The 56,964-nt window shown below is 72.5% G+C and carries 49 protein-coding genes and 1 pseudogene (1 of these 50 only partly in view); 15 read left to right on the top strand and 35 right to left on the bottom strand.

The window, feature by feature from the left end:
- Positions 1-335: the beginning of a hypothetical protein gene (locus ACFWE2_RS02685; protein ID WP_377222661.1), read on the bottom strand. It extends 2,938 nt beyond the left edge of the window; only the first 335 of its 3,273 coding nucleotides appear in the window; its start codon is at positions 333-335; its stop codon lies beyond the left edge, outside the window.
- Between the two features lie 262 nt (positions 336-597).
- On the opposite strand from ACFWE2_RS02685, the gene ACFWE2_RS02680 reads away from it, so the two are divergent.
- Positions 598-2,346, top strand: a complete 1,749-nt coding sequence (locus ACFWE2_RS02680) for a MucR family transcriptional regulator (protein WP_377222660.1) — start codon at positions 598-600, stop codon at positions 2,344-2,346.
- Positions 2,347-2,587: 241 nt separating this feature from the next.
- Here ACFWE2_RS02680 and ACFWE2_RS02675 read toward each other — a convergent pair whose 3' ends face one another.
- Positions 2,588-3,211 carry a TetR family transcriptional regulator gene (locus ACFWE2_RS02675; RefSeq protein ID WP_377222659.1) on the bottom strand — a complete coding sequence of 208 codons (624 nt, stop codon included), beginning with the start codon at positions 3,209-3,211 and terminating at the stop codon, positions 2,588-2,590.
- Between the two features lie 142 nt (positions 3,212-3,353).
- On the opposite strand from ACFWE2_RS02675, the gene ACFWE2_RS02670 reads away from it, so the two are divergent.
- Complete coding sequence (locus tag ACFWE2_RS02670; RefSeq protein ID WP_377222658.1) at positions 3,354-5,246, top strand: RICIN domain-containing protein; 1,893 nt, start codon at positions 3,354-3,356, stop codon at positions 5,244-5,246.
- 87 nt (positions 5,247-5,333) lie between these two features.
- Here the strand turns inward: ACFWE2_RS02670 and ACFWE2_RS02665 are convergent, their stop codons facing one another.
- The 8 genes from ACFWE2_RS02665 to ACFWE2_RS02630 all read right to left on the bottom strand — a co-directional run bounded on the left by ACFWE2_RS02665 (position 5,334) and on the right by ACFWE2_RS02630 (position 17,061).
- Positions 5,334-9,032, bottom strand: coding sequence for an error-prone DNA polymerase (locus ACFWE2_RS02665; protein ID WP_377222657.1), 3,699 nt, complete (start codon positions 9,030-9,032; stop codon positions 5,334-5,336).
- On the bottom strand, positions 9,025-10,719 hold the full coding sequence (locus tag ACFWE2_RS02660; protein WP_377222656.1) for a DNA polymerase Y family protein: 1,695 nt from the start codon (positions 10,717-10,719) through the stop codon (positions 9,025-9,027). The genes ACFWE2_RS02665 and ACFWE2_RS02660 overlap by 8 nt, the downstream gene beginning before the upstream one ends.
- Positions 10,716-11,774, bottom strand: a complete 1,059-nt coding sequence (locus ACFWE2_RS02655; protein ID WP_377222655.1) for a hypothetical protein — start codon at positions 11,772-11,774, stop codon at positions 10,716-10,718. The genes ACFWE2_RS02660 and ACFWE2_RS02655 overlap by 4 nt, the downstream gene beginning before the upstream one ends.
- A gap of 399 nt (positions 11,775-12,173) precedes the next feature.
- Complete coding sequence (locus ACFWE2_RS02650; protein ID WP_377222654.1) at positions 12,174-12,644, bottom strand: MaoC family dehydratase; 471 nt, start codon at positions 12,642-12,644, stop codon at positions 12,174-12,176.
- A complete protein-coding gene (fabG, locus tag ACFWE2_RS02645) occupies positions 12,641-13,390 on the bottom strand; it encodes a 3-oxoacyl-ACP reductase FabG (RefSeq protein ID WP_377222653.1) in 750 nt (249 codons plus the stop codon). Before fabG ends, ACFWE2_RS02650 begins: the two co-directional genes overlap by 4 nt.
- Positions 13,391-13,441: 51 nt before the next feature.
- Positions 13,442-14,569: a zinc-binding dehydrogenase gene (locus ACFWE2_RS02640; RefSeq protein WP_377222652.1), complete on the bottom strand. Its 1,128-nt coding sequence runs from the start codon at positions 14,567-14,569 to the stop codon at positions 13,442-13,444.
- On the bottom strand, positions 14,569-15,792 hold the full coding sequence (locus tag ACFWE2_RS02635; protein ID WP_377222651.1) for an acetyl-CoA C-acetyltransferase: 1,224 nt from the start codon (positions 15,790-15,792) through the stop codon (positions 14,569-14,571). Before ACFWE2_RS02635 ends, ACFWE2_RS02640 begins: the two co-directional genes overlap by 1 nt.
- A gap of 69 nt (positions 15,793-15,861) precedes the next feature.
- A complete protein-coding gene (locus ACFWE2_RS02630; RefSeq protein WP_377222650.1) occupies positions 15,862-17,061 on the bottom strand; it encodes an acyl-CoA dehydrogenase family protein in 1,200 nt (399 codons plus the stop codon).
- 142 nt (positions 17,062-17,203) lie between these two features.
- Between ACFWE2_RS02630 and ACFWE2_RS02625 the strand changes: the two genes are divergently transcribed.
- Complete coding sequence (locus ACFWE2_RS02625; RefSeq protein WP_377222649.1) at positions 17,204-17,623, top strand: acyl-CoA thioesterase; 420 nt, start codon at positions 17,204-17,206, stop codon at positions 17,621-17,623.
- A gap of 8 nt (positions 17,624-17,631) precedes the next feature.
- Here the strand turns inward: ACFWE2_RS02625 and ACFWE2_RS02620 are convergent, their stop codons facing one another.
- From ACFWE2_RS02620 to ACFWE2_RS02565, 12 genes are all read right to left on the bottom strand, one after another.
- Positions 17,632-19,317, bottom strand: coding sequence for an AMP-binding protein (locus ACFWE2_RS02620; protein WP_377222648.1), 1,686 nt, complete (start codon positions 19,315-19,317; stop codon positions 17,632-17,634).
- On the bottom strand, positions 19,314-20,603 hold the full coding sequence (locus ACFWE2_RS02615; RefSeq protein WP_377222647.1) for an acyl-CoA dehydrogenase family protein: 1,290 nt from the start codon (positions 20,601-20,603) through the stop codon (positions 19,314-19,316). The genes ACFWE2_RS02620 and ACFWE2_RS02615 overlap by 4 nt, the downstream gene beginning before the upstream one ends.
- Complete coding sequence (locus ACFWE2_RS02610) at positions 20,603-21,709, bottom strand: phosphotransferase family protein (protein WP_377222646.1); 1,107 nt, start codon at positions 21,707-21,709, stop codon at positions 20,603-20,605. The genes ACFWE2_RS02615 and ACFWE2_RS02610 overlap by 1 nt, the downstream gene beginning before the upstream one ends.
- Positions 21,710-21,782: 73 nt before the next feature.
- Positions 21,783-23,081: an ABC transporter substrate-binding protein gene (locus tag ACFWE2_RS02605; RefSeq protein ID WP_377222645.1), complete on the bottom strand. Its 1,299-nt coding sequence runs from the start codon at positions 23,079-23,081 to the stop codon at positions 21,783-21,785.
- 5 nt (positions 23,082-23,086) lie between these two features.
- Positions 23,087-24,238 (bottom strand): branched-chain amino acid ABC transporter permease, encoded by a 1,152-nt coding sequence (locus ACFWE2_RS02600; protein ID WP_377222644.1) that lies wholly within the window; start codon positions 24,236-24,238, stop codon positions 23,087-23,089.
- Positions 24,235-25,134 carry a branched-chain amino acid ABC transporter permease gene (locus tag ACFWE2_RS02595; RefSeq protein ID WP_377222643.1) on the bottom strand — a complete coding sequence of 300 codons (900 nt, stop codon included), beginning with the start codon at positions 25,132-25,134 and terminating at the stop codon, positions 24,235-24,237. The genes ACFWE2_RS02600 and ACFWE2_RS02595 overlap by 4 nt, the downstream gene beginning before the upstream one ends.
- Before the next feature lie 69 nt (positions 25,135-25,203).
- A complete protein-coding gene (locus ACFWE2_RS02590) occupies positions 25,204-25,920 on the bottom strand; it encodes an ABC transporter ATP-binding protein (protein WP_377222642.1) in 717 nt (238 codons plus the stop codon).
- Positions 25,917-26,798, bottom strand: a complete 882-nt coding sequence (locus ACFWE2_RS02585; RefSeq protein ID WP_377222641.1) for an ABC transporter ATP-binding protein — start codon at positions 26,796-26,798, stop codon at positions 25,917-25,919. Before ACFWE2_RS02585 ends, ACFWE2_RS02590 begins: the two co-directional genes overlap by 4 nt.
- Before the next feature lie 106 nt (positions 26,799-26,904).
- A complete protein-coding gene (locus ACFWE2_RS02580; RefSeq protein WP_377222640.1) occupies positions 26,905-27,663 on the bottom strand; it encodes an SDR family NAD(P)-dependent oxidoreductase in 759 nt (252 codons plus the stop codon).
- Complete coding sequence (locus ACFWE2_RS02575) at positions 27,660-28,715, bottom strand: NADPH:quinone oxidoreductase family protein (protein WP_377222639.1); 1,056 nt, start codon at positions 28,713-28,715, stop codon at positions 27,660-27,662. Before ACFWE2_RS02575 ends, ACFWE2_RS02580 begins: the two co-directional genes overlap by 4 nt.
- A gap of 3 nt (positions 28,716-28,718) precedes the next feature.
- Positions 28,719-29,345: a TetR/AcrR family transcriptional regulator gene (locus ACFWE2_RS02570; RefSeq protein WP_377222638.1), complete on the bottom strand. Its 627-nt coding sequence runs from the start codon at positions 29,343-29,345 to the stop codon at positions 28,719-28,721.
- 41 nt (positions 29,346-29,386) lie between these two features.
- The gene (locus ACFWE2_RS02565; RefSeq protein ID WP_377222637.1) at positions 29,387-30,169 is read right to left on the bottom strand and encodes an SDR family oxidoreductase; all 783 of its coding nucleotides are present in this window, start codon (positions 30,167-30,169) and stop codon (positions 29,387-29,389) included.
- Positions 30,170-30,319: 150 nt separating this feature from the next.
- On the opposite strand from ACFWE2_RS02565, the gene ACFWE2_RS02560 reads away from it, so the two are divergent.
- Complete coding sequence (locus tag ACFWE2_RS02560) at positions 30,320-30,943, top strand: QsdR family transcriptional regulator (RefSeq protein WP_377222636.1); 624 nt, start codon at positions 30,320-30,322, stop codon at positions 30,941-30,943.
- Between the two features lie 259 nt (positions 30,944-31,202).
- Here ACFWE2_RS02560 and ACFWE2_RS02555 read toward each other — a convergent pair whose 3' ends face one another.
- Both ACFWE2_RS02555 and ACFWE2_RS02550 read right to left on the bottom strand, forming a co-directional pair.
- Complete coding sequence (locus ACFWE2_RS02555; RefSeq protein ID WP_377222635.1) at positions 31,203-31,916, bottom strand: hypothetical protein; 714 nt, start codon at positions 31,914-31,916, stop codon at positions 31,203-31,205.
- Entirely contained in the window at positions 31,913-32,659 is a 747-nt protein-coding gene (locus ACFWE2_RS02550; RefSeq protein ID WP_377222634.1) for a GNAT family N-acetyltransferase, read from the bottom strand. The genes ACFWE2_RS02555 and ACFWE2_RS02550 overlap by 4 nt, the downstream gene beginning before the upstream one ends.
- A gap of 95 nt (positions 32,660-32,754) precedes the next feature.
- Between ACFWE2_RS02550 and ACFWE2_RS02545 the strand changes: the two genes are divergently transcribed.
- Positions 32,755-33,291 carry a YbhB/YbcL family Raf kinase inhibitor-like protein gene (locus ACFWE2_RS02545; protein WP_377222633.1) on the top strand — a complete coding sequence of 179 codons (537 nt, stop codon included), beginning with the start codon at positions 32,755-32,757 and terminating at the stop codon, positions 33,289-33,291.
- Between the two features lie 10 nt (positions 33,292-33,301).
- The gene (locus ACFWE2_RS02540) at positions 33,302-33,880 is read left to right on the top strand and encodes a YbaK/EbsC family protein (RefSeq protein WP_377222632.1); all 579 of its coding nucleotides are present in this window, start codon (positions 33,302-33,304) and stop codon (positions 33,878-33,880) included.
- A 14-nt stretch (positions 33,881-33,894) separates the two neighbouring features.
- On the opposite strand, the gene ACFWE2_RS02535 is transcribed toward ACFWE2_RS02540, so the two are convergent.
- From ACFWE2_RS02535 to ACFWE2_RS02525, 3 genes are all read right to left on the bottom strand, one after another.
- Entirely contained in the window at positions 33,895-35,385 is a 1,491-nt protein-coding gene (locus ACFWE2_RS02535) for an extracellular solute-binding protein (protein ID WP_377222631.1), read from the bottom strand.
- A gap of 1 nt (position 35,386) precedes the next feature.
- Entirely contained in the window at positions 35,387-37,396 is a 2,010-nt protein-coding gene (locus tag ACFWE2_RS02530; RefSeq protein ID WP_377222630.1) for a VWA domain-containing protein, read from the bottom strand.
- 141 nt (positions 37,397-37,537) lie between these two features.
- Positions 37,538-38,515 carry a siderophore-interacting protein gene (locus tag ACFWE2_RS02525; protein ID WP_377222629.1) on the bottom strand — a complete coding sequence of 326 codons (978 nt, stop codon included), beginning with the start codon at positions 38,513-38,515 and terminating at the stop codon, positions 37,538-37,540.
- A 305-nt stretch (positions 38,516-38,820) separates the two neighbouring features.
- Between ACFWE2_RS02525 and ACFWE2_RS02520 the strand changes: the two genes are divergently transcribed.
- Entirely contained in the window at positions 38,821-39,642 is an 822-nt protein-coding gene (locus ACFWE2_RS02520; protein WP_377222628.1) for an MHYT domain-containing protein, read from the top strand.
- Positions 39,643-39,685: 43 nt separating this feature from the next.
- Here ACFWE2_RS02520 and ACFWE2_RS02515 read toward each other — a convergent pair whose 3' ends face one another.
- On the bottom strand, positions 39,686-40,090 hold the full coding sequence (locus ACFWE2_RS02515; protein WP_377222627.1) for a DUF1761 domain-containing protein: 405 nt from the start codon (positions 40,088-40,090) through the stop codon (positions 39,686-39,688).
- Between the two features lie 128 nt (positions 40,091-40,218).
- Here ACFWE2_RS02515 and ACFWE2_RS02510 point away from each other — a divergent pair, with 128 nt between their 5' ends.
- The 3 genes from ACFWE2_RS02510 to ACFWE2_RS02500 all read left to right on the top strand — a co-directional run bounded on the left by ACFWE2_RS02510 (position 40,219) and on the right by ACFWE2_RS02500 (position 42,431).
- Positions 40,219-41,001: a MerR family transcriptional regulator gene (locus ACFWE2_RS02510; protein WP_377222626.1), complete on the top strand. Its 783-nt coding sequence runs from the start codon at positions 40,219-40,221 to the stop codon at positions 40,999-41,001.
- A complete protein-coding gene (locus ACFWE2_RS02505) occupies positions 40,998-41,720 on the top strand; it encodes a GPP34 family phosphoprotein (RefSeq protein ID WP_377222625.1) in 723 nt (240 codons plus the stop codon). Before ACFWE2_RS02510 ends, ACFWE2_RS02505 begins: the two co-directional genes overlap by 4 nt.
- Before the next feature lie 69 nt (positions 41,721-41,789).
- Complete coding sequence (locus tag ACFWE2_RS02500) at positions 41,790-42,431, top strand: small multidrug efflux protein (RefSeq protein ID WP_377222624.1); 642 nt, start codon at positions 41,790-41,792, stop codon at positions 42,429-42,431.
- A gap of 34 nt (positions 42,432-42,465) precedes the next feature.
- Here ACFWE2_RS02500 and ACFWE2_RS02495 read toward each other — a convergent pair whose 3' ends face one another.
- Positions 42,466-43,308: a TrmH family RNA methyltransferase gene (locus ACFWE2_RS02495; protein WP_377222623.1), complete on the bottom strand. Its 843-nt coding sequence runs from the start codon at positions 43,306-43,308 to the stop codon at positions 42,466-42,468.
- Positions 43,309-43,387: 79 nt separating this feature from the next.
- Entirely contained in the window at positions 43,388-44,470 is a 1,083-nt protein-coding gene (locus tag ACFWE2_RS02490) for a DNA polymerase IV (protein ID WP_377222622.1), read from the bottom strand.
- A 372-nt stretch (positions 44,471-44,842) separates the two neighbouring features.
- Between ACFWE2_RS02490 and ACFWE2_RS02485 the strand changes: the two genes are divergently transcribed.
- Complete coding sequence (locus ACFWE2_RS02485; RefSeq protein ID WP_377131873.1) at positions 44,843-45,472, top strand: sigma-70 family RNA polymerase sigma factor; 630 nt, start codon at positions 44,843-44,845, stop codon at positions 45,470-45,472.
- Here the strand turns inward: ACFWE2_RS02485 and ACFWE2_RS02480 are convergent.
- The gene (locus ACFWE2_RS02480; protein WP_377222621.1) at positions 45,447-48,380 is read right to left on the bottom strand and encodes a hypothetical protein; all 2,934 of its coding nucleotides are present in this window, start codon (positions 48,378-48,380) and stop codon (positions 45,447-45,449) included. The two genes, ACFWE2_RS02485 and ACFWE2_RS02480, sit on opposite strands and share 26 nt — an antisense overlap.
- 218 nt (positions 48,381-48,598) lie before the next feature.
- Here ACFWE2_RS02480 and ACFWE2_RS02475 point away from each other — a divergent pair, with 218 nt between their 5' ends.
- Positions 48,599-50,092, top strand: coding sequence for an RICIN domain-containing protein (locus ACFWE2_RS02475; protein WP_377222620.1), 1,494 nt, complete (start codon positions 48,599-48,601; stop codon positions 50,090-50,092).
- An 85-nt stretch (positions 50,093-50,177) separates the two neighbouring features.
- Here the strand turns inward: ACFWE2_RS02475 and ACFWE2_RS02470 are convergent, their stop codons facing one another.
- Positions 50,178-51,104, bottom strand: coding sequence for a hypothetical protein (locus ACFWE2_RS02470; protein WP_377222619.1), 927 nt, complete (start codon positions 51,102-51,104; stop codon positions 50,178-50,180).
- A 187-nt stretch (positions 51,105-51,291) separates the two neighbouring features.
- Between ACFWE2_RS02470 and ACFWE2_RS02465 the strand changes: the two genes are divergently transcribed.
- Complete coding sequence (locus ACFWE2_RS02465) at positions 51,292-52,497, top strand: sensor histidine kinase (protein ID WP_377222618.1); 1,206 nt, start codon at positions 51,292-51,294, stop codon at positions 52,495-52,497.
- Complete coding sequence (locus ACFWE2_RS02460) at positions 52,494-53,105, top strand: DNA-binding response regulator (protein WP_377222617.1); 612 nt, start codon at positions 52,494-52,496, stop codon at positions 53,103-53,105. Before ACFWE2_RS02465 ends, ACFWE2_RS02460 begins: the two co-directional genes overlap by 4 nt.
- 336 nt (positions 53,106-53,441) lie before the next feature.
- Here ACFWE2_RS02460 and ACFWE2_RS02455 read toward each other — a convergent pair whose 3' ends face one another.
- Entirely contained in the window at positions 53,442-53,843 is a 402-nt protein-coding gene (locus tag ACFWE2_RS02455) for a YchJ family protein (RefSeq protein ID WP_377222616.1), read from the bottom strand.
- A 64-nt stretch (positions 53,844-53,907) separates the two neighbouring features.
- Positions 53,908-54,741, bottom strand: coding sequence for a helix-turn-helix transcriptional regulator (locus tag ACFWE2_RS02450; protein ID WP_377222615.1), 834 nt, complete (start codon positions 54,739-54,741; stop codon positions 53,908-53,910).
- Between the two features lie 101 nt (positions 54,742-54,842).
- On the opposite strand from ACFWE2_RS02450, the gene ACFWE2_RS02445 reads away from it, so the two are divergent.
- Complete coding sequence (locus ACFWE2_RS02445) at positions 54,843-55,673, top strand: SDR family oxidoreductase (RefSeq protein WP_377222614.1); 831 nt, start codon at positions 54,843-54,845, stop codon at positions 55,671-55,673.
- Here ACFWE2_RS02445 and ACFWE2_RS02440 read toward each other — a convergent pair.
- Positions 55,601-56,857 (bottom strand): annotated as a pseudogene (locus ACFWE2_RS02440) (endo-1,4-beta-xylanase); the annotation flags it as partial. The gene ACFWE2_RS02445 and the pseudogene ACFWE2_RS02440 sit on opposite strands and share 73 nt — an antisense overlap.
- Positions 56,858-56,964 lie beyond the last annotated feature (107 nt).

Here is a 56,964-nt window from a genome sequence, read left to right as displayed (position 1 = left end):
AGGCTCACCGTCGCGTCCGTGGCCTCCCAGTCGCCGGAAAGGTCGGTGCGCACGGCTCCCGAGGACGCATCGGCGCGGATGGTCTGCCGCGGTGTGGCCCAGAAGGTGTCGTAGACCGTGCGCAGTGCCTCGATCTCGATGTCCTTGCCGCACGCCTCGGCCAGCGCGAAGGCCTCCGGCTCGAAACGAGCCGAGGACACCGAACAGTCAGTCACGACCTCGCTCTGAGCGCGGATGTTTTCGACAGCGAGTGTCCCTCCCGCCGCCAACGCGATCGCAACTACCCCAGCAACCAGATCGCTGCCACCGGCACCAAGCCGCACCACCATCGCCACGCCTTCCCCTCACGGACGCAGCACCGGATAGCACCGCAAAACAGACCGGCAAGAACATAAGGCGTAGCCAGGGGCAACCATGACCAAAACGAGCAGTACAGCGGGTGATTCTCCAAAAATCACCCGCGCAGCACCCGAGCCCTGTGCCGTTGGCCGAACTGTCAAGCCCCACGGTTCTGGTGTTGTTGCATGGGACCGGTGCGAGCGGCACGGGCGATAGTTACGCTGCCCACTCACGAATGGAGCAGAAGGGCGGGGCGTAGTGCGGGTGCCTCGGGCGCAGGACAAGGTGCAGTGCGCAGAGTGCGGCAGGTGGTTCGTCTCGGTCGCGAACCATGTGCTGGGAGCGCACGGCATGACGGCCAACGAGTACCGGGCAGCGCATGACCTGTTGAGGTCGACACCTCTGATAGGCAGGGACCTGCAGAAGTGGCGCAAGGAGATCGGCGCCCGGCGTATGCGCGACCTTGACCAACGCGCCATGCTGCTGTCGGTGGGGTTTCGTGCCCGTCCGGAAGACACCAGACAGCCGCGAGACCCGCAGACGACACAGCGCGTAGGCCGCTCACACATGGAGCGCTCAGCCCAGTGGTGGCGCGAGCGGCTTGCCATCATCGGATGCGAGACGCTGGACGACGCGGCCTCCTGGGCCGCCATGCGCAACGTCGGCTGGAACGAGGTCGCCGCAGCGATCGGTGTCAGCCCGACACATCTGCGGGCGACCGCCAAGAAGCAGGGCGTTCATGCCTGCCGACGTGTCACGCCCCATCAGGAGCGGATGCTGGACCTGGCCGGACAGTACGTTGCGGAGCACGGGCCGCTGTGGTGGATCCCTGAACAGCGCGACCTCGGACGCTGGATATCGGTTCAGCGCCAGACCCTGGCAAGCGGCCGGCCACGATCAGCAGTGCACGATCGACTGGACGAGATCGACCCTGCCTGGCATCTGCGCCGCGGCGAACGCGAATTGGTCTGCACGCACGAGGACTGCGAGTCCGTCGCCGTCACACGGAGCCTGTGCCAGCGACACTCCGAGCAGTTCTTCCGTTCGCAGCGACGCGCCACGCAGAACGCGAATGTCGACCTGGTGACCTGCCGAGAGTGCGGCGCGGTGTTCCGCACCCTCAAAGCGCACCTACGACAGGTGCATCACATGACCAGCCAGGAGTACCAGGCCAAACACGCAGTCGGCCCAGCCGCCGTGGACTCCCCCGCGGCCGCCGATCGGGCCGCCAGGACCACACAGATGTGGGCGGAACGACTCGAGCATGCTGGCTGGACCACTTGGCAGGAAGCCGCACACTGGGCCGTCACCAACGACGTCGGCTGGCCCGAGGTCGGTGCACAGATGGACGCGTCCTGGCGGATGGCCCAAGCCCAGGCGCGCTCAGAAGGGATCACGATCCCGCGACGCAAGCACGATGCGCGACACCACCGAGCGGACACCGCGATGCAGGGCGTAGCAGCCACGCTCGGTTTCGACGACCTGGTAGGCCTGCTCGAGCAGACACGCCATCTGAACGACGTCGAGTTCGGCAAACTCGTCTGCCTCGATCAAAAACCCGCAGCCACGTTCCGTCGACGACACGGCATTCCCACACCCGGACGGTCCACGCCCCAGCGCAAGGAACAGGTCAAGGCGTCCGCGGCCGCTCGATGGCAAACCCGGCTCCAGACCGCGGGCTGGACAACATGGGCCGACGCGATCGCCTGGGCGATCGAACACAACACCACCTGGGACGACGTCGCAACCCACCTGGGCGTCTCGCCCGCACTGCTGCGCAAGTGGATCGCCAAGCACGACGACATCCCGAAGCTGCCCCGCAAGCTCACCGCAGCCGAAATCGAGCTACTAAATCTCGCCCGTGCGCTGCACGCCGAGACCGGCACGTTGGAACCAGCCCACCCCGAACGACTCGAATCCTGGCTCGCTCGACAGCGCCGTCGCCGCGACGAAGGCGTCACGACGCGCGCAATGATCGAACTATCGAGGATCGACCCCGACTGGTAGGGCTGAACGAGCGCCCACCATAGAACAGGTGTGAATCCGATTTCTCGTGCCTCATCGAGGAAGAGCACACCCCTATGCCAATCTCTCGTGACCCGATCGAGACTCTGGCGCAGCGAGTCCCACATCCAGCCGGCCACTCCGCCTCCGTGCAGGAGCAGCACGGGCGGCCCATCCTCCGGACCGGACGTGTTCACGAGCATGGACTCATCCTTCCATCGCCGTCAGGCGGCACAGCCCCCGGTCAGCGCAGCTCAGCCGACGGCAACTCCCTGCCGATGAGCCGGGAGATCGCCACCTCAGTAGCCTCGGCCATGTCGACCGATCCAGGTTCGAGGAGCCACTGGAGCTGCAACCCGTCCATCGTCGCGACGATCACCCGGGCCGTCGTCCCGGCATCGACGTCGACGTCGACCTCGCCCAGCCTCTGCGCCTCGTCGAGCGCCTCGACGACCAGGGCATGCAGCCCTTGGTACCGGTCCCGGAACCACTCCTGCGCGGGATGCCGGGCGGTCACGCTCTCCGCCGCGAGCACGGTGTAGAGCCGCACGATCCCCTCACGCTCGGCGTTGCGCCGCGTGGTCTCGACCAGGTGCCGCAGGAACGCCAGCCCGCGGGGGCGCTCGTCGCCGAGCTCCTCGATGTCGGTCGAGTCGCGCAGGTCCAGCACCCCGGTGAGCAGGCCGGCCTTCGACGAGAAGTAGTGCAACACGCCGGCCTGGGTCAGCCCCACCCGGTCGGCGATCTCGGCCAGCGAGGCGCTCTGGTAGCCACGTTCCGCGAACGTCTCCATGGCGATGCGCAGGATCTCCGCCCGGCGCTCCACGGGAGGACGCCGCACCCTGGTTCGCCCGCCTTCTCGTGTCATCCGAGCGAGTCTACGGACCCGCACGCGCCGGTCCGCACGACCCTCCGGAAGGTCTACGCCGCACTGCGGAAATCCATACCTACCGAACACTCGGTAGGTAGGAGTAGGCTCACCGCACAATCCACCCATCGAGGGAGTCGCAATGACGCGCACCACCCGCACCGGGTCCGTCCGGACGGCGCTCGCCACACTCGGCCTCCTGGCCGTCGGCGCCGCCGGCATCGGCCCAGCGGCAGCCCCGGCCGCCGCCGCACCGACCACCGCACACGTCTGGGTCACGACCGCCGACGGCAGCCGCAAGCTCGCCGACGGCGGCACGCTCAACTTCGACACCGGCCCGCAGGCGCTCGACATCCGCGTGAACCCTGGCCAGGTCGCCCAGCGGTTCACCGGCGCCGGCGCCTCGGTCACCGAGGCCTCCGCCTCGCTCATCAGCGGCCTGCCCGCGGGTACCCGCGACAGCCTGATGCGGTCGCTGTTCTCCCGTGCGGGCGACGGCATCGGCCTGAACTACCTGCGCCAGCCGCTCGGCAGCACGGACTTCAACTCGGGCAGCTTCTACACCTACGAGGACACGCCCGGGCAGTTCAGCATCGCCCGCGACCAGCAGCAGATCCTGCCCCTGCTGCGCCAGGCCCTGTCGATCAACCCCGGTATCCGGTTCATGGGCAGCCCCTGGTCGCCGCCCGCCTGGATGAAGACGGGCGGCTCGCTGAACGGCGGCAGCCTGCGCGCCGAGAACTACGACGAGTACGCCGACTACCTGGTCCGGGCCATCCAGGCGTACGCGCAGCAGGGTGTGACGCTCAGCGACCTCACGGTGGCGAACGAGCCGCTCTTCGCCACGAGCTACCCCTCGATGAGCATGTCCGCGGCCGAGCAGGCCCAGTTCTTCCGGGTGCTCGACGCCCGGCTGACCAGCGCCGGCCTGGGCACGCAGCTCTTCGCCTACGACCACAACTGGGACCGGCCGGACTACCCGCTGGAGGTGTTCAACGGCACCCAGGGCATCTCCCGCGTCGTCGGCGCCGCCTTCCACTGCTACGGCGGCTCCCCCGAGGCCCAGGCCCAGGTCGTGGCGGCGGGCAAGCGCGTCTACTTCACCGAGTGCTCGGGCACGGACAGCGACAACGCGGCGAACACGTTCGGGGACACGCTCGTCTGGCACGCGGAGAACCTCGTGGTGCGCAACATGCGCAACGGCGGCGAGACGACGATCAACTGGAACCTCGCGCTCAACCAGAGCGGCGGCCCGCACCAGGGGCACTGCGGCACGCGCTGCAACGGCGTCGTCGAGATCGCCGGGGGCACGGTCACCCGCAACGCAGAGTTCTACGTGCTGGGGCACCTCAGCAAGTTCATCGACGCCGGCGCCCGGCGCATCGGCTCGACCAGCGAGGGCTCCGGCGGCCTGCAGAACGTCGTCTACCAGAACCCGGACGGCACCCGCGTCGCCTACGTCGTGAACGCGTCGTCCGGCAGCCGCACCTTCTCGATCACCGACGAGGGCCGCTCGCTGACCCACACCCTGCCGGGCCGGGCGGTCGCCACGTACACCTGGGACCCGCGGTCGACCACGACACCGACCGACCCGGACCCGGCGTCCTGGTACCAGGTCGCGCCGTCCGCGAGCGGCAAGTGCCTCGACGCCGCCGGCTGGGGCACCACCGACGGCACCGCCCTGCAGCAGTGGGCCTGCGGCGACGCCGCACCGGCGAACCAGCGCTGGCGCTTCACCCCCACCACGGGCGGCTACTACCAGGTGACCAACCAGCACGCCGGCAAGGTCTGGGACGTCGACGGCGGCCCGGGGGCCGTCGCCAACGGGGCCGCGGTGCACCTGTGGTCCTACGTGGGCGGCACCAACCAGCAGTGGCGGCCGACGGCGACCGGTGGCGGCCTCACGTTCACGGCCCGGCACAGCGGCTCGTGCCTGACGCTCGGCCCCGCGACCGGGGCCGACGGCACACGGCTGACCCAGCAGCCCTGCACGGGTGCGGCCACGCAGGTCTTCCGGCTCACCAAGGTCGGCTGAGCCCGCACCGCTCCACGATCCGTGCGGGAGCCCGGCCGGGTTCCCGCACGGATCGCTACGCCGTCGCCGCCGTCGCCGCCGCGCCGCCTACCGGAAGTCCCGCGACCGCGCCGGGACCGTGAGCGTCAGCGTCGCCAGGTGCTCCGCCACCAGGTTCACCGCGCCGTCGGCCGCCTCGATCCGGCCGCGCACCACCATGGCCTGCGCCGACCGTGCGACCTTCCGGAACCGCTGCCACAACCCGACGCTGCAGATCACGTTGAGCAGCCCCGTCTCGTCCTCCAGGGACAGGAAGGTCACTCCCCCGGCCGTGCCCGGCCGCTGCCGGTGCGTCACCACCCCGCCGACGGCGATCCGGCGCCCCTGCTCGGTGGCGATCGCCTGCGCCACGGTGAGCACCCCCGCCGCCTCCAGCCCTGGGCGCACGTGCTGCGTCCGATAGGAATCGGGGGTGACGCCGGTGGCCCACGCGTCGGCCTGGGACAGCTCGAGCTCGCTCATCCCGGGCAGCGTCGGGGCGTCGACGCCGACGCTGACGCCGGGCAGCGTCGTCGGCCCCTCCTGGCCGAGCGCGCCCGCCGCCCACAGGCCCTCCCGCCGGTCGATGCCGAGCGGCTCCAGCGCGCCGGCCGTCGCGAGCGCCTCGAGCTGTGGTGTGGACAGTTCGACCCGCCGGACGAGGTCCCGCAGCGACGCGAACCCGGAGCCGGCCGAACCGCCGTCCGTGCCTTCGGTGGTCGAGCCCGTCGAGGCCCGTGCCGCCACGATCTCCTCCGCCTTGTCCTTGCCGATGCCGCGCACGGACTCCAGCCCCATGCGGACGGCGAGCGCCGGGTCGGCCCGGACGAGGTGGGCGACGGGGGTCTCGACAGGCTCGACCGGCGAAGAGGGATCCACCCGCTCCACGCTGGCCAGCACCCGCGACTGCGTCACCGACGGCCGCAGCACGCGTACCCCGTGCCGGCGGGCGTCGGCGGCGAGGGACTGCGGCGAGTAGAACCCCATGGGCTGGGCCGCGAGCAGCCCCGCGTAGAACGCGGCCGGATGGTGCACCTTGAGCCACGAGCTCGCGTACACGAGGTAGGCGAAGGAGTAGGCGTGGGACTCGGGAAAGCCGAAGTCGGCGAAGGCCCTGAGCTTCTCGAAGATCTCCTCCTGCACCTTGGGCGGGATCTTGTTCTCGGTCATCCCCGCGTAGAGCCGTTCGCGCAGTGCCTCCATGCGCTCCTGGGACCGCTTGGAACCCATGGCACGCCGCAGCTCGTCGGACTCCTTGGGCGTGAAACCGGCGACGTCGATCGCCATCTGCATGAGCTGCTCCTGGAACAGCGGCACGCCCTTGGTGCGGCCCAGGGAGTTCTCGAGCAGGGGGTGCAGATACTCCACGTCCTCCCGGCCCCGCGCCCGCTCGATGTACGGGTGCACCGACCCGCCCTGGATGGGGCCGGGCCGGATGAGCGCCACCTCCACGACGATGTCGTAGAAGGTCTCGGGCCGCAGGCGCGGCAGCGTCGCCATCTGGGCACGGGACTCCACCTGGAACACGCCTACGGTGTCCGCGGCGCACAGCAAGTCGTAGACGGCGCGGTCCTCCTGCGGCAGCCCGTGCAGCGTGAGCGTCTTACCCGTGTGCTCCTCGACGAACTCGAACGCGTACCGGATGGCGGTCAGCATGCCCAGGCCAAGCAGGTCGAACTTCACCAGCCCGGCGTCCGCGCAGTCCTCCTTGTCCCACTGCAGCACCGTGCGACCCTCCATGCGGGCCCATTCCACGGGAACCACCTCGATCACCGGACGGTCACACATCACCATGCCGCCCGAGTGGATGCCCAGGTGCCGGGGCAGGCGGAGCATCCGGTCGGCGAGATCGAGCACGTCGTCGGGGATCTCCCCCTCCTCCGCGGCCGACGGCGGCGTGCGGAACGGCACGACGTCGTGAGTGTCGTCGGCCCGGGCCGGCCGGGGGTCGCCGGGGGCGCGCGGCTCCTCGGCGAGCACGTCGACGAAGATCCCGGGGCTGCCGTCGTTCGTGCGTCCCGGCCCGGCGTGCCCGGCATGCGGGCGCGGTTCCCGCGGACCCCACAGCGCAGTCATCCGGGCATCCTTGGCCGCGGTCTTGTTCTGCGGTTCGGCCAGCGGCGTCGACGATCCCACCGTGCCGCCGTCTGGCACCGTGCCGGCGTCGGGGAGCCGGACAGGCGCTCTACTTCGGCGAGCTGCCTTCGGCGAAGTAGAGCGGGTGTCCGCGGGCGGCTTCAGCGACCCCCAGCGCTCGATCGACTTGGACCAGGCGTCCTGCTGCCCGATGTCGTAGCCGAGCGCGCGGGCGGCGTCACGCACCGCGGAGCGCGGGCGGTAGGAGATCACGTTGGCGACCTGCGCCGCGTGCGTGCGCCCGAACTTCTCGTAGACGTGCTGGATCACCTCCTCGCGGCGCACCGACTCGATGTCGACGTCGATGTCCGGCGGCCCGTCCCGCTCCGGCGCGAGGAACCGCTCGAACAGCAGCCCGTGCTTGACAGCGTCGACCGCCGTGATGCCCAGCGCGTAACAGACCGCCGAGTTGGCGGCGCTGCCCCGGCCCTGCGCGAGGATCCCGTTGCGGCGGCAGAAGTCCACCAGGTCGTAGACCACCAGGAAGTACCCGGGAAAGTTCAGATCGATGATGACCTTCAGCTCGTGGTCGATCTGCCGCCACGCCTCCGGGTTGCTCCCGGGCGGGCCGTAGTACCTCGTCGCGCCCTGGTAGGTGAGCTCACGCAGCCAGGAGGCCTCGTCGTGGCCCTCGGGAACGTCGTACGGCGGCAGGTCGGGGGCGATGAGCCTGAGGTCGAACGCACACTCCTCGCCCAGCGCCGCCGCCGTCGGCACGGCCTGCGGGTGCCTGTGGTGCAGGCGCGCCATCTCCGCGCCGCTGCGCAGGTGGGCGGTGGGCGCGCCGGGCAGCCAGCCGTCCAGGTCGTCCAGCGAGGAGCGGGCCCGGACGGCGGCGAGCGCCCCCGCGAGGTCGGCGCCCCGGGGGCGCGCGTAGTGCGCGGCGGTGGTGGCGACCAGCGGCAGCCGCGCCTCTTCGGCCAGCAGGGCGAGCGCGTCGTGCAGCTCGGCGTCCCGGGGATCCCCGCTAGCGGTGATCTCGACGGCAACATTCTCCCGCCCAAAAGCATCGATCAACCGCCCGACCTCCCACCGCGCCCGGTCCAACCGATCCCCCCGACTCTCCCCCCACCGTTGAGTGCTGGGTATTTGCCCTGTCGGAACGTTTCGAGAGGACAAATATCCAGCACTCAACGGGGCTGTCAGGGCCTGGCGGACGGCGCCCTTGCGGCAGCCTGTGAGGACCAGCCACTCGCCTTTTGACGCCTCGCCCAGGGTTTCCAGCGTGTAGTTGGCCGCGCCCTTGACGCCCGCGTCCAGGTGCGCGGTGCCGATCGCGCTCGACAGGTTGCGGTAGCCGTGCTCACCGCGCGCGAGCACGAGCAGGTGCGTGGCGCGCGGGTCGGGGGTCCCGGTGGGCGGGTCGAGCACCGGGGCACCGTTCGCGCCCGGGGCCGGGAGGTGCAGCTCCGCCCCGAACGAGGTCTTCAGCCCGACCTTCTTCGCCGCCTCGGAGAACCGCACCACCCCGTACAGCCCGTCGTGGTCGGTGATCGCGAGCGACGTCAGCCCGAGCCGCGCACCCTCGGCCGCGAGCTCCTCGGGGTGGGACGCCCCGTCCAGGAAGCTGAACGCGGAGTGCGCGTGCAGCTCGGCGTACGGCACTCCGCCGGTCAGCACGCCATCAGTCATAGAGCGCCTCCAGGGACCATTCCCCCGCGGACGACGCCAACAGCAGACCGAGCTCCGGAGTCCCCGCGACGTCGATCACCACCTGGAGGAACACACGGCGTTTACCCCGAGGCGTCCACCACCGCTCGGCGACGGGCCACGGTCCGGCCCAGTCGACGACCAGGGCGTCAAGGCCGCTCCACGCCCCAGCCGCCGCACCGCCACCCGCGCCGTCTCCCCCACCCGACCCCTCACCGGGCACGACGACGCGCGCCGGGTCCCCGCTGACCGCGAGCCGCACGTCGACGACGACGGGCCGCCCGGCGCCGTCGAGCACGTACGCGGGGACCGGCTCCGGCAGCACGACGGACGGCGCGGGCGGCGGCAGGGCGCCGGGCCATGGTCGGTCGGGGTCGCGCTCCGGCGGGACCTGCTCGCCGAAGGGGACGAGCTGGACCCGGTCCCGGGGATCACGGCCGCCCTGGAGCCGGACGGTGAGCACGGCATCGCCGCCGGCCAGCGCCTGCACCCGCTCGACGGCGCGGCGCGCCCGCAGGTCCTCGCCCGCGCCGGGCCCCCACAGGCGCGGCTGCAGCGCCCCGGCGGGCGCCACCTCCTCCGCCGCCAGGGTCAGGCCCGCGATCGGGGCGGGCGCGACCCCCTGCCCGAGGGACGACGCCGTGAGCCAGCCCTCGAGCTGCCAGCGCACCCGGTCGGTGATCCGCGCGGCCGACAACCCGCCGAGCGTGTCGTCGGTGCGCCACAGCCGTTCCAGGGTGCGCGCCTCGCCCGTGACCGGGTCGACGGCGCGCGCCGTGATCCGCAGCCGCCCGCAGGCCAGGCCACCCCGGCTCAGGTCGTCGTGCAGACGTTCGGCCAGGCGGCGGGCCGCGAACGTGGCGACGTCGACCCGGTGCGCCGGCGGGTCCAGCTCCTCGGTGACGGTCAGGTCCTCCTCGAGCCGGCGCCGGGCCGGCGGCCGCACGTCCTGCCCCCTGGCGAGACGCTGCGCCCAGACGCCGAGGTCACCGAAGCGGGCGGCGACGGCGGCGTCGGGCAGCGCGGCCAGCTCGGCCAGGGTGCGGATGCCGAGGCGGCGCCACAGGTCGACGAGCTCGGTCAGCGTGCGGTCCCCGGGCCGGGCGTGCACGAGGACGGCCGCGGGACGCGCCGCGAGATAGTCCCGCGAGGCCCCCGGCGGCACGACGTCGTCCTCACGGGCCGCGAGCACCGCGGCGAGGAACCCGTCGGCGACCCCTACCTGGCACTCGTGACCGGTGCGGACGGCGACCTGCTCGGTCAGCTCGCGGGCCAGGTCACGCTCCGAGCCGTGGTACCGCGCCGCGCCGCCCGACGGCAGCAGGAGCAGGCCGGGGCGGGCGATCTCCAGCCCGGAGACCACCGTCTCGGCGGCCACGGCGACCGGCTCGAACTCGCGGGCGTCGCGGGCGTCGTCGGCGGTCCAGAGCTGCAGGTCGGGACAGCGGCCCTGGGCCTCACGACGACGCATGCCGCGGCGCACCCCTGCGCTGCGGGCCGGTGCGGACACCGCGACGATCCGCCCGCCGGGACCGCCCGTGACGGCCGCGGGCGTCTCTGGGCCCAGGCCGGCGACGACCAGGGCCGCGACGACGGGCCAGTCGGGTACCCAGAGGCAGGCGGTGCGGGTGGCCGCTCCCGCCGTCGTGGGGCCGGAGCGGTCGGTCATCCGACGAGCTCCAGCCGCGGACGGCGTGCGGAGCCCTCGCCCGGCGACCCCGGGACGGAGCCCCGGTCACCGGAAGGCTCGACGACGCCGGCCGCTTCTCCGCCGAGCGCTCCCCCGCCGGCCGTTCCTCCGACCAGACCTCCGCCGACGGCCCGGCACACCGGCACCTCGACGTCCAGGTGCAGGGGTCGCGCAGCGTTCCCCCGACCGGTGCGCCGCACCCGCAGGGTCCGACGCCGCAGCCAGCCCGCCCCGTGATCGACCCCGGCCCAGTCCCCCTCGGTCGCCTCGAGCACCACATGTGCCCCGACCCAGCCGGCACCCCCGGCCCCTTGTTGAGTGCTGGATTTTCGCCCTGTTGACGGCCGGTGGAGGGGCAAATATCCAGCACTCAACGAGGGGTGGGGGGTGGGGAGGGCGGCTACCAGGACCGTTCCGCGGTCGCGGGCCCGGGTCGTCAGCCGACGGCGGTCCTGCTCCAGCAGCGCGACCTCCGGCCCGATCACCACGATGTCCATGCCGTCGATCAGCGCGGCGAGCACCGCGGGCGCGTCGACGCCCGACCCGGCAGGCAGCGGCACCACGAGGGTGCGCGCCAGGTCGCACCCGGCGTCGGCCGCCGCGGCCATCCCGGCGGCCGGGTAGCCGACCAGCACCGTCCAGGCACCGTCGCGGGACGCCTCGGCGAGCAGGGTGAGCAGGAGCGACGTCGAACCCTGGACCACGACCGTTGTACCGGCACGCAGGCCGCCGTCGGGCAGGAGGGACGCGAGACGCGGGTCCACCGGCAGGACGCGGGCGTCCCCGTCGGCGGGGTGGCCGACGGGGTGGTCGGCGGGGTGGTCGGCGGGCCCTGCAGCGAGGGGTTCGGAGCGGACCGCCTGGACGGTCCGCGCGGCCGTGGCCTGCTTCCGCACGCCGGTGCGCACCTCGGCGGACCGCAGGGCCGCGAGCGCCCGGGCGTGCCGAGTGGCGACGGTGTGGTCGGCGTCGGCGGTGTCGGCGGCATCGACGTCGAGGGCGATCGCCTCCGAGGACGCGGTGACAACGGTCATGACCCTCCAGCGATGGTGTCTGCCGGTGGTGACCGGATCGGTCGAGCACCCCATCGAACGCGCGTTCGATAGAACACCAGTACACATCTCGGGGAGTGCGCCTGTCAAACCATCGACCTCGCAACACTGCGGGACCTCCGCGGCCTCCATCACCCGTAGGGCAGGTGCCAGGTCTGCTGAACTGCGTTCGGCTGCGCCCCGGGTTTGCGGGCGTAGCCGAACAATTCAGCTCAGGTGAACTAGACGGGGCCAGGGCGAACAAAATTCAACGGACCTGGCACCTGCCCCTCGGGTCTACCTTGCTCTGGGGCCACTCCCACCTCGCCGCTGGACTGCCGAGCCGCTGGCTGGCCGGCACCGTACTGGCAGCCCAGCAGCCCGACAGCCCGACAGCCGCGTTCAGGCCTCCGGCACGTAGAGCGACAGCGTGTGCGCGACCAACGCCGGCTTCTCGGAGCCCTCGATCTCCACGGTGACCTTGGCGGCCAGCCGTACGCCGGTGGGTGCCGGGTCGGCGGAGAGGATCTCGGTGTGGGCCCGCACGCGCGAGCCGGCCGGCACCGGGGCGAGGAACCGCAACCGGTCCAGGCCGTAGTTCATCACCATCGCGGCACCGCCCACCGAGATGAGCGGCGCCGCCAGGTGCGACAGCAGCGACAGGGTGAGGTACCCGTGCGCGACGGTGGAGCCGAACGGTCCAGCGGCCGCCCGCTCGACGTCGAGGTGGATCCACTGGTGGTCCTCGGTGGCGTCGGCGAACGCGGCGATCCGCTCCTGGGTGATCTCGAACCAGTCACCGGTCGCCGTCCGACCCACGACGTCCGCGAGGGCCGCCGGCGAGTCGACGGTGATGACCTCACCGACGCTCACGCCTTCGGCCCGCCCGCCACGTACAGCACCTGGCCCGAGACGAACCCGGACTGCTCCGCGCAGAAGAACGACACGGCGTTCGCGATGTCCTCGGGCTGCCCCACGCGCCCCACGGGGACGTCCTTCGCGGCCACGCCCAGGTAGTCGGCCAGCGGCACGCCGATGCGCTCGGCCGTCTCGCGGATCATGTCGGTCTCGATCACCCCGGGGGCGACGGCGTTCGCGGTGACACCGAACTTGCCGAGCTCGATCGCCAGGGTCTTGGTGAAGCCCTGCATGCCCGCCTTGGCGGCCGAGTAGTTGGCCTGGCCGCGGTTGCCGAGCGCGGAGGTCGAGGAGAGGTTCACGATGCGGCCGAACCCCGCCTCCACCATGTGCGCCTGCACGGCCCGGGTCATGAGGAACGCGCCCCGCAGGTGCACCCCGAGCACGGAGTCCCAGTCGCCCACGGACATCTTGAACAGCAGGTTGTCGCGCAGGATGCCGGCGTTGTTCACCAGCACCGTCGGCGCGCCCAGCTCGGCGGTGACCCGGGCGACGGCGTCGGCCACCGACTGCTCGTCGGCGACGTCGACGCCCACGGCGAGCGCGCGGCCGCCGTCGGCCACTATGGCTTCCGCCGTGGCCTTGGCCTGCTCCTCCAGCAGGTCCAGGACGGCGACGGCGTAGCCGTCCTTCGCGAGCCGGTGGGCAGTGGCGGCGCCGATGCCGCGGGCCGCTCCGGTGACGATGGCAGTGCGGGTCATGAGGTGTTTCCTCTCGTTGTGAACGATGGCAGGTGAGCCAGGAATGACAGGTCAGAAGGTCACGAGCTGCCGCAGTGCCGCACCGGAGGCGAGGCGGTCGAACGCGGCGGGCAGGTCGTCCAGGGCGATGCGGTCGGAGACGAGCCGGTCCAGGGGTAGCCGGCCGGCCCGCCACAGCTCGACGTAACGCGGGATGTCGCGGCTGGGCACCGCCGACCCGAGGTAGGAGCCCACGACGGTGCGGGCCTCGGCGGTGAGGCTGAGCGGCGAGATGCTCGCCCGGGCGTCGGGGTGCGGCAGCCCCACGGTGACGGTGGTCCCGCCGGGTGCGGTCAGCGCGTAGGCGGTCTCGAAGGCCCGGGCCGAACCCGCGGCCTCGATCACGACCGGCGCACGCAGCCCCTGTTCGACGGCCTCCTGCGGCCCGACGGCGGTCGCCGCACCCAGCTCGCGCGCCAGCTCCAGCTTGGCGGGCACGGCGTCGACGCCGATCACCTCGTGCCCGAGCGCGACGGCCACCAGGAGCGCCGCCATGCCGACGCCGCCCAGGCCCACGACGGCCACGCGGTCGCGCGGTGCGGGCCGCCCGGCGTTCACGACGGCGCCGCCGCCGGTCAGGACCGCGCAGCCGAGCAGGGCGGCGACGTCGGGCGGGACGTCGTCGTCCACGGGCACCACCGAGGTCTCGGACACGACGGCGTGGGTCGCGAACGCGCTCACCCCGAGGTGGTGGTGCACCTCCTGCGCCCCGCCGGCCCGCACCCCGCCGGCCGGGACGGAACGGCTCAGCCGCCGTCCGCCACCCACGAGCGTCCCGGCCCCGTTGGCCGCCGACCCCACGGAGCAGGGCAGCCGCCCGTCGGTGGCGCACTGCGCACACTCCCCGCAGCGCGGCAGGAACGTCATCACCACCCGTTGCCCGATCGCGAGCCGCGCACCCGCGCCAACGCCCTCCACGATGCCGGCCGCCTCGTGCCCGAGGAGCATCGGCACCGGCCGCACACGGTTGCCGTCCACCACCGACAGGTCCGAGTGGCACAGCCCGGCCACCTCGATCCGCACCAGGACCTCGCCGGCCTGTGGCGGGTCGAGCTCCAGCGGCCCGACCGTCACCGGCCGGGACTCCGCGTAGGGCGCTGGCGCGCCGCAGCGCTCCAGCACCGCACCGGTGATCCGCATCAAAGCTTCTCCAGCACCATCGCCATGCCCTGGCCGCCGCCCACGCACATCGTCTCCAGACCGTACCGGCCCCCGGCGTCCGCGAGCGCGTTGATCAGGGTGGACGTGATGCGCGCCCCGGTCATCCCGAACGGGTGCCCGACGGCGATCGCACCGCCGTTGACGTTCAGCCGCTCGTCGGAGACGCCGAGCTCGCGCGCCGAGGGGATCACCTGGGCGGCGAACGCCTCGTTGATCTCGACACGGTCCATGTCGTCGACGGTGAGCCCGGCGCGGGCCAGCGCCTGCCGGCTGGCGTCGACGGGGCCGAGGCCCATGATCTCGGGCGACAGGCCGCTGACCCCCGTGGACACGATGCGGGCCAGTGGCCGCAGGCCCAGCTCGTCCACGATCCGGTCCGAGACGATCACGAGCGCCGCGGCGCCGTCGTTCAGGGGGCAGGCGTTGCCCGCGGTGACCGTGCCGTCGGGGCGGAAGACCGGCTCCAGCGTCGCGAGCTTCTCGACGGTGGTCCCGGCGCGCGGGCCGTCGTCGGCGGACACGACGGTGCCGTCCGGGAGGGTGACGGGGGTGATGTCCCTGGCCCAGAAGCCCGCCGCGATGGCGGCCTGTGCGCGCTGCTGGCTGCGGGCGGCGAACTCGTCCTGGTCCGCGCGCGTGACGCCGCGCAGCGCCGCGACGTTCTCCGCGGTCTGGCCCATGCTGATGTACGCGTCGGGCAGCACACCCTCCAGGCGCGGGTCGGTCCACGGCCCGGTCCCCGCCCCGGCCCGCTTCTCGGTACGGGCCAGCGCGTCGGCGAACACGGGGTTGTGCAGGTCAACGCCCGGGATGTAGTCGCTCGACCCGGTGGCGAACGAGCTGACGGACTCGACGCCCGCGGACACGAAGACGTCGCCCTCGCCCGCCTTGATGGCGTGGAACGCCATGCGCGTGGTCTGCAGGCTGGAGCTGCAGTAGCGCGTCACGGTCGCGCCCGGCACGGTGTCCCAGCCGCACAGCACCGCGACGATCCGGGCCATGTTCATGCCCTGCTTGCCGCCGGGCAGCCCGCAGCCCAGCAGCAGGTCGTCGATCCGGGCCGGGTCCAGCCCCGGCACCTGTTCGACGGCGGCGGCGACCATCATGGCGGCGAGGTCGTCGGGGCGGACGTCCTTCAGCGACCCCTTGTGCGCCCGCCCGATGGGCGAGCGGGCGGTCGCGACGATGTAGGCCTCGGTCATAACTCCTCCTTGAGCTGTGCTGCGACGATACTGCGACGACGGCGTGCCGCGACGGTAGAACGGCGAGGCTCAGACGAACGCCGCGTGGCCCGTGATCGCCCGGCCCACGATGAGCTGGTTCATGTCCTTTGTGCCCTCGAACGTGTACACGGCCTCGGCGTCGGCGAAGAACCGGGCCACGCCGTGGTCGAGCGTGATGCCGTTGCCGCCGCACGCCTCGCGGCACAGCGCGACGGTCTCCCGCATCCGGGTGGTGACGAACGCCTTAGCCATCGCGGCGTGGGCGTCGGTCTGGGTGCCGTCGTCCTGGAGCTGGGCCACGCGCACGCACATGGCGAAGCCCGCGGTGACGTTCGCGTAGGCGGTGGCGAGCTTGTCCTGGACGAGCTGGTAGCTCGCGATCGGGCTGCCGAACTGCTCGCGCTGCTTGGTGTACGCCACGGCGGCCTCGTAGGCGCCGACCATGGTGCCGAGCGCCTGCCAGGAGACGCCGTCGCGGGTGATCCGCAGGACCTTGGCCAGGTCACGGAAGCTGTTGATGTGCGCCAGGCGGTCAGCCTCGTGCACCTCTACGCCGTCGAGCACGATGTCCGCGTTCTGCACGATGCGCAGGGACTGCTTGCGCTCGATCTTGGTGGCCGTGAAGCCCGGCGTGCCCTTGCGCACCAGGAAGCCCTTGACCTGGTCGTCGGCGGTGTCCTTGGCCCAGACCACCACGACGTCGGCGAACGTGGCGTTGCCGATCCAGCGCTTGGCGCCGTTCAGCACCCAGGTGTCGCCCGTGCGGGTGGCGGTGGTGCGCAGGCCCTTGGCGGTGTCGGAGCCGGCCAGCGGCTCGGTGAGCCCGAACGCGCCGATGAGGTCGCCGCGCGCCATGGGCGGGAGCCACGTGGCGCGCTGCTCGGCGGAGCCGCCGACGCCGATCGACGTCATCGCCAGGCCTCCGGACACCCCGATGAAGGTGCAGAAGGACGAGTCGACGCGCGCCGTCTCCATGCCGACCCAGCCGCGGAACACGGCGCTGGTCTCCTCGCCGTGCGTCTCGGCCCAGCCGGACCCGATGGTGCCGAGCTGCGCGTAGGGCTTGAACAGGTGCACGGGGCACTCGGCGCGCTCCCAGTAGTCGTCCGCGATGGGGCGCACCTCACGCTCCATGAACTCGCGGACGGCCAGCGCCTTCTTCTGCTCGGCCGGGGTGAGCAGGTCCTGGAACGAGTAGAAGTCGGCCTCCAGGATGTCCGTGCGGGGTGAGGCGGGTGCGAGCGTCATCGGTCCTCCGATCGTCGTCGATCTGGCTGGTCGGTACTGGTCCCGGCGCTGGCGGTCAGCACCGACCGACCAGTCGGTGTCCAGTATGCATCAATCGTGAATATGTTGCACGGCTCCCTCCGAGCGGGTCTACGCTGCCGACATGGGCTATCGGCACCCCTTCCCGCTGCGCTGGAACGACAACGACCAGTACGGCCACATGAACAACACCGTCTACTACGAGGCCATGGACACGGCCGTGAACACGTGGCTCATCCGGCACACCGGTCTGGACCCGGCAGGCGACGTGATCGGGCTCGCCCGCGCGTCGTCGTGCGAGTTCCTGGCCCCGGTCTCCTTCCCGGACGAGATCGAGGTGGACGTCGCCGTCGGCCGCCTCGGGCGGACGTCGCTCACCTGGGACCTGGCGATCCTCCGCGCGGGCGCGCCCGACCGCGGCGCGCCGTACGCGACGGGCAGCTTCACGCACGTGTTCGTCGACCAGACCGCCCGCCGCCCGGTCCCGGTCCCGGACCGGGTACGCGCGGCGGTCGAGGAACACCTGCCCCCGCTCGCGCGGTAGTCCGACCGTCACGCCGAGTGCCGGGCCGTCAGCTCGCGCTTGAGGACCTTGCCGCTCGGGCCCAGCGGCAGGTCCGCGGACACGTGCACCACGCGTGGGTACTTGTACGCCGCCACATGCTCCTTCATGTAGGCGACCACGGCGTCCGGGTCGACGTCGGCCCCGTCGGAGGGCACGACGGCGGCGTGCACCTCCTGCCCGTGCGCCTCGTCGGGCACGCCGAACACCGCCGCCATGGCGACACCCGGGTAGCGGGTCAGCACGGCCTCGACCTCCGTGGGATACACGTTGTAGCCGTTGCGGATGATCATGTCCTTCTTGCGGTCGACGATCGTGACGATGCCGTCCGCGTCGACGGTCCCCAGGTCGCCCGTACGGAACCAGCCGTCCACGACGGCCGCGGCCGAGGCGTCCGGCCGGCCCAGGTACCCCTTCATCAGGTTGTGCCCGCGCACCACGATCTCGCCCAGCTCGCTGGTCCCGCCGGCCGCCGAGCCCGGCGCCGGGGCGGGCAGCAGCTCCACCCGGCCCTCCACCTCGGCGACGGCAACGGCGACGTCGACACCCCACATCGAGCGGCCGACGGTCCCGGGCCGGATCGGCTCGGACGTCACGTTGAAGGTGCACGACGGCGACGTCTCGGTCAGCCCGTACCCCTCGTGCACCTGCACGCCGTACGCCTCCTCGAACGCCTCCAGCAGCGACACCGGGAGGGCCGCCCCGCCGGAGACGGCGAACCGCAGCGGGGGCCGCGCCGCCGAGCGCCGCGCCGCCTCGACCATGCCGGCGAAGTTGGTCGGCACCGCCGTGAACACGGTGGCGCCGTGAGCCACGAGCAGCTCGAGGGCCTTGTCGGGGTCGAACGCGGGCAGCAGGATGATGGCCGCCGCCCGCCGGAAGGCCATGTTCAGCACCGCCATCTGGCCGAACGAGTGGAAGAACGGCAGGCCGCCGTAGACGACGTCGTCGGGCCGCAGGTCGAACGAGTCGATCAGGGAGCAGTGCACCTGCTCGACCATCGCCAGGTGCGACCCCACCGCGCCCTTCGGGGTGCCCGTGGTGCCGCTCGTGTACAGGATCGTGGCTGCCGCCAGCGGGTTCGTGCCCACGTGCCGCTCGATCGGGGTCGCGGCGGCCGCCTCGTCCTCGAGGCGTGCCACCGCGGTGCCCTGCTCGGCGAGCTGCCGGGCGGCCGACTCCGGCAGCAGGACGGTCACCAGCGGCACGCCGGCCCGCGCGGCGGCGGGCGCGGCCTCCGCCAGCATCGGGGCGGCGACCACGACGACGTCGGCCCCCGCGTCCTGCAGGACGAACTCGATCTCGTCGCCGCGGAACAGCAGGTGCACGGGGACCACGACGGCGCCGAGCGCGAGCGTCGCGTAGTAGACGCGCGCGAAGTCGGGGACGTTCGGCACGATCATCGCCACGCGTGAGCCCGGCCCGATCCCGCGGGCCGCGAGCGCCCCGGCGTACGCGCGGGTCTGGTCCCAGAGGTCGCCGTAGGTGGTGGCCTGGCCCATGAAGTACAGCGCGGTGCGTTCGGGGAACCGGCCAGCGGTCTCGGCGAGGATGCTCGCGATCGAGAGGGTGCCGTAGCCGGGGCCGTCGACCGCGCGGTCGACGGCACGATCGACAGCTCTGTCGGCGGTGCGGCGCGCGACGGGCTCGGGCAGGACACCTGGGGTGTGTGTCATGTCGGGTCTCCTTCCGGGGAGGGGTGGGGGGCGGGCTGGGTCAGGAACGGTGCGCGACGGCGGAGCTCGGCCCGGCCGAGGGACGCGAGGTGCACCTCGTCGGGGCCGTCGGCCAGCCGCAGGGTGCGCACGCCCGCGAACAGCTCGGCCAGGGGGTGGTCGCCGGAAACCCCCGCGGCGCCGAACACCTGGACGGCGCGGTCCAGGATCTGCCCGACGGCGCGGGGTACCGCGATCTTGATGGCCTGGATCTCGGTCATCGCGGCCTTGTTGCCCACGGTGTCCATGAGCCAGGCGGTCTTGAGCACGAGCAGGCGCAGGGACTCGATCTCGATGCGCGAGAGGGCGAGCCATTCACGCACGACACCCTGGTCGGCCAGCGGCGCGCCGAACGCGACCCGCTCGCCGGCCCGCTCACGCACCAGGTCCAGGGCGCGTTCGGCCGTGCCCAGGGCGCGCATGCAGTGGTGGATGCGGCCCGGTCCGAGGCGGGCCTGCGCCATCGCGAACCCCTCGCCCTCGCCGCCGAGCAGGTTCGTGGCGGGGACCCGGACGTCGTCGAAGACGATCTCGGCGTGGCCGCCGTGGTCACGGTCGTCGTAGCCCAGCACGGTCAGGCCACGCACGACGGTGACGCCGGGGGTGTCGCGGGGCACGAGCACCATCGACTGCTGCCGGTGCCGGGGCGCCGCTGTGCCGGACTCGCCCGTGGCGGTCCTGCCCATCACGATCAGCAGCCCGCAGTCGGGGTTCATGGCGCCGGTGGCGAACCACTTGCGGCCCGTGATCACGTACTCGTCGCCGTCGCGCACGATGCGCGTCGCGATGTTCGTGGCGTCCGACGACGCGACGGCGGGCTCGGTCATGCAGAACGCGGACCGCTGTGCGCCGTCCAGCAGCGGGTCCAGCCACCGCTCGCGCTGCTCGGGCGTGGCGAAGTGCGCGAGCAGCTCCATGTTGCCGGTATCGGGGGCCGCACAGTTCATGGCGACGGGCGCGAGCCTTGGGCTGTAACCGGTGAGCTCGGCGACGGGCGCGTACTGCAGGTTGGTCAGGCCGCCGCCGCGTGCGCCGGCCGGCCCGCCCGGGGGCAGGAACAGGTTCCACAGCCCGCGCTCGCGTGCGGTGGCCTGCAGATGGCGCACGACCGGCCGGAAGGACCAGTCGCCGGGGGTGGCGGCGAGCTGGCCGGCGAGCACGGGCTCGGCGGGCAGCACCTCGTCCGCGACGAACTCCCTGACCCGCCGGGTGATCTCCTGCGTGGTGGTGTCGGGGGCGAAGTCCATCAGGCTCCTCCTGCTGTCGTGGTGGCGGTCCTGGGCGGGGTGTCGGCGAGCCGGTCCAGCCCCTCGGCGGCGAGAGGTTCCACCAGCTCGCCGATCCGGTCGAACCCGGCGCCGACGGTCTGGCCGCCGGTGAACCGGTAGTGGATGCCCTCGAGGATGACCGCGAGCTTGTAGCAGGCGAACGCGCGGTACCAGGAGAGGTCGGGCACGGCGATCCGGGCGCGGGCGGCGTAGGTGTCGATGACCTCGTCGAAGTCCGGGTAGCCGGCACCGGGCACGATCGCCCCTGGCACGACGTCGACCCCCGCGGAGGTGGTCAGCTCCCGGATGCGCCAGTACATGCCGAGCATGCCGAGGTCCACGAGCGGGTCGCCGAGGGTCGCCATCTCCCAGTCCAGCACCGCCGCGATCCGCGGGGCGTCGGGCGGGCCGGCCACCAGCACGTTGTCGAGCCGGTAGTCGCCGTGCACTATCCCGGTGCGCCCGCCGTCGTCGGGCACCGCCGTCCCCAGCCGCGCCTGGAGCGTGTCCAGGAGCGGCTGGGGCCGCGAGCGGGAGGCGTCGTACTGGCGCCGCCAGGTCTTCAGCTGGCGCTCCAGGTACCCGGCGGGTCGCCCGAAGTCGGCGAGCCCCACCGCCGCGGGATCGGTGGCGTGCAGGTCCGCGAGGACCTCGGCCAGCTCGACGCCGAGCCGGCCGAGCCCCGCGCGGGTCCAGGCCGCGTTGTGCTCCGGGCGGGCGAGCACCGTGCCCGCCACGTGCTCCATGACGAAGAACACCGTGCCCGTGACCTCGGCCCGGTCCGTGTCGTCCACCACCGCGACGGTGCGCGGCACCGGGATCGTCCCCGCCAGGGCGGTGATGACCCGGTGCTCGCGCCGCATGTCGTGCGCGCTGGACAGCACGTGCCCCAGCGGCGGGCGCCGCACCACGAGCGGGAGCGCGGCGCCGTCCACCCGGTAGGTGAGGTTGCTGCGCCCGCCGGTGATGAGGCTCGCGGTCAGGCCCGGGCCCGCCTGGTCTGCCTGGCCCGCCAGCTCCGGGTGCTCCCGGGCCAGCCAGGCGGCCAGGCCCGCGACGTCCAGGCCGGGTGGTTCGTGCGTCATGGTTCCCCTCTCGTGCGCCCGAGGTCGTCGTGCGCGGTGTTCCTGGTGCCCCCTGCCCTCGCACGGGACGGTGTCATTCAGCGGCCGGGATGCCCTCGTTCTCGAGCGGCGCCTGCTCCGGTTCGACGGCGGTGGCGCCCGCCTCGGACACCTCGTAGGCGCTGTCGGTGAAGTCCTGCGCGCCGCCCGACACGACGGCGATCCGGACGGTGCGGTGCCCGAAGTGGTCGTCCGCGGAGTAGGTCAGCGGCGCGATGCCGTTACCGCCCAGCTCACCGGACTCCACCGCCGCCACTATCGACTCCCTCGTCGGGTTCTCGCCCGCCGCGGCGAGCGCCTCGGCGAACTGGTAGCCCACACTCATGCCGTAGGTGGTGTTGCCCGTGTAGGGCGCGCCGTCGTTGTACTCCTCGTTGATCCGGGAGAACAGCTCGTACCACTCGGACGACGGGCTGTTGGGCAGGTAGTTCACCGACACCAGACCTTCCAGCGCCGGTGTGCCTTCCTCGCCCAGGTACTCCGCGAGCGTCGGGTAGTCGGCACCCGAGGAGGAGACGTGCCACTTGGGGAACCACTCCATCTGCGCGGCCGTGCCGACGGCGAGCGCCGTGAAGCCGTTGATCGTGCCGAGCACGTTGTGCGTGCAGCCGGCCTCCTTCATGGCGCCGAGCTGTGCGGTGACGTCCTGGTCGGCCGTCGAGTAGGTCTGGTTGGTCGCGACCTCGCCCGCGCCCAGCACGAGCTCGACGCCCTGGAGGATGCCCGCGCCGAAGTCGTCGTCCTGCCCCAGCACGCAGACGACGGCGTCCGGATCGGTGTCCAGCGCGTGCTGCGCGAGCGCCGCGCCCTCGGTCACGTAGTCGGCGTTGAAGCCGAACGTCTTCGGGTACTCGTCCGGCTGGTTCCAGGTCAGGGAGCCCGAGGCGACGAACAGGTCGGGCACGCCGTTCTGGTCCAGGTAGTCGAGCACGCTGGAGTGCGTGGGCGTGCCGAGCCCGTTGACGATCGCGAAGACCTCGTCCTCCTGGACCAGCTCGCGCACGACGGTCTGGGTGTTGGCGGGGTTGTAGCCGTCGTCCTTGACGACGTACTCGATCTCGCGGCCGTGGATGCCACCGTTGGCGTTGACGTACTCGAAGTACGCGGCGGTGGCCGCCGAGATGGACGCGAAGCCTGCCGCGGCCGGTCCCGTGAGCGGCTGGTGCGTGCCGATGACCACCTTGTCGTCGGTGACGCCGGGAACCTCGGCGGACGCGGGGGTGGAGCAGGCCGACAGGGCCGCGGCGGCGGACAGTCCCATGGTGGCCGCGATGGCGGTGGACCGTGCGGTGGGTCGTGCGGTGGGTCGTGCGGTGGATCGTGTGGTGCGCATTCCGATCACCTCTCTGTGTTCTGGAAGGGCTGCGTGTTCTGGGAAAGCTGCGTGTTCTGGGAAAGCGGTGTGTTCTGGGAAAGCTGGGCGTTCTGAAAGGGCTGTGCGTTCCTGGAAGGCCTTCTGGTCCGGAGCAGTCGCGAGAGCCCGCCCGGCCAGAGCACGGTGACGACGACGACCACCACGCCGAACAGGACGATCTCGAGGTTTCCCTGCAGCCGGTGCCCGAGGTCGGCGGGCAGCCCTGCGGTGGTCTGGTCGACCACCCAGGGCAGCAGCGTCACGAGCACCGCCCCGATGGCGGCCCCGCCGAGCGAGCCCAGCCCGCCGACCACGGCTGCGACCACGAGCAGCAGCGAGAACCCGAGCCCGTACGCCCCCGGGCTGACCTGCTGCGTGACGATCGCGAGCACCACGCCGCCCAGGCCCGCGGCGAGCGAGCTGATCACGAACGCGCCGGCCTTGACCCGGCCGGGGTCGACGCCGGCGAGCCGGGCCGCCGTCTCGTCGTCGTGCACCGCGCGCATGCGCAGACCGGCGCGCCCCGCGCGCAGGGCGACCAGGGGCGTGACGACGCAGGCGGTCACAGCGATCGCGAGCCAGGCGTGCCACTGCTCGACCGCGATGAGGGCGGCGAGCGCGTCGGGCACGGGCACGAAGGGGGCGCTGATGCCCTGTGCCCCCGACAGCCCGGGGATCGCGCTCGCCGCCGAGGGCAGCGCGATCACCAGGGCGAGCGTCAGGCCCGCGAGGTAGGGGCCGCGCAGCCGGGCCGCCGCGAGCCCGAGCAGCAGGCCGAGCGCACCCGAGGCGACGAGCGCCCCGGCCACCCCGGCGAGCAGGGGCAGCAGCCAGCCGACGACGCCGTCGGCCACCTCTCCCCCGGCCCCGGCCAGCGCGCCCGCCACCCAGGTAGCGGTCAGGGCGTACCCGTACCCGCCGGCGGCCATCAGCACCGCGTGCCCGAGGGAGAGCTGTCCGGTGAGGCCGACCAGCAGGGTCAGGCCGGCGACGGCGGCGAACACCCCGGCGGAGGTCGCGAGCTGGTAGTTGCGGTAGGGGTCGAGCAGGAAGGTGGCGCCCAGCGCCAGCAGGGTCAGCAGGCCGGCACGCGGCAGGAGCCCCATGCCGCCGGTCTTCAGGTAGTGGGTCCTCATGCTGTTCGCGCCTCCCTCGCGGCGAAGAGTCCGTGCGGTCGCACGAGCAGCACGACCGTGAGCAGGGCGAGCACCGCGAGCGGCGCCGCAGCGGCCGACGCGTACCCGGTCACGAGGCTCGCGAGCACGCCGACGACCAGGCCGGCGACCAGTGCCCCGACCGGCGAGTCCAGCCCGCCGATGACGGCGGCGGCGAAGGCGTTGACGAACAGCACGTCGGCGGCGTGCGGGTCCAGGCCGAGCCCGGTGGGCACCAGCAGAAGTGCCGCGAGCGCCGCGGTGGCGACGGAGAGCATCCAGCCGAGGGTCACCATGCGGGGCACGCGGACGCCGAGCAGCCGGGACGTCTCGGGGGCGAAGGCGGCGGCGCGCAGCCGGAGGCCGACGGAGGTGCGGTTGAACAGGATCGCGAACCCGCCCATGACGACGGCGGCCACGACCAGCACGAACAGGTCGTAGGGGCTGAGCACGCCGACCCCGCCGACGGCGAACGGCCGCTGCGAGAAGGGTGCGTGCACGGGCCGGTGGTCGGGCCCGAAGGCGATGGCGAGCCCGGCCTGGAGCACCATGACCAGGCCGATGGCCACGATGATGCCGGGCAGCGGGTTGTCCTGGGGTACCAGGCGCAGGAGCCATCGTTCGACGACGGCGCCGAGCAGCGCGCCGGTCACGAGGGCGCAGGTCAGGCCGAGCCAGTAGGAGCCGCTCGCCGCCGTCACGGCGAACGCCACGTACACGGGCACGATCGCCATCGCGGCCTGGGCGAAGTTCACCGCCCGCGCGGCCCGGTAGACGATCACGAGCGACAGCGCGAAGAGCGCGAGGACGGCGCCGCGCGCCAGCCCGGTCGACATCAGGAACACGAGTCTTTCCACGGCGGGATCCATCTCGGTCATGTCGCCACCTCGGAGGCCATGTCAGAAGCCATGTCAGAAGCCATGTCAGAAGCCATGTCAGAAGCCATGTCAGAAGCCGAGGTAGGCGTGGCGGAGGGCGGGGTCGGCGGCCAGCTCGGCGGCCGGGCGGTCGGCGACGACCTCCCCGAGGGACAGGACGACGCCGCGGTCGGCGACCGACAGCGCGCCCGTGACGTTCTGCTCGGCCAGGAGCACCGTGAGGCCGGTGGCCTCCGCCTGGTCGCGCAGCACGCCGAGGAGCTGGGCCACCACGAGCGGCGCCAGCCCGAGCGACGGCTCGTCGAGCAGGAGCACGTCCGGCTCGCCGACCAGGGCCCGTGCGAGCGCGAGCATCTGCCGCTCGCCGCCGGACAGGGTGTGGCCGGCCGCGTCGCGGCGTCGGGCCAGCGGCTCGAACAGCTCGTACATCTGCCCGACGGCGGCCTCACGGGCCGGGCCACGGTGCCTCCAGAGCGCGCCGAGCCGGAGGTTCTCCGCGACGGTCAGCTCGGCCACCACGCTGCGCCCCTCGGGGACCAGGGCCAGGCCGCGCCGCACCCGGTCCTCGGTGCTCAGGCGCGTCAGGTCCGCGCCGTCGAGCAGCACGCGCCCGCCGCGCACGGGGACCAGTCCCAGCAGGGAGCGCAGCAGCGTCGTCTTGCCCGCGCCGTTGGCCCCGAGCAGCGCGACGACGCCGCCGTCGGGCACCTCCAGCTCCAGGCCGTCCAGCACGGGGGCGCCGTCGCCGTAGCCGACGGTGAGCTTCTCGATCGTCAGGGTGCTCACGCGCTCTGCTCCCGCCCGGACGTCCCGCTGGTCGAGCTTGTCGATACCGGCACCCCCAGGTACGCCTCCTCGACCGCGGGGTCCCGCCGCACCTCGTCCGGCGTCCCGCACGCGATGACGTGCCCGAAGTCGAGCACCACCACGCGGTCGGCCACGTCCATCACGAAGTCGACGTGGTGCTCCACGAGCAGCACGGCGCACCCACCGGCCGACACGGTGCGCACGGTCTGCGCGAGCTGGTCGATGTCGCCGGACCCGAGCCCGCCCGCCGGCTCGTCCAGCAGCAGGAGCCGCGGCCGGGTGACCAGCGCGCGGGCCAGGGCCACGCGCTTGCGCTCGGGGTAGGGCAGCGTGCCGGCGGGGGCGCCGGCCGACGCCGTCAGCCCGAGGGCGCCGAGCACCTCCCGGACGACGTCCGCGCTCGCGCCGCCGTCCGCCCGGACGCTCGTCAGCGGCACGAGCACGTTCTCCAGCACGGTGAGGTGGTCGAACAGCCCGAGGCCCTGCAGGGTCCGGGAGACCCCGGCCCCGAGCAGCCCCGTCGCCGACGACGGCGCGGGCGCGCCACCCACGCGGATCCTGCCCCGCCGGGTGCGCACCAGGCCGCAGACCGCGTTGAACACGGTGGTCTTGCCGGCGCCGTTGGGGCCGATCAGGGCGACCGTCTCGCCGTCGGCGACGGTGAAGGACACGTCGTCCAGCGCGGTGAGGCCGCCGAACGTCACGGTGAGCCCCGAGACCTCCAGCCGAGGCGGGCTCTCCACTGCGTTGTCGGGCGCTGCGTTGTCGGGCGCCGCGTTGTCGGGCGCCGCGTTGTCGGGCGCCGCGTTGCCGGGCGCCGGGTCGTCGGGCGCCGTGCTGCTCGACGTCGTTGTCATCGGCACTTCCTCGTCTCGTCACGCTGATAAACCGACCGGCCGGTATGTCACCGGCACGGATAGCCCTGGCCACCGGCCCCACGCCTACCCGACGCTCATCCGCCCGTCACCGGTGCGGGATCCCGCTCGTCATACCGCCGTCCACCACGATCTCCTGCCCGGTGATCCACGCCGACGCATCGCTCGCGAGGAACAGGATCGTCCCGGCGAGGTCGTCGGGCACGCCCGGCCGGCCGAGCGGGATCACCAGGGCGTCGGGGTCGATCCGTGCGCTCATCTCGGTGCGGATCAGGCCGGGGTGCACCGAGTTCACGCGTATGCCGTCCTTGCCGAGCTCCACGGCGAGCGACTTGGTCAGGCCGCGCACCGCGAACTTGGAGGCCGTGTACCCGTGCAGGCTCCAGCTCCCGCGCAGCCCCTCGACCGAGGAGATGTTGATGATCGAGCCGCGCCCGGCCGCCTTCATCGTGGGCACCACCGCCCGGCAGCCCAGGAACACGCCGGTCGCGTTGACCGCCATCACGGCGTTCCACTTGGCGAGCGTGAAGTGCTCGATCGGCGCGGCGTTCGCGATGCCCGCGTTGTTGACCAGCACGTCCACGCCGCCCAGCTCGTCGACCACCCGGCCGACCACCCGGTCCCACGCCTCCTCGTCGGTCACGTCCAGGTGCACGAACCGCGTCCGCTCCCCCAGCTCGTCGGCCAGCGCCTGACCCTCGGCGTCCAGCACGTCGGTGATCACGACGCTCGCCCCGGCGTCGTGCAGGATGCGCACGTATGCCTCGCCGATGCCGCGAGCGCCGCCCGTCACGAGCGCCACCCGGCCGGTCAGGTCGTGCATCGCGGCGACGCTCGGCCCGGTCATGCGGCCACCTCCCCGCCCGCGGCGTCCGTGGCGCCCGCGCCGTCGCCGCCGATCACCGCGTCGTCCGCCACCCGGACCACGAGCCGGCCCGTCGTCGCGCCGCCGGCCAGCCGCGTCACGGCGGCGGGCGCCTGGTCGAACCCGACGACGTCGCCCAGCACCGGGCGCACCACGCCGCCGGCGGCGAGCCTGTCCAGCTCGGCGTGGGCCGCGTCCACGAGGTCCGGGCGGCGTTGCTGGTACAGCGCCCAGTGCAGGCCGAGCACCGAGTAGTTCTTCACGAGGGCGAGGTCGGCCCGGACCTTCGGCATCCGCCCGCTCGCGAACCCGACCACGACGATCCGGCCCTCGAACGCGACGCAGCGGGTCGAGCGCTCGAACGAGTCGCCGCCCACCGGGTCGAACACCACGTCGACGCCGGGCTCGCGCAGCTCGGCGACCCAGTCGTCGTCGCGCAGGAACACCTGGTCCGCGCCCGCGGCGCGGGCCGCCGCCACCTTGGCCGCGCTGCCCACGACGCCGACCACGCGCGCGCCGGCCGCCCTGCCGAGCTGGCACGCGGCCGTGCCAACACCGCCCGCGGCGGCGTGCACCAGCAGCGTCTGGCCGGACCGCAGCCCGCCTCGCTGGTGCAGCCCGAACCACGCGGTCTGGTACGCGATCGTCAGCGCGGCGGCCTGCGCGTCGTCCAGGGCCGACGGCGCCGGGTGCACCGCCTGGGCCGGCACCGTCGCGTACTGCGCGAGCACCCCGATCTTCGAGCCGACGACGCGGTCGCCGACCCGCACCCGCTCACCCTCGGTGACGCCCTCGCCGAGCGCCACGACGTCGCCGCACAGCTCGATCCCCGGCACGAACGGCAGCTCGGGCCGCTCCTGGTACTCGCCGCGCGCCAGCAGGACGTCGGGGAAGTTCACCGCGACGGCCCGCACGCGCACCAGCACCTCACCGGGCCCCGGCTCGGGGACCGGGACGTCGTGCAGCTCCATGACCTGCTCGGGCTCCCCGTGGGAGACCACCCGCCACGCCTTCATCGCCGTGGGTACGCTCACGCGTCAGTCCTTCCCTGAATCCTTCGATACCGCGCCCTGTGCCGTCGCCCTGATGCCCCGCAGGAACAGCTCGGTGAGCTGCTCGGCCACCTGGCCCGCCGTCAGCGGCCCCGCGGGCGAGTACCACTGGGAGAGGTAGTGCACGTCGGAGAAGAAGTGCGCGATGAGCATGGCCGTCGGCACGTCGTCGCGGAACACGCCCTCCTGGATGCCGCGCAGGAGCAGCGCCTCGAACTCCTCGTGGTACTCGCGGCGGCGCCGCTTGACCTCCGCCTGGCGGTCCGGCATGAGCATGTGCTGGCTGCGCGTGAAGACCGTGCCCTCGGGCAGGAACTCGATGGACGTCGAGATCACGTCCACGCAGACCGCCCGCAGCACGTCCTCGACGCGGTCGCCCCGCTCGGCGCCCGCCGCGACGATCTCGTCGAGGCGCGCCTTCTGCAACGACAGCAGCCGGTCGTAGATCGCGAACAGCAGGTCGTCCTTGGAAGCGAAGTAGTGGTACATCGCCCCCTTGGTGACGCCGGCCGCCGCGACGATCTCCTGGACGCTCGTGGTCGCGTAGCCCCGCGTGGAGAAGAGGTCGAGAGCCGCTCGCAGGACCTGGTCCTGGACGTTCATGGTGCGCATGGGCTCATCCTTCACCGTCGCCACCACATTCACCGGCCGGCTCACAGGGCGGTCCGCACGCTCGCGCCGCCGTCGACCAGGAGCGTCTGGCCGGTGACCCACGCTGCGTCGTCGGACAGGAGGAAGGCCGCCGGGCCCGCGACGTCGTCCGGGACCCCGAGCCGGCGCAGCGGGTAGGCGGCCGCCGCCTCCTCCTCGCGGCCCTCGTACAGGGCGCGGGCGAGCCGGGTCTTGACGACGGCGGGTGCGAGCGCGTTGACGCGGGTGGTCGGGGCGAGCTCGTCGGCGAGCTGGACCGTGAGGTTGATCAGGGCCGCCTTGGAGACGCCGTAGAAGGCGATGTTCGGGCCGGACGCCGTTCCGGCCACCGACGCCATGTTGACGATCGACCGGAGCGGGGCTTCTGCGACCGCCTCCCGGGTCCACTCCAGGGCCGCGATCACGTTCACCTCGAGGATCTTGCGGGCGACCTCCGTGTCGAGCTCGGTGAGCGGCCCGTAGGCGGGATTGATCCCGGCGTTGTTCACGAGGTGGTCCAGGCGCCCGAAGCGTTCGATCGCCCGGCCGACGGCGTCCGCGCGGTGCTCGGCGTCGTCCGCCTTGCCCGCGATGCCCAGGGCACGGTCCGGGCCGAGCTCGGCGACCGCCTCCTGGAGCGTCTCGGCGCGGCGTCCGGTGATCACCACCCGGCCGCCCTCGGCCACGATGCGGTGGGCGACCGCGAGGCCTATCCCCCGGCTCGCACCCGTGACCAGGGCGACCCTGCCCTCGAACCTCTGCCCCGGGCCGTTCCCGGCCCCACCGGCGACGACGTCGTCAGCCACGCGTTTCCTCCGTACCGTCTGGTCGGTTTGCGACTGCACCGTAGCACGCCCTCGTCCCGGCGGGATAGAGTGCGTGGCTTCCCGGATGTCCTGTATGCATCGTTCTGCATATTGTTGCAACCGGCCTCCGGTAGCGGTTGGATGGCTGCCATGACAACGACGTCGATCGCGACGGTCGGACTGGAAGCCGCGCCGAGCCCCCTCTCGGCTCGGCTGGCCACGCGCCCCGAGGCGCAGCGGGTGCTGGACCTCGCGCGCAACACCTTCATCGAGGGCTACCGCATCGACATGGGTCCGCTGGCCGCGCAGCTCGGCGTCGACCGCACGTCGGTGTTCCGCTGGGTGGGCAACCGGGACGCGCTGCTCAGCGAGGTGCTGTGGTCGCTCGCCGTGCCGACGCTGGTGCAGGCCGAGCGCGCGAACGAGCACCTGACGGGCGCCGAACGCCTGGCGGGGACGCTGACCACCTTCGCGCACGACCTCATCGTCGCCGACTACTTCCGCGCGTTCCTGCGCAGAGAGCCTGCCCGCTCCCTGCGACTGCTCACCACGGCTGACAGCCCCATCCAGCGGCGGTTCGTCGCGACCGTCGAGTGGCTGGTGGTGCGTGACCTCGGCGAGCGGCCGTTCGGCGGCACCATCACCCCCGGGGAGCTCGCCTACCTGCTGGTGCGGGTCTCGGAGTCGCTCACGTACGCGGACCTCATCACGGGCGACGACCCGAGCCCGGAGCGGGCGAGGACGGCGTTCCGCCACCTGCTCCGGGTGAACTGACGGCCTGGACCCACGGTTCAGCAGGCCCAGGCGAGCCATAACCCCCGGGGTTACGGACTCTGTGGGCCTGTTGAACGCAGGTCAGCCACGGACAGTCCCCTGGCGGCGCCGTCACTCGCGCGCCAGCCGCTTGACGCAGCGGCGGACCGGGAGCGGCACCGGGCCCGCCGGGATCGGTCCTTTGCTCTGAGATCGGTCGGTTGATTGACCGATCTCAGAGCAAGGGACCGAAGTCAGTGAGTTCGGTCGTTTGCTCAGGTCAGCGACGGACCGCTTGCTGACGCATCACGATGTGCTCAGCCGGGTCCTCGCCGAGGGCGCGGAGCGCTTGGGCGAAGGCCTCGACCGTGGCGCGGCCGGGGTTCTTCCGGTCGGCCTTCTCGGGCTGGATGACGACGGACGCCGACCGCTCGTCGTCCGAGACCTCGATCGCGTGCACCACCGTGTCAGGACTCTGCGCCGGCCACTTCTGCTTCGGCAGGTCGCTGGGCGCCACGCGGACCCAGCCCGGAACGCGCGGGACCCGCCACCGCGGCTCCAGGTCGCCAGGAATCCAGACCGCGACGCCTTCCTGCTGCACGACGAGGCCGACCAGGCCGCCATGGCCGATGCGGTCCGTCGACACGCCGGCGGCTGTCGCCCGGGCGAGCAGGTCGCGCGGCTGGAGTCCCACGATGATCGGGACATGCGGGTGCTCGCGAGCGAGGAACCGTTGGAACTCCTGGTGGAACTGGCGGTTCGCCCGGCTCATCGACTTTGTGACGGCGACTGCGGCGCCGATCCCCACCACCAGCACAGCCAGGAGAAACCAGAGTTGCGCGAGGTTGCCGGGCTCGAGGATGCCCTCGGAGCCCAGAGACTCGACGAGAAGCCGCACGGCCAGGACCAGCAGACCGATGACACCCAGCACCATCGTGCCGAGCCGGACACGGTTCACGGCGTGCTCGAGGTCGACCAGCTTACGGTTCGTCACTCGCCCGCCAGCCGCTTCACGTAGCGGCGGACCGGGACCGGCACCGGGCCCGCCGCGGTCTCCGCCTGGTAGTCGAGCGGCCCGGCGTCCGCCCAGCCCTGTCGTTCGTAGAACCGTCGCGCCCGCCCGTTGCCCGCCACGACGGCGAGCCAGGCCTCTGTGTATCCCGCCGCGGCGACCCGGTCCTCGCCGTCGGACAGGAGGTGGGCGGCGAGGCCGGAACCGCGGTGTGTCGCCGAGACGAACACCTGCTCGACCTCGTCGTCGTGGACGGTGACGAAGCCGACGACACCGCCGTCGGCCACGGCCACCGTCGTGCGCGGCACCCGGCTCGCCGCGCGGGGCCCGAACGACTCGCGCGTGCGGACCGCCTCGAGCGCCGGCGGGACGAGACCGTGGTGCCCGTCGCCCCAGGCGGCGTGCCAGACGTCGGCGATGCCGGGCGCGTCGTCCGGCACCGCCTGCCGGAGCTCGGTGTGCCGCACGCGCAGCGGCGCGACCAGGAACCGGTCCTCGTCCTCGAACACCACCGGCTCGGTACGCCAGCCCGGGCCGGCGAACCCGACGAGCGCCGCCGCGTCCCGCCACCGGCTCACGTAGGTCAGGGTGTCCGGTCCGACGACGATCTCGTCGCCGAGGAAACCGTCGAGCGTCGCGAACCCCGTGACGCCGGCCTCGATGAAGGCGCGGAACTCGTCGAGCATGCCCTGCCGCACCAGCGCGGTGGAGGATCTGATGATCATGCGCCGATCATGGTGTACCGGCCGTGGTCCGGACCAGCACCGCCGACGCGGCGCAGTCGCTGGCAACCGGCCCGGCGATTCGGCAGAGTGGGGGCATGGACTTCACTCGCCCCTACCCGCCGGACCCCTACACGCTGCTACCAGCCCCCGCGACCTTCTCGCTCACCAGCAGCGACCTGACCGACGGCGAGCGCATGCCGGACGCGCACGCGGCGCACGACCAGAACATCTCCCCGGCGCTCGAGTGGAGCGGCTTTCCCGACGGTACGAAGTCGTTCGTGGTGACCTGCTACGACCCCGACGCACCGACGCCGATGGGCTACCACCACTGGACCGTCGTCGACCTCCCTGCCTCCGTGACGTCCCTCGACACGGGAGCCGGCACTCCCGACGGCTCCGGCCTGCCCGCCGGTGCGTTCCACACGTACAGCGACGGCCACACCCCGGGCTTCGAGGGCGCGGGCCCGCCGCCCGGCGACCACCCGCACCGGTACATCTTCGCCGTGCACGCGCTGGACGTTGAACCGGGCGAGCTGGGGCTCGGCCCGGACAGCACCAACGCGCAGGTGGCGTTCAACGTGTACTTCCACCTGCTCGGGCGCGCCACGCTCACGGCGACGTACAGCCGGTGAGGGGCGACCGATGAACGAGAACACCACGCTGCCCACTCTCGGCGACCTCGTCTGGGCGCCCGCGCTGGAGCACCCGGAGCTCCTCGCCGAGCCGGTGCTCGCCGCCCTGACCGCCTGGGCCGACGCCGACCCCCGGGTCGCCGCCCAGGTCGCCGTCACCGAGATCGATCCGGAGCACGCCGAGACGGCGACGCTCAACGAGCTGCACGACCTGCCGCCCGAGGCGTCGGCCAACTGCGTGCTCGTGGCCGGCAGGCGCAACGAGGAGGAGCGCGTCGCGGCCTGCGTCGTCCCCGCCAGCACCTTCGCCGACGTCAACAAGCGGGTGCGCAAGCTGCTCGACGTGCGCAAGGCGTCGTTCCTGCCGATGGACCGGGCGGTGGCCGACTCCGGCATGGAGTACGGCGGCATCACGCCCGTCGGGCTGCCCGCGGGCTACCGCGTGCTGGTCGACTCCCGGTTCGAGCAGGAGGGCACGACGGCGCTCATGGGCTCCGGCGTCCGCCGGTCCAAGCTGCTCATGCCGGGCCCACTCCTGTGCGCGATGCCGGGCGTCGAGGTGATCGAGGACCTCGGCATCGAGCGCTGACCCCTTGGTCGGCGTCAGTCCGGGGTGATCTTGCCGTCCATGGCGGCCTCCATGCGGTCGGCGAACTCAGCGGCCTCGAACCGGATGCCGCCCGGGGACAGGACCGCCCGGACGTAGCGCCGGAACTCCTCGCTGAGCTCCACGTAGTGCTGCAGGCGGGGGCGCGGCGAGGCCCCGACCATGGCCAGGCGAAGCGCGTCGTTGGCCTTGCGTTCCGGCTCGTTGGTGCCCTCGACGCCCTTGCCCGTCGCGTAGTCCACGAGCGAGGCGGCAAGCCCGTCCGTCTCGGGCTCGCGCGCCCAGGGCGCCTCGGGGTCGCGGTACGGCGCCTCGCGGCCCGCCGCGAAACCGCCGCGCTCGAAGATGAGCTGGTGGCTGCGCTCGTTCGTGAGGAACTCGGCCAGGCGCCGGGCCGCCACCGGGTACCGGGAGGCCGCCGCGACCGCGAGGCTCTGCCCGCCGAGCACACCACCGCCCGGCACGGGCATGAACCCGACCCGGAAGGGCGCCGCGTCGCCGCCCCGCAGCAGGCGCAGCGCCCGCGGCCAGTGCCGCAGGAACACCGCGCGGCCCGCCGCGAAGGCCGCCAGCGAACCCTGCTCGTCGAACGCGAGCGACGCCGCCGTGCCGCTCGGACCGTCGGTCGACTCGCTCAGCCGCCGCGACAGGCTCTCGATCGTGTCACCGATCCGGTCGACGTCCTCGAAGACCGGGCGGCCCGTTGCGTCCACGGACACGGCGCCCGCCCCCAGCAGGATCTCCCACAGGTTGACCGTGAACCCCTCGTAGTCGGCGAGCTGCAGGGCGATCGCGGTGTCGATGGGTGGCCGGCTCAAGCCGTCCCCGCCGCCTACCTTGGCGAAGACCTCGTGCGCGAACGTGTCCAGGCCCGCCCACCCCCCGTCCAGCGGGATCGGGTCGGTCGTGGGCACCTCCTGGTCGTAGAACTCCGCGATCAGGTCGAGGTTGCAGTACAGCAGGCCGACGTCGGAGTTGAACGGCAGCGCGTACGCCGCGCCGTCCCAGACGCCGGCCGCCCACGGCTCGCCGAGGAACCCGTCCCCCGTCAAGCCGTCGAGCACCCGGAGGTAGCCGCTCTGCGCGAACTGCGGCACCCACGGGATGTCGAGGTTGTAGACGTCGTAGCCGGGCTCGCGGGCCTGCGCCGCCGACAGCATGGTGCTGTAGGCGCGGTCCGCGTTGCTCGACACCTCGACGATCCGCGCGGGGTGCTTCTCGTGCACCCGGTTCCAGAGCTCCACGAGCAGACGGCGCTGCCCGCCGTCGGTCTCGTCACGGCCGCTGAGGATGGTGAGCTGGTCACCCGGGGAGAACGTCTCCATCTCGGCGGCCCCGCCGAACAGTCGCTCCAGGCCCAGCGGGAGCCCGGCCCCGGCCAGGAGCCCCGCCGCGCCGCCCACGATGAAGCCCCTGCGCGTGATCACGCCGTGCGTGCCGCTGCCCGCCCCGACATTCGCACTGCTGCCCGCCGCACCCCCGGTCACGTCACCGACCTCCCAGCTGCCCGAACAGGCCGGCCAGCGTGCCCTCGAGCTCGCCGAACGAGGTGTCCCAGCACTCGCCGTCCCACTCCGCCGCGATCCGCCGCAGATCGCTCACCTGGCACGACGCCTCCCCCACCGCCACGACGTAGACCCGGACGCCCGCCGCGGCCTCCGTGCGGGCCGAGCGCATCAGGTCCGACGCCGTCAGCTCCGCACCGGGTCCGTCGCCCGGGTGGTTCTCCCCGTCCGTCAGGACGACCAGCGCGGTGAGGTGCCTGCGGGAGGCGCCGTCCGGATCCAGCCGGACGAGCTCCGACGTCGTGGCGTCGATCGCGTCGTAGAGCGGTGTGTGGCCTTCGGGCCGGAGCTCGTCGCGCAGCAGCTTGGGCGCCTCGCGCCTGGCCTCCTCGCTCCCGGTCACGTCGAGGACGGGCCGAGGGCTGGACCCCGCGTTCCCGGAGAACGACCAGATACCCACCTCGTCGGACCCGCTGAGGTGGTCGAGCGCACCCAGCACACCGCGCTCGGCGACGTCGATGCGCAGCCGGTCACCGTCCGCCGGCCTGCCCATGGAGGCCGACGAGTCCACCAGCACCAGGACCCGCGCCGGGCGACGAGCGGCACGGTACTGCTCCTCCATCGCCAGCACGCGGGTGTCCGCGACGATCCCCGCACCGGTCTCGACCACCGTGTCCGGCAGGCCGGGCAGCGGCCCGTCGTCGCCCGACGGCGGACGTCCGTCGACGCCGCGCACCCGCACCCGCCGGTCGAGGGCTTCCTGCCCGTCGCTCGTCCCGAGCCATTCGACGAAGGCCGCCGCCGCGGCGGCCCTGCGCCCGGACGGCTCGGCGTCCGCCCAGGTCAGCTCCACGGCCTGGTAGTCGAGGCCGACGGCGGCCTCCGGGTAGAACGGGACCAGGGTGCCGTCGCCGGCACCGGCAGCCCGCGCCGGGCAGGCCGCGCCCCGGTCGACCATCGCGCGCTCGCTGGTCAGCACCGCCACCCGGGGTGGCTCCTCCTCGGACAGCTCGTCGAGCCGGCACAGGAGCGCGCCGTCCGTCCCGAGCGGCAGGCCCGCCCGCTCCAGGGCGTGGCCCAGGTCGAGCTCCAGCGCCTCCCGGGCCGCCGGCTCGGTCCCGGCACTTCTCGATCCGGCGTAGAGGCGCTCGGTGTGCAGCGCGGCGGCGAAGGACGCGTCCGGATTGCCCCGTACGACGTCGAGCCCCGCCGCCCCGGCCGCCGCCATCAGCTCCTGGACCGTGTCGCCGGTCCCCGTCGTCGCACGCAGGGCCTGCGCATGCGGCTCCGGCACCGCGAGCACCAGCGGTGAGCCCGCCACGAGCGTCCGGCCGGAGACCGTGAAGCCGGTGCCCGCGCCGCGCGGCGGGGCCACGATGTCCACCTGCGCCATGGACTCGGCCAACCAGGCGTCCGGCCGGGGCCCGAGGTCCAGCGACGCCGCGCCGTCCTGCCCCGCCGCCGCGCCCCAGCCCGACTCGAAGGCCGCCCGGAGCGCCGGCCAGCCCATGCCGAACGTGGTCACGTGGTACCGGGGACAGGAGAACGGTGTGACCGAGTCCCGCTCGAAGGCGTCCGCCACCGCCGCGAAACCCGCGGCGCCGTCCTCCGGCACCATCACCGCCACCTCGGTCGGGTCCTCGCAGGACCGGGCCGACTGCAGCGCCACCGCCGCGCCGGTCGAGCCGGCCAGCACGACCACCGTCACCACCGCGACGACGATCCGGTGGCCCTTCGCCCACGTCCACGCCGCCGCGAACCAGCGCGCGTAGGTCCGCACCCGGACGAGGCCGGCCAGCCCGGCCAGGAAGAGACCGACGGAGACGACCAGCAGGACGATCTGCGTGCCGCGGTCGACGACGCCCATCGCGGCGGTGCAGATCCCCGCCACCGTGCCGAACACCGCGAACACCGTCGTCCGGTGGTCCCCCCACCACGGCCGGGAGCCCTCCCGGCGCTCGGTGTTCTTTGCAGGCTGCCCCGTCGCACCCATACGTTCCTCCCGAACGTCAGGGTCCGATATTTACCACATTGACCTCGGGCTTTGCGGGTTCAGCGCAAAGCCGGGTCGATATCGGGTCCCTGCGTCCGGGAGGAATGACGCGTATCGGCGGCGGCTCGACACCGCCGGGAATCAGTTCTCCGCGCGGCCCTTGCGCCAGTAGCCCATGAAGGCCACGGACTTGCGGTCCACCTGGCACTCGCTCACGAGGTAGCGGCGCAGCGTCTTGATGACGCCGGCCTCGCCCGCGAGCCACGCGTACAGCACGGTGTCCTGCGCCAGGGGTCGGCCCGCCTCGTCGACCGGCACCTCCCAGAGGATCCCCGTGTCGATGTCGACGTCCTCCACCTCGGCGGACAGGTCCACCCCGGCGGCGGTCAGCGCGGGCGTGGTGTCCGACGACGGGCGGACACCCATCGCGAGCAGCCGGTCGGCGGCGTCCTGCACCGCGGGGATCAGCACCTCGCCGTGCTCGCGCCCGTCCCGCGCCAGCCAGTGCACGCGCACGCCCTCCGGCGCACCGAGCGTCCAGCCGTCCTCCGGGTGCGGCACCTCGAGGAAGACCTCGCCGACGGCGTCGGCGGGCAGCGACTCGCAGATCGCGGCGATCGCCGGCACCGCGGTCTCGTCACCGGCCAGCAGCAGCGCGTGGCTGGACGCCGGCGGGGCGAACTCGACGCCACCGTGGATGCCGTCGTACTCGGCGTTGGGGCCCATGATGACCAACGGGTCGCCCGCGGCCGCGCTCAGCGCCCAGCGCGACGCCGGCCCGGTGTCACCGTGCATGACGACGTCGACGTCGACCTCGCGCAGGTCCTGACGCACCGTGCGGACCGTGTAGGTGCGCATCGGGTTGCGGTGCTCGTCCGGGAGCGAGCGCCAGGCGGCGTACCAGTCGGGGTCGTCGCGGCGCAGGGCGTCCCAGCCGCCCTGCGGGGACGGGAGGAGGAGCTTGATGCGCTGGTCGCGGCCGTTGTCCGCGAACTTGTCCAGGTCCGGCCCGCGGAACGTGAAGCGGACGAAGGACGGGCACAGGCGCGTCACGCGCGCTACCTCGACGTCGAACATTCGCGAGGGCTTGGCTTCGAGCCCCTCGGTCTGGGTGGTCACGACGGTGAGCCTAACCTAACTTTGTGCGCCCTGTGTCACCCCTCCCCGGCGGCGGACAACACCTTCGAATGGCCCTCCGGCGCCGTGTACCACGAATGGTTCATGGGCGTGAAACAGGATGGCCAGGTTCCGGGAAGATCACCCCTGTCAGTGGGAAATTAACCCTGTACAAAGGGTGCATCTTGCCCCTCTGACCTCTTTACTTGGTACCGATCGGCCTGGACGACGATCTGGCACCGCGCCGTCGGCAACCCGTCGTCACGGAAGGCCGCACGCTTCCCTCGTACTCGCTGGAGAGCCTCACCATGATCGACCACTTCGCGCTGGGCTGGGTCACGCCCATCCTCTCGTTCCTGCTCTCGTGCGCCGGGTGCGCAGTGGGGCTGACCTGCACGGCGCGCGCGCGTGTCTCCCACGGCCTGGCGAGCATCGGCTGGCTCGCGATCGGCGCCGTCTCCATCGGGGGCACCGGCATCTGGGTGATGCACTTCGTCGCCATGCTCGGCTTCCACATCCGGGGCACCGAGACCCGCTTCGACGTCCCCCTGACGATCGCCAGCGGCCTGCTCGCCATCGCGGTGGTGGGGCTCGGCCTCTTCATCATCCGGACGGAGGGCGTCGGGCCGTTCACGCTCGTCGCCGGCGGCATCGTCACCGGGCTCGGCATCTCGGCGATGCACTACCTCGGCATGCGCGCCCTGCACGTGGGCGTCGAGGTCACCTATGACATCCCCACCGTCGTCATGTCGGTGATCGTCGGCATCGTCGCCGCCACCGCGGGCCTCTGGCTCTCGGCGAAGGTGCACAACTTCGCCGCGGGCGCCGGCGCCACGATCATCATGGGGGTCGCCGTCTCCGGCATGCACTACACGGGTATGGCCGCCATGCGGGCGGAGGTGGTCACCGGCACCGTCATCGTGCCGGACGGCGGTGTCTCCGTCGCCGCGCTGCTCGGCCCGCTGATCATCGGGGTCACGATCAGCACCATCCTGCTGCTCCTGGTGGTCGGTCTGGCGCCGAGCGCCGCCGAGCTCGAGGCACAGGAGAAGTTCAAGGGCTGGCAGGGGCGGCAGGAGGAGATCCGGCGCGAGGCGGCCGAGCCGCGGCGCAGGTCCCAGCTGCTCTGAGGGCTGGTGCTGCGTCCTGGAGGGGCGCTGGTGCGGCGTCGGGCTAGAACAGCCCGATCACCAGCGCCATGGCGAGGAACAGCACGAGCTGGTAGCTGCAGTTGACGAGGGTCAGCTTCGGCGACTTCAGCTCGAAGGCGTTGTGCTGGACAAGCGTGGAGGCCGAGAACGTCAGCCACGCCACGAAGCCGACTAGCAGCGCCAGCCCGACCGAGTCGTCGTCGAACGCCGCCGACGCGACCGCGATGCCGGCCGACAGTCCCACCGCCGTCACGCCGTTCGCGACCAGGAGCTGGAGGGTGTTCCTCCTGCTGGCCTTCTTGGAGTCCTCCGGCGGGATGCCCGTCAGCCGCTGCCAGACGGCCAGGAAGGCTTTGCCGTACCAGACTCCCGCCACGACCATGCCGACGACGAGGGCGAGCGCGGTGGCCAGCCAGTTGATCTCCATGCAGCAGCTCCTTGGTCGACGGAAGTGCGCTCACGGCTGATCGGGATGCCGTGGCGGGTATCGCTGGGATTGACTGTGCCCCAAGGACATAGTTTTCACTGGTTCTCAACGTAGGGACGGTGAGAACAATGGCCTGGAGCACACGTCAGCTCGCGGACCTCGCGGGTACGACGATCAAGGCTGTACGGCACTACCACGCGCTGGGGCTGCTCGATGAACCGCACCGCGCAGGGAACGGGTACAAGCAGTACGAGACAGCCCACCTCGTCCGGCTGCTGCAGATCAAGCGGCTCAGCGATCTAGGGCTTCCACTCGCGCAGATCGCCACCATGGATCGCGCCGACCAGGTCCCGGACGAAGCCATTCGGCTGATCGATGCGGAGCTCGCGGCGACGATCGAACGGCTCCAGCGAGTTCGGTCAGAGCTCGCAGTCGTTCTGCGTCACCGTGCCCCGGTAGATGCTCCCCGTGGATTCGAGTCGGTCACGCACAGCCTCTCGGAGAGCGACCGCGCAATGCTCCTCATCTATGGGCAGGTCCTCGACGAGAGCGCCATGGGAGAGATCCGTGAGCTGGTGAGCCACCGGGATCCCGTTGACGACGAGTTCGACGCACTCCCGGTGGACGCAGACGAAGCGGCGATACAGGACCTCGCCGAACGAATGGCAGGTCCGCTCGCCGCGGCACAGGCCGCCTTTCCGGTGGTCAGTGACGCCGCCCAGTTCTCGACGCACAGTGCCGAGCGCACGGCCAGCACGGTCTCGCAGGCGATCGGCGACCTCTACCACCCTGCCCAGCTCGAAGTGCTGCGCCGAGCACACGCGATCGCTACGACCGGCTCAGTATCGGGCTCGGACCCAGAGCATGGCGCCGCACACTCTCGTGGCGCGACCGACGGAGGACCAAGATGACGAGCGCAGCCGAAGACCCTCTACCGAAAGACACGGCTGATGCCCGCCCTGCGGACCTGACGCTGCCGGAGGCCGTCATGCTCCTCCTGTTCGATCCCCGGAGCGGCACCTTCACAGGTGAGGGGTTGTCCTTGATGTACACGCTGGGCGGCGCGATCCTCATCGAGCTCGCCGCGCGAGGACACATCGAGCTCGACCACGAACAACGTCGTGCTCGCGCCGTCGGCCACGGTCCCGAGGACTCGCTGCTACGCGGAGCATGGGAAAGGGTCCCAAGATCCACGACAGGGATCAGAGGGCTCGTGGTCGATATCGGCACCCGGTCAAGAGAGAGCACGTTGAACCGGCTCGTTGCTCGAGGCGATATCCGCCAGGAGCCACACCGCCTCCTCGGCATATTTCCCACGCATGTACTCAGCGGCGGAGACACCGGTGTGCGTGACCGGTTGCTCGTACCGGTTCGTTCGGTGCTGGTGGACGGCACCGATCCTGACACCCGGACGGCCACGCTCGGTGCGCTCCTCTCGGCGAGCAAGAGCCTGGCCGCGATGCACGCCGACATCCCCTGGTCCGGTGACGTCTACACGCGGGGCAAGGACCTCGAGCGCGGTGACTGGGGCGCGAAGGCCACCGCCGACATCATTTTGAGCTCCGTGGTCGCACAGATCGTAGGAACCGCGTTCGCGACGACTCTCGCGACGCTCACGCAGCCCGACTGATCACCTTCACCCTGAAAGACGCAGCGTCGACGAGCGACTCTGCGCAACCGCCCACCGGGAACCACCCGCATGTGGCGTGCCCTCACGCGCGCCGATGACGAGTGCGCGCAGATCATCGCCGAAGGAGAGAGCACCATGAATCCGGTCGAACCACTGGTCCAGGGATTCCGGGACCTTGTCGCAACCGTTCCAGACGTGATCCAACCATTGATCATCGCGCTGGCCGGCGCCGTGCCCTTCGTCGAGGGCGAGCTCGCGACCACGGTCGGTGTGCTCGGTGGCCTCAATCCCATCGTGGCCGGGATCGCCGCAGCGGGCGGCAACTTCCTCTGCGTCTTCCTGATCGTCACCCTCAGCAGCCGCGTACGTACGGCGACCCTCGAGCGGCGTGCGCGGCGTGCAGCGGTGCATGTATCGGCCAGGTCGACGGAGCCAGACGGCGACGTGGTAGAGGTGGCGCCGACGAAGGAGAAGCCAGAATCAAAGGGCAAGGAACGTTTCCGGCGTTACCTCACTCGGTTCGGGGTACCTGGGGCGAGTCTTCTCGGTCCCCTCGCGATGCCGACCCAGTTCACCGCCGCGCTGCTGGTCGCCGGTGGCGTGCCCAAGCCATGGGTCCTGCTCTGGCAGGGCATCGCGATCATCCTCTGGACTGCGGCTTCGACGGTCAGCGCATGGCTCGCTCTGCTCGTGATCTACAACGTCGGCTGAAGAAGTTGCGGCGCACTGACGCCTTCTCGACGGTTCAGCTATCAGCGGGCGGCACGCGGGTGGCCCACGCAGCGACCGCCACCGCCGACGCCACGTTCAGCGAGTCCACTCCCCCGGTCATCGGAATCCGGACGGTCAGGTCGCACTCGGCGATCGTCCGGGCCTTCAGGCCGTCACCCTCGGTGCCGAGCACCAGCGCGAGCTTCTCGGGCGGGTCGGCCACGAGGTCGTCGAGGCTGACCGAGTCGTCCTCGAGCGCGAGTGCCGCCACCTGGAAGCCGTGGTCGTGCAGGGCCTGGATGCCCTCGGGCCATGGGTCGATCCGCGTCCACGGCACCTGGAACACCGTGCCCATGGAGACCCTGACCGCTCGCCGGTACAGCGGGTCCGCGCAGCTCGGGGTGAACAGCACGACGTCGACCCCGAGGGCCGCGCACGCACGCATGCCCGCACCCACATTCGTGTGGTCGACGATGTCCTCGAGGATCACGACACGCCGCGCCCCCGCTCCCCCGCGCGCCGCCGAAAGCAGCTCGTGCACACCCGGCAGCGGCGGCCGGTGCATCGCCGCGAGCGCGCCGCGGTGCAGGTGGAAGCCCGTGATCTCCTTCAGGAGCGGTTCCTCTGCGACGTAGACGGGCGCGCCGGTCTCAGCGATCACGTCGCTCATCGAGTCCAGCCACTTCGGCGCCATGAGGAACGACCGCGGCCGGTGCCCGGCCGCGAGCGCCCGCCGGATCACCGTCGAGCTCTCGGCGATGTACAGCCCCTTGGCCGGCTCGTGCTTGGAGCGCAGGACGACGTCCGTGAGGCTGTTGTAGTCGGCGAGACGCTCGTCGGCGGGGTCGTCGATGCGGACGACGTCGAGGGTGGTCACCCGTGCATTCTCCCTGACGGGTGCGCCCTTGTCGGGCCGGGTGAGATCCGCCCGCCGGATCAGCCGTCGGACCCGCCCGTCAGATCCGTCCGCGGACGGGCGTGCGCTCGACCGGGTCGCCGCCGTCGGGCATCACCATCTCGGCGCGCACGCCGAGCAGGCGGACCTCCCGGCCCGGCTCCATGCCTTCCGCGAGAGCAAGGACGGCGGTGGTCAGCTCGTCGAGCGACCGCGTGGGCGCCGGGAGCTTCTTCGAGTAGTTCTGGGTGAAGAAGGGCGCGTAGCGCACCTTCAGGCCCATCCGGAAGACGGGCCGGTCCTCGGCCTCGGTGTCGGCGTGCACCTGCGTGACGAGGTCCCGCAGGGCCGCCTCCACCTGCTCGGGCGTGGTGAGGTTGCGCTGGTAGGTGGTCTCGCGGCTGTGTCCGCGCGCGACCCAGGGTGCGTCGTCGACGACGGCGGAGCCGTGCCCGCGACCGAGGTCGCCGTACCAGGCGCCCATCCGGGGCCCGAACTCGGCGACCAGCACGTCGCCGTCGGCCGCGGCGAGCTCCGCCACGGTCGTGACGCCGTGGGCGGCGAGCCGCTTGGACACCTTGGGGCCGACACCCCACAGGTCGATGGTGGGCCGCTCCCCCATCACCTCGGACCAGTTCTGCTCGGTGAGGCGGAAGATACCCGCGGGCTTGCCGAACCCGGTGGCGATCTTCGCGCGGATCTTGTTGTCGCCGATACCCACCGAGCAGTGCAGCTCGGTGGCGGCGAGGACCGCCTCCTGCACCCGGTGGGCGACCGCCTCCGGGTTGTCGGCGTCGCAGCCCAGGAACGCCTCGTCCCAGCCGAGCACCTCGACCACCAGGCCGAGCCCGCGCAGCGTGTCCATCACGTGCCCGGACGCCTCGAGGTAGGCCTCGTGGTCGACGGGCAGGATGATCGCGTCCGGGACCTTGCGGGCCGCGATGCGCAGCGGCATGCCCGACCCGACGCCGAACTTCCGTGCCTCGTACGACGCTGTCGAGACCACGGCCCGCTCGGTCGGGTCGCCGCGCCCGCCCACGATCACCGGCTTTCCGGCGAGCTCCGGGCGCCGCAGCAGCTCGACCGCGACCAGGAACTGGTCGAGGTCGACGTGCAACACCCAGCGGAAGGCGTGCGGGCCCATGGCACGAGTCTCCCGGGACGTCCCGGTGCTGTCACCCGGTTGCGGCACGGTCCGGCACACGGCTCCGTCACGCCGTCCGTCACCCGGTTCCGTCACGCCGTCGGAACGCGGCCGGAACCCGCCTGAAACACCGCTGGAACGCTGGTTGCGCACGGGACGCGCATGGCATGCCGTTATCGTCCCGTTATCTCTCACAGCGAAATCCTCTCCGCTTCCCCCGAGCCCCAAGACTCCATATGCTCCGGGCAAGGAAAGTTCGTCCCGCTCGTGAGGAGAGTTGCGATGAGAACTACCCGAACCGCTCGGTCGTCCCGTGCACGCCGCAGCAAGGAACACAGTCCGCACCCCGCGTTGCCCCCGTCCTACGCTGCGATGATCGAGCGGACGCCGTCGCTGGACGACGCGCAGCTCGAGTCTCTCCTCGAGCGAGCAGTCGCCGGAGCAGACGCCGCGCGCACCCTGCACTCCACAGCGGTCTCCCCCAGCTTCCGCGTACAGCTCGAAGCACGGGTCAAGGACGGGCAATACGCGAAGGAGCGTCTCGTCCTCGCCCACCTCCGTCTCGTCCCGGCCGTCGCGGGCACCTACTCGGGCCGCCTGCCGTTCATGGACCTCGTGCAGGAGGGCAACGTCGGCCTCGTGCGCGCCGCCGACTCGTACGACCCCGCGCACGGCACGTTCGCCGCCTACGCGACCCGCTGGGTACGCCGCTCGATCGTCCGCGCGGTCGCCGCCGCCGAGCACGCCGAGTCGCCGAGCGAGAACGGCCCCACCCCCGAGCAGACGATGCTGCGCCGCCGTGTCCGGCAGGCCCTGCGGCACCTCGACGCCGTGGAGGCCCGGGTCCTGGAGATGCGTTTCGGCCTCCTGGACGGCACCACCCGAACCCTCGACGAGATCGGCCGCCGCCTCGGCGTGACCAAGGAGCGCGTGGCTCAGATCCTCGAGAGCGCACTGGCCAGGCTGCGCGACGTCGTCAGCCCGGCTCCGCTCGCCGCGTGACCGCCGGCTGGGCACCCGAAGGCCCAGCCGGCGTCAGCCGAGAGACGACTTCGTCCAGCGCCACGTGGTACGCCCACGACGACTGGTAGCCCGAGTGGGCGGCCACGGCGAAGAGATAGGCCGACCGGTCCATCTCCTCCGCCCCGCGGTCCACCTCGTTCGACCCATAACCCACCACGGGAAAGCCCATGAAGTCGGTGCGCCGCCACAGGTTCACCCACGCGGGCTTGGCACCGCAGGTCAGCAGTGACATCAGCGTGACCTGTTCCCCCGAGCCGGGCTCGGGGCGCTCCGGCGTCAACGGCGCCGCCGGAACCGCCCCGGGTCCGGAACCCACCGCCGCCCGCGCGGCCCGCACCTGTCCGCCCCACGGGTCCGCCGACCAGGCGGGCCCGGTGCACGGCGGCGTGCCGGTCGTCGTCGGGCCAAGGAGGTCCGGGAAGAACCGGCCGAGGAACGGGCGCAGCTGCGTGCCGTACGACAGGAGGCCGAGCCGGCCGTCGACGGTGTCGGGCACCGGGTTGCCCGCACGGATCAGGATCACCGCGGCGGCCAGCACGGCGCCGATCGAGTGCGCCGACAGCACCACGCGCCGGGTCGGGGCCACCCGCTCGCGCTCGGCGTCGTCGGCGATGTCGGCGCCGGTGAGCCAGGCATCCACCCGAGAGCGCACCTCGGGCACCGCGCGCTCGGCGTAGCTCGGCGGGCCGAACGGGTGGGCACTGCGCGGCAGGAAGCACATCAGGTCCCACACCAGGCCCCACGGACGCGACGGCCCGCCGCCGGTCGTGCCCGCCAGGGCGCTCGCCACCAGGGTCGCCGCGAGCACGCCGAGGGCAGGCACCGCCAGGCCGGACAGCCACAGCGGCGTCTGATACGTGCCGGTGTCGCTGTGCTGGGTGATCAGCGGGACGTGCGCCAGCAGGGCCGCGACGTAGGACGCCGCGGCGAGCGCGCCACCGGCGAGCTCCGCCCGGTGCGACATCGCGGCGACCTTCCGGCCGCGCAGCACACGCTCCAGCACGGGGTTCGGGCCGCCGTCGGCGTCCGGGGCGTCGGCGACCGCGCGCCAGGCCGGGACCGCCGGACCGTAGGGCAGGCCAGCGGTGCGGGGCGCCCTCGGGATCCACAGGTCCCGCGAGCGGACGGCGTCCATCACGTACGGGCCGGCCAGCGCCACGCTCACCAGCACGACGAACACCAGCGCGATCACCACCGACGCCGTGCCGAACTCGGTGTAGACCGGCGGGACCCGCACCAGATCGGTCTCGGGCACGTCGCGGGGCAGACCGACCAGGCCGTCGCCGAGGGGCTTCGGCGGCGCCGCCTCGCCGCCGCGCAGGAACCACTGCACGCCGAGCACCAGCAGGCTCGAGTACACGGCGGCGGCCGCGGCGGAGACCAGCAGGAACACGCCAGGCCCCGCGCCATGCCAGCCCTCGTACCGACGACGGCGCAGCACGACGGCCGCGAGCACCACCGCGACCGGGCTCAGGATCGCGAGCACGGCCACCGCGACGAGCAGGTGGCGCAGCGGGCCGTCGGGCTCGGTCACCAGCACGAACGCGACGCAGGCCGTGGCGACCACCGGCACGAGGCTCCACGCGGCGACCCCCAGGACGCCGCGGGTGGTGCGCCAGGCCAGGCCGGTCGCGGCGATACCGCACAGCCCGACGCCGAGCAGCGCGGGCACCAGGTCCAGGCCGATGAGGGCGGGCATCTTCGCGGGCTGCGGGCCGGCGAAGCACGCCAAGCAGGCCACCAGCCAGACGAGCAGCCCGGCCGCGAACACCACGAGGCCGGCCCGGCCCTTCGCGCGGGGCGCCGCGGCCTGGACGCCGTCGTCGTCCGTGCGCAGGGCGACGAACACGCACGCGCCGAGGATCACCACCAGGCCGGCCACGGGCAGGCCGGGCATCGGGAGGCCGGCGTCGGCGTACCGCGTCCAGGTGAGGTACTGCCCGGTCAGGGCGAGGGCAGCGCCCAGGTGCGCCCACAGCAGACCCGAGCCGGTGCGCTGGGACCAGAAGCCCGCCCGGTGCAGCGGCGGGCCCGACGGCGGCACCGTGCGCCCGGCGCGCATCACCGAGAACTTCGACTCGAACCGGACCTGGCCGCTGTGCGCCACGAGGACCAGCACCGTGACCAGGAGCACCGGAACGAGCGACAGCAGGGCCAGCCGGTCGCCGACGTCCATCCGGGCCAGCGAGTGCAGGGCGCTCGGGATGCGCGCGCAGACGGCGACCAGGGAGTCGGGCGCCACCGTCGCCAGGCCGATGCACCGCGTGCCGATGACGGACAGCGCGACCGTCGCCACCGCGGACACGAACATGAGCGTCAGGCCGAGCGCGAACACCCGGGTCAGCGCGGCGGTCGCCTCGGGCCGCAGGACGCCGGACGCCGGACGGGGGACGGCGGGCTCGTGCGAACTGGGTGCGTGCGCGCCTGGCTCGGGTACACCGGCCTCGTGCGCGCCCGGCTCGGGTGTGCCGGCCTCGTGCGCGCCCGGCTCCGGGGCCGGGATGCGGCGCGCCCAGTACGCGGCGTTCGCCAGGCCGAACGGGATCATCGCCGCCCACAGCAGGCGCACCGCAACGGTCCCGAGGACACCGAGCACACCACCGAACGGGAGGCCGCCGAGCCGCGCCATCGCGCTCCAGGAGTAGGCCTCGCGGCGCACGTCGGGCCGGATGGCGCGGACGTGGCCCGGCGGGAGCGCCTTGTCCCGCGCCTCGGCGTCCGGCGTCGGCCGCCAGAAGCTGCCCAGGGCGTCGCCGTCGGACTGGACCACCTCGCCCCGCGGCAGGTCGAGCGACCCGTACGGCAGCGCGTTCGCGATGCCGTGGATCCGTAGTTCGAGGATGTGGGGCTGCGGGCTGGTGGGGGTGCCGGGCGGCGCGCTCTCCATAGCGCCCAAAAATAACCCCCGAGAGGAGCGGCACCTGCGGCGACGCGCGCGCTGCCCCGCGCTGCGCCCGCACGTCGTGCGCTCGTCCCACGACTCCGAGAAGCCGGACCCGGCGAAGGCCTTTCGCCGCAATTCTCCCGATGTTAACGTTAATATTGAACTGCGTATTTCATCCGCCGCCCGGCTACGTGCAACGAAGCACGAGATAGGTCGACACCATGGACGCACGTCATGGCACCACTCCGCCCGCTCGACGGCCCCTCCGGACACTGGTGAGCCTCCTGGCCGCCCTCGTCCTGCTGCCGGTCGCAGCGCTGCCCACCGCCGCACCCGCCACTGCCGCGACCAGCCAGTTCCGCGGCATGAACTGGGCGGTGCTCGGCGACAACTTCAGCACCGGACCGCTCGTGCTCGACGGCCTCAGCAGCTCCGACGGCTACGCGACGGTCCAGGCCAAGGCCAACGCCGTGTACGACGACATGGAGTCGACCCTCGGCATCAACACGGTGCGCCTGCCGATCAACACGCACACGGTGGGCACCGCCTGGTGGAACAGCTACCGGGGTGCGATCGACGCCGCGACCGCCCGGGGTTTCAAGGTCATCCTGGCCTACTGGGAGGACGGCGCCGCCTCCGGCGGGCGGATCACCGACATGGCCGCCTTCAACACCATGTGGTCCACCGTGACCAGCCAGTACGGCTCCAACACCCGGGTGTACTTCGAGCCCATGAACGAGCCGCACGGCTACAGCTCGGCACAGTGGCGCGACGTCGCGGCGAACTGGCTCAGCTACCACTACTCGGCGGTGCCGGCCCGCGTCCTGATCGGCGGCACCGGCTACAGCCAGGACCTGCGGGACATCTGCAACGACAGCCGCTTCAACGCGACGCTGCTGTCCTTCCACCACTACGCGTTCTTCTACGGCGACAACACCTACGACGGCTGGCGCAGCCACGTCACGACCCGCCTCGGCAGCTGTGCCTCCCGGGCCGTCGTCACGGAGTTCGGCGGCGCGATGAACGAGGGCCTGAACTACGGCGACGCCAACAGCACCAACAACTTCGTGCGCCACATCCGCGCCGTCACGCAGGTCATGCGCGACACGGGGATGGGTGGCACCTACTGGCCGGGGATCGGCGGCAAGACGGGCAACATCGGGTACGACGGGTACTCGATGTACATCAAGAGCGGCAGCGGCACCAACCTCTCGCTCGCGATCCGCAGCGCCTCCGGCGCGAACCGGCTGCGCTGGGCGTGGGGCGACGACGTCGACCCCAACGCGGGCAACGGCGGCGGTGCGACAGTCACCGACATCGTCAACCAGGCCTCGGGCAAGTGCGTTGACGTGGTGAGCGCGTCGACCGCCGACGCCGCCGAGATCGTCCAGTACACCTGCGCAGGGGCGTCGAACCAGCAGTGGGCCCTGCGCGACCTCGGCAACGGGTACCACAACCTCGTCGCGCAGCACTCGGGCAAGTGCCTGGACGTGAACAACGCCGCCACCACCGACGGCGCCGCGGTCATCCAGTACACCTGCGGCGGCGCCACCAACCAGCAGTGGCAGCTGCGCGGCGTGAGCGGCGGCTACACCGAGCTCGTGGCGCGCCACTCGGGCAAGTGCCTGGACGTGCCCGCCTCGTCGACAACGAACGGCACCCGGCTCAAGCAGTACGCCTGCAACGGCGGCGCGAACCAGCGCTGGACGCTGTAGTCCGCCCGCGACCTGGCGCACGTGTCAGACGTACAGGTCACTCCCGTGACCTGTACGTCTGACAGCTCCGCCGTTCTCCGGACGGTCAGGAACCCAGCGTCGACGCGAGCACCGCGCCGGCCAGCAGGACGTCGTAGACCACGCAGGTCTCCGCGTACCAGCGCCACACCACGGCGTTCGCCCGGTGGTGGAACGCGTCCCAGAGGCCGTGCCCCACGAGGCCGGCCGCGAGCACGTAGGCCCCGGTGTCCTGCCCCACGAGGACGCCGGCCAGCAGGCTGACGCCCCCGAACACCGCGAGTCCCGCGGCCTGCAGCAGGACCATCGACCGCCCCCGGATGCTGTTCCGGAGCACTCCGACGACCGGGTACACCAGGGCCATCGCGAAGACCAGCCACGTCGGCACGCCGGCGCCCGCTCCAGCTCCCGCGCCGGCGAGCGTGCCGACCAGGAGCAGCAGCCCGACCAGCACCGGCCACCGCTCGCACAGCCAGACCAGGTCGAACCCGTGGACGTGCTCCGTGTACTCGGCCGGCCGCAGCAGCATCGCGCCCGCCATCGCCGGAACCATCAGCACGTGGCCCCAGAGCATCATGTCGCCCGCACCGACGGCGCCGACCCAGAACAGCACCAGCAGCACCGCGAACGGCGCCGCCATCGCCGCGTTCATCTCCCAGATCGCGGACCAGCCGTGCCGCCGCACCCGCATCCAGACGGTCATCGCGGCCACCATGTCCAGGACCATCACCACCGCGCCGGCGTCCGGCCGGGCCAGCAGCGCCTCGATCCCCACTGCCGTGCCCACCCAGTCCCACGCGGGTGCCAGCAGCATCATCCCGAGCACCATCACGACGACCATCTCGACCAGGTGCGCGTGGAACCGCAGCACCTTCCGCCACCGTGTCGTGGGCGCGATGTGGTGGGATGCCGCGTGGGCCACCCCGTGGGCTCCCCCGTGGGCTCCCCCGTGGATCGTCGGGTGGGCCGTCGTCCCCGCCGTCGTCTCCGCCATGGCTCCGTCTCCTTCGCTCCGGGCGGCGTTCCTCGCCGCACTGGTATCCACGCTGTCCGACGGCGAGCGCGGCCAGTAGTGCCGGACCGCACCCGGGCACGAGCACGTGTCACCACCCCGTATGACAGATGTCATCGAGCCGCGGCAGCCCGCCCCGCCGCGGCGTCCGCGCTGGCAGGATGGCGCCATGAGCAGCACCCCGACCGTCGTGGACGACGACGGCAGCGCACTCGCGAGCTTCCGCCGCAACATCTGGTGGGGCCTCGCGGGGACCGTTGCCTGCGTGCTGGGCTTCGCCGTCGGCGACTGGGTGCTCGACCCGGACGTACCGGCCGGGCTGCGCGCCCTCACGGGCCTGTCGACGGCGGCGACCATCGTGGCGTGCGGCGTCCTGCTGGCCCGGCGGATCCGGAACGAGGCGCCCTCGACCGGCTGGCTCGTGACCGCCGGGGGTGCTGCGGCGGTCGCGGCCGCGGTGCCGCTCGCGCTCGGCGAGTTCGGGATCTGGTCGATCGCGCCCGCCGCCACGATCTCGGTACTCGTCATGTTCCTTCCTTCCCGCCGAGCCTGGCCGGTGCTCGGCGCCACGCTCGTCCTGCTGCCCGCGGTGGGTCTGCTCACCGCCCTCGGCATGGACGAACCGCATCTGGGCCACGCCGCGTGGATGCCCGCCCTGATGGTCGTGGCGTTCGGTCCGGCGATGCTGGGCATGCTGCACGGCTGGCAGGTGGCGGCGCAGCTCGACGACGCGCGGCGGCTCGCCGGACAGCTCGCCGTCGCCGACGAGCGCCTCCGGTTCGCCGCCGACCTGCACGACATCCAGGGACACCACCTGCAGGTGATCGCCCTGAAGAGCGAGCTCGCGGCGCGGCTCGCGGAGGCAGACCCCGCCCGGGCCGCCGCTACGATGCGCGAGGTCCAGCAGCTCGCCGGGGACGCCCTGCGCGAGACCCGCGCCCTGGTCCAGGGCTACCGGCGCACCACCCTCGACGCCGAGATCGCCAACGCGTCCAAGGTCCTGGCGGCGGCGGGCGTCGAGGTCCTGGCCGACGTCGACGCCGGCCTCGCCGCGAGCCTGCCGCAAGGGCCCCGCAGCCTCCTCGGCCTGGTCGTGCGCGAGGCCACCACCAACCTGCTGCGGCACAGCCGGGCCACGCGCGCGGCGCTGGTCCTGGTGCCGGACGGCGCGGGCGCCCGCCTCGTCATCGACAACGACGGCGTCCGGCCGGCAGGGCTGGGCAGCGGGCCGGCAGGGCTGGGCAGCGGGTCCGCCGGAGGTGGCGACGGCACGGGCCTGGTCTCCCTCGCCGAACGGCTCGACGCCGTCGGCGGGCACCTCTCGTGGACCAGCGAGGGCGACCGGTTCGTCGTCACGGCTACGGTGACCGGATGATCCGCCTGCTGCTGGCCGACGACGAGGAGCTGCTGCGCGGAGCCCTCTGCGCCCTCCTCGACCTCGAGGACGACCTCCAGGTAGTGGCCCAGGCCGCCACCACCACGCACGCGGTGCAGCTCGCCGAGCAGCACCGGCCCGACGTCGCCGTGCTCGACCTCGAGATGCCGCCCACCGACGGGCTGCACGCGGCCGCGCAGATCCTGGCCCGGACCGACGGCACGCCGCCGCACGTCATCATCGTGACGCGGCATGCCCGGCCCGCGGTCCTGCGGCGGGCCCTGGCCGCGGGCGTGAGCGGGTTCGTACCCAAGTCGACGCCGGCGGCGCGGCTGGCGCAGATCGTGCGCGACGTCGCCGTCGGGCGCCGGTACGTCGATCCCGAGATCGCCGCGTCGGCGCTCACCGAGCACGAGTGCCCGCTCACCGACCGCGAGCTGGAGGTGCTGCGCGAGGCGCGCACCGGCGCCCAGGTCTCCGAGATCGCGGCAGCCGTGCACCTCGCGCCCGGGACGGTGCGCAACTACCTGTCCTCCGCGATGGCCAAGCTCGGGGTCGCCACCCGCCACGCGGCGGCGCACCGCGCCTGGGAAGAGGGCTGGATCTAGGGCTCGCGGTGGCCCAAGGGGCGGGCGACTCGCCGCCTGCCAGCCGCCACCGCCGGGCAAGGTGCGCTGTTTTGAGGGGTGCCAGGTGGACTGAACTACGTCCGGCTGCGCCACGGGTTTGCGGGCTGTGCTGAACAGTTCAGCCTGGCCGAACTAGGCGGGGCCAGGCTGAACGCAATTCAGCAGACCTGGCACCTACGCTCCGCCACTACCTTGCTGCCGGCCCGAGCCGCCCGGCGCGGCTCGGTTCCGTCCAGCGCCCCGCGGCCCGAGCCCGGTCCAGCGCCCCGTGGCTCGGTCCGGCCCTGAACCGTGCGACCTGCGGTGCAGCCTGGTCTAACGGTCGCCGACCTCCCGCGCGCCGTCGACGTAGTACCAGCGACCACCCTCGCGGACGAAACGGCTGGTCTCGTGCAGGCTGCCGCGAGCGCCGGTGGCCGGGTGGCGGTAGAAGGCGGTGAACTCGACGACGCCGGTGGTGTCGAACGGGCCGCCGCGCTCGGTGCGGTGGACGTCCAGGCGGCGCCACTGTTCGTCGCCCAGCCCGGCGGTGTCCGGCCGGGTCCGGGGCGCCCAGGTCGCCAGGAGATAGGCCTCGTCCCCGACCGCGAACGCCGAGTACCGCGCGCGCATCAGTGCCTCGGCGGTCGGGGCGGTGGCGGCGCCGGAGTGGTAGCGCCCGCAGCAGGCGCCATAGGTGTCGCCGGAGAGGCAGGGGCAGCGGTCGTCGTCGTGCACCAGGCGATCCTCTCACCGGGCGCCGGCCACAGCAGGCGGCGCGCACGCCGTCCGGATGTGCCGCCTACGCGAACGTCTCGTGCCCGAGCACCGCAAGCAGGCGGATCTTCTCCTCGGCCTCGCTGCCCGGCTCGGGCGTGAGCACCAGGAGCGCCTGTGCCTGGTCCTCGGTGAACAGCGCCTGGCAGGCGACGTCGATGCGGCCGAGCTCGGGGTGCACCAGCGTCTTGTGGTCCTCGAAGCGTCGCGACACCTCGTGCAGCTCCCACATCCGGACGAACTCCGGGCTCTCCCGCAGCAGGACGCGCAGCATCTCGTCGGCGGGCGAGCCCGGCCCGGCCGCGGCGTGGGCGGCCCGCAGGGAGGCGACCTGGCTGCGGCCCTGCCGCTCGTGGTCCTCGGGCGGGTACACGTTCCTGGAGTCAGGATCCATGAACCAGCGGTAGACGGAGCTGCGGGCCAGGCCGGTCTCGGGCGGCGTGCCGAAGATCGCCTCGGCGAGCCGGTTCTGCACCAGCGGCTCGCCCAGCCCCGACAGGATGACCGCCGGGGTGTCCTCGAGCCGGTCCAGCACGCGCAGCAGGGCTGGCGCGACGTGGGACTCGAGCGGCATGCGCCGCGGCACCCCGTGGCCGGCGAGCCGGAACATGTAGTCCCGCTCCTCGACGGTCAGGCGCAGGGCGCGGGAGAGCGCCGCGAGCATCTGCTCGGACGGCTGCGGCCCGCGCTGCTGCTCCAGCCGCGCGTAGTAGTCCACGGACATCCCGGTCAGGGCGGCCACCTCCTCACGGCGCAGCCCCGGTGCCCGACGGCGCGGTCCCGGCACCAGCCCGACGTCGGACGGGCGCAGGGCTTCCCGGCGTCGGCGGAGGAAGTCGGCGAGGGCTGCACGGTTCATCTGCCTATCGTGCGCCGCGCCGCGCACGGGAGCCAGGGACCGCGGGTCCCTGGTTCACCGGGTCTCTCCCGTCGTCGGCCCGGGCGCAGCACGGTGGAGGCATGAACATCACCGGTAACACCATCTTCATTCCTGGCGGGACCCGCGGTATCGGCCTCGCCCTCGCCCTGCGGTTCCAGGCCCGGGGCAACACCGTGATCGTCGGCGGGCGCAGCACCGAGACGCTGGACGCCCTCGCCGCCGACCACGGTCTCGCCGTCGTCCGCATCGACACGGACGATGCAGAGTCGATCCGGACCGCCTCGGCCGAGGTGATCGAACGGTTCCCCGACGTCAACGTGCTCGTCCCGATGGCCGGGATCATGCGGGCGGAGGACTGGCGCGGCCCAGGCTTCCTGGCGGACGCCGAGGCCGTCGTGACCACGAACGTGCTCGGCCCGATCCGGCTGATCGCCGCGTTCACCGAGCACCTGCAGTCCCGGCCGGACGCGACGATCCTCACGGTCTCCTCCGGCCTCGCGCACGTCCCGCTGCGGGTGACCCCGACGTACAACGCGAGCAAGGCCGCCGTCCACATGCTGTCGGAGTCGATCCGCCTGCAGTTCGCGGGCACCAGCGTGTCCGTGACGGAGCTCGTGCCGCCGTCCGTGCGGACCGCGCTCATGCCGGGCCACGACGAGGACCCGCACGCCATGCCGCTGGACGAGTACGCCGACGAGACCATGAGCCTCCTTCAGGCGCAGCCCGACGCGCACGAGATCCAGGTCGAGCGGGTCAAGTTCCTCCGCTACGGCGAGGTCCGGGGCGACTACGACCAGGTGGTCGACGCCCTGAACGCGTCGGAACCGATCGCGGCGGCCACGTCGACGGCGCCCGCCTCGGCCAGCGTCACCTCGGCCACGCCACCGTCGTCGGCCGCCTCGATGCGGTAGTCGCCGAGGAAGCCGCCGAACCGCACCCGGCCCTCGGAGTCGGTGCGCAGGGTCGTGGGCGGCAGCCACCACTCGCCCTTGACGAGCTCCCGCAGCCGGTCGAAGGCGGGCTTGCGCGAACCGTCCGCCCGGAGCAGTCCGCCCGGGGCATTCAGCCACATGCCCCGGTCGGACAGCCCCCAGTACGTCATCGCCTCGACGCGCGGGTGCGACAGCAGCGTCCGGTAGTGGCGCTCCACCTCGTCGGCCTGGCGCGCCTCGCCCTCCGGCGTCGACGGCCACGACTCGACCTGCCAGTCGTTGAGGTCCTCGATGTGCGCGGGCATCACGTCGCCCGACATGAGCGTCGTCTCCGTGAAGTGGATCGGGATGTTGTACCGGGAGAACCGGTCCAGGATCGCGAGGGTCTTCTCCTCGCCCCAGTAGCCCTGGTGCATGTGGCTCTGCAGGCCGAGCCGGTCGATCCGGATCCCGGCCTCCAGCACCGCCTCGACGAGGCACTCGTACGCGGTGGACATGTCGAAGTCGTTGAGCAGCAGCGTCGCGCCCGGGTTCTCGGCCCGCGCCTCCTCGAACGCCATCCGGATCATCTCCACGCGGCCCTTGACCCGGGCCAGGGGCGTGATGGCGTTCTCCTCGGCGGTGAACACGGGCATGATCACCACCTCGTTGATCGCGTCCCAGGTGTCGATCACGCCGCGGAACGCCCCGACGTCGCGCCGGATGCGCTCCCGCTGGAGACGCTCCACCTCCGCGGTGGGCAGCCCGCGGAGCCAGCCGGGCTGGACCGTGTGCCACACGAGGGGGTGTCCCTTGACCACGACGCCGCGCTCGGCGAACCAGCGCGCCGCCTGGAGCAGCGGCTCGGTGCGCGGCGCCCCGCGCTCGGGCTCGAACGTGCCCCAGTAGAACGGGAGCGTCGTCTGGTTGAAGACGTCGAACCACGCGTCCGCGAGCCGGCTGTCGTAGTCCGGGTCCTGCGAGGTCCCGTTCGCCAGGTCGATCAGGTCGAAGCCGATGCAGCCGAACAGGAAGGCGTGCCGCGTCTGCCGCACGACGACGTCGTGGTCGGCCAGCGGCGCGCCGTCCGGTCCGCGCAGGGTGACGGTCGCGTCGGCGCGGCGGTGCGCCAGGCTCGGGTCGGGCGTGCGTCCTTCGTCGGGCGCCGTGAAGAGAGAGGTCACCCGCCGACCCTAGCGGCGACCCTCACTCCCGTGGGGTCACCACCAGCAGATCACCCACCTCGCGAGAACGACCATGCGGTTGCTGCCAGAACCGGGTCGGCTCTGGC

Source organism: Promicromonospora sp. NPDC060271, from assembly GCF_042726755.1.
Lineage (GTDB): Bacteria > Actinomycetota > Actinomycetes > Actinomycetales > Cellulomonadaceae > Promicromonospora.
The sequence above is the reverse complement of the archived record's forward strand: the minus strand, read 5'-3'. Positions and strand labels throughout refer to the sequence as shown.

Bases quoted from the DNA above. Each gene is read 5' to 3' on its own strand.
- ACFWE2_RS02675 (WP_377222659.1), bottom strand. From the start codon at position 3,211: ATGACACGAGAAGGCGGGCGAACCAGGGTGCGGCGTCCTCCCGTGGAG.
- ACFWE2_RS02670 (WP_377222658.1), top strand. From the start codon at position 3,354: ATGACGCGCACCACCCGCACCGGGTCCGTCCGGACGGCGCTCGCCACA.
- ACFWE2_RS02665 (WP_377222657.1), bottom strand. From the start codon at position 9,032: ATGACTGATGGCGTGCTGACCGGCGGAGTGCCGTACGCCGAGCTGCAC.
- ACFWE2_RS02660 (WP_377222656.1), bottom strand. From the start codon at position 10,719: ATGACCGACCGCTCCGGCCCCACGACGGCGGGAGCGGCCACCCGCACC.
- ACFWE2_RS02655 (WP_377222655.1), bottom strand. From the start codon at position 11,774: ATGACCGTTGTCACCGCGTCCTCGGAGGCGATCGCCCTCGACGTCGAT.
- fabG (WP_377222653.1), bottom strand. From the start codon at position 13,390: ATGACCCGCACTGCCATCGTCACCGGAGCGGCCCGCGGCATCGGCGCC.
- ACFWE2_RS02640 (WP_377222652.1), bottom strand. From the start codon at position 14,569: ATGCGGATCACCGGTGCGGTGCTGGAGCGCTGCGGCGCGCCAGCGCCC.
- ACFWE2_RS02635 (WP_377222651.1), bottom strand. From the start codon at position 15,792: ATGACCGAGGCCTACATCGTCGCGACCGCCCGCTCGCCCATCGGGCGG.
- ACFWE2_RS02630 (WP_377222650.1), bottom strand. From the start codon at position 17,061: ATGACGCTCGCACCCGCCTCACCCCGCACGGACATCCTGGAGGCCGAC.
- ACFWE2_RS02625 (WP_377222649.1), top strand. From the start codon at position 17,204: ATGGGCTATCGGCACCCCTTCCCGCTGCGCTGGAACGACAACGACCAG.
- ACFWE2_RS02620 (WP_377222648.1), bottom strand. From the start codon at position 19,317: ATGACACACACCCCAGGTGTCCTGCCCGAGCCCGTCGCGCGCCGCACC.
- ACFWE2_RS02615 (WP_377222647.1), bottom strand. From the start codon at position 20,603: ATGGACTTCGCCCCCGACACCACCACGCAGGAGATCACCCGGCGGGTC.
- ACFWE2_RS02610 (WP_377222646.1), bottom strand. From the start codon at position 21,709: ATGACGCACGAACCACCCGGCCTGGACGTCGCGGGCCTGGCCGCCTGG.
- ACFWE2_RS02605 (WP_377222645.1), bottom strand. From the start codon at position 23,081: ATGCGCACCACACGATCCACCGCACGACCCACCGCACGACCCACCGCA.
- ACFWE2_RS02600 (WP_377222644.1), bottom strand. From the start codon at position 24,238: ATGAGGACCCACTACCTGAAGACCGGCGGCATGGGGCTCCTGCCGCGT.
- ACFWE2_RS02595 (WP_377222643.1), bottom strand. From the start codon at position 25,134: ATGACCGAGATGGATCCCGCCGTGGAAAGACTCGTGTTCCTGATGTCG.
- ACFWE2_RS02585 (WP_377222641.1), bottom strand. From the start codon at position 26,798: ATGACAACGACGTCGAGCAGCACGGCGCCCGACGACCCGGCGCCCGGC.
- ACFWE2_RS02580 (WP_377222640.1), bottom strand. From the start codon at position 27,663: ATGACCGGGCCGAGCGTCGCCGCGATGCACGACCTGACCGGCCGGGTG.
- ACFWE2_RS02570 (WP_377222638.1), bottom strand. From the start codon at position 29,345: ATGCGCACCATGAACGTCCAGGACCAGGTCCTGCGAGCGGCTCTCGAC.
- ACFWE2_RS02560 (WP_377222636.1), top strand. From the start codon at position 30,320: ATGACAACGACGTCGATCGCGACGGTCGGACTGGAAGCCGCGCCGAGC.
- ACFWE2_RS02550 (WP_377222634.1), bottom strand. From the start codon at position 32,659: ATGATCATCAGATCCTCCACCGCGCTGGTGCGGCAGGGCATGCTCGAC.
- ACFWE2_RS02545 (WP_377222633.1), top strand. From the start codon at position 32,755: ATGGACTTCACTCGCCCCTACCCGCCGGACCCCTACACGCTGCTACCA.
- ACFWE2_RS02540 (WP_377222632.1), top strand. From the start codon at position 33,302: ATGAACGAGAACACCACGCTGCCCACTCTCGGCGACCTCGTCTGGGCG.
- ACFWE2_RS02530 (WP_377222630.1), bottom strand. From the start codon at position 37,396: ATGGGTGCGACGGGGCAGCCTGCAAAGAACACCGAGCGCCGGGAGGGC.
- ACFWE2_RS02520 (WP_377222628.1), top strand. From the start codon at position 38,821: ATGATCGACCACTTCGCGCTGGGCTGGGTCACGCCCATCCTCTCGTTC.
- ACFWE2_RS02515 (WP_377222627.1), bottom strand. From the start codon at position 40,090: ATGGAGATCAACTGGCTGGCCACCGCGCTCGCCCTCGTCGTCGGCATG.
- ACFWE2_RS02510 (WP_377222626.1), top strand. From the start codon at position 40,219: ATGGCCTGGAGCACACGTCAGCTCGCGGACCTCGCGGGTACGACGATC.
- ACFWE2_RS02505 (WP_377222625.1), top strand. From the start codon at position 40,998: ATGACGAGCGCAGCCGAAGACCCTCTACCGAAAGACACGGCTGATGCC.
- ACFWE2_RS02500 (WP_377222624.1), top strand. From the start codon at position 41,790: ATGTGGCGTGCCCTCACGCGCGCCGATGACGAGTGCGCGCAGATCATC.
- ACFWE2_RS02490 (WP_377222622.1), bottom strand. From the start codon at position 44,470: ATGGGCCCGCACGCCTTCCGCTGGGTGTTGCACGTCGACCTCGACCAG.
- ACFWE2_RS02485 (WP_377131873.1), top strand. From the start codon at position 44,843: ATGATCGAGCGGACGCCGTCGCTGGACGACGCGCAGCTCGAGTCTCTC.
- ACFWE2_RS02480 (WP_377222621.1), bottom strand. From the start codon at position 48,380: ATGGAGAGCGCGCCGCCCGGCACCCCCACCAGCCCGCAGCCCCACATC.
- ACFWE2_RS02475 (WP_377222620.1), top strand. From the start codon at position 48,599: ATGGACGCACGTCATGGCACCACTCCGCCCGCTCGACGGCCCCTCCGG.
- ACFWE2_RS02470 (WP_377222619.1), bottom strand. From the start codon at position 51,104: ATGGCGGAGACGACGGCGGGGACGACGGCCCACCCGACGATCCACGGG.
- ACFWE2_RS02465 (WP_377222618.1), top strand. From the start codon at position 51,292: ATGAGCAGCACCCCGACCGTCGTGGACGACGACGGCAGCGCACTCGCG.
- ACFWE2_RS02460 (WP_377222617.1), top strand. From the start codon at position 52,494: ATGATCCGCCTGCTGCTGGCCGACGACGAGGAGCTGCTGCGCGGAGCC.
- ACFWE2_RS02450 (WP_377222615.1), bottom strand. From the start codon at position 54,741: ATGAACCGTGCAGCCCTCGCCGACTTCCTCCGCCGACGCCGGGAAGCC.
- ACFWE2_RS02445 (WP_377222614.1), top strand. From the start codon at position 54,843: ATGAACATCACCGGTAACACCATCTTCATTCCTGGCGGGACCCGCGGT.